The following is a 55,399-nucleotide window of genomic DNA, read 5'->3' on the forward strand; positions in this document are numbered from 1 at the left end:
GGGGGGGGGGGGGGGGGGGTGGTGGGGGGGGGGGGGGGGGAGAGAAGGGGAGAAGGGGGGGGGGGAGGAAGCAGAAAAAGGAAAGGCAAGCAACACCCCCCCCCCCCCCCCCCCCCCCCCCCCCCCCCGCCTCAGGGGTCTGCGCGGAGGGTCGGGCGACGTTCGTCGCCGTACGACCCTCGGGGGCCGGGCGGCCTTCGTGGGCCGGGCGACGATCGGCGTGGGTCAGGCGACGATCAGATAGATCCCGTACGCCACCGCCGCCGCGCAGGCCGCGAAGCACGCGTACGCGCCGGTGACCGCGAGGGCCGCGGAGCCGCCCTGCGCGGCGGCCCGCTCCTGGCGGGAGAGGCCGGTGATACCGAGGGTGAACAGGCCCACCAGGACCACGGTGGCCACGAGGCTGACCCCGAAGACGGAGCCGAGAGCTGCCCAGTCGATGCTCATGGAGGTTCGCTTCCTTCGTACCCGGGGCGCGGGCTCAGACGGTGGTGGTGGCCGACGGGGCCTTGGAGTCGGACGCGGAGGCCGGGACGGTGCCCGCCAGGTCCTCGGTGACGCCCGCCGGGGGCGGGGACACGGCGGCCATCGCCGTGGTCACCACACCGGACGGCTCGGCCTCGTCGACGACGTTGGTGTGGTCGACGACCTCGCGCCGGGAGACCTTCCAGATGGCGGCGCTGGAGACGACCAGGAAGACGGCGACGAGCGCGGTGCCCCAGTCGCCCAGGCCGCAGACCCACTCGGCGATCGCGGCGACCAGGGCCGCGGCCGGCAGGGTCAGACCCCAGGCGACGAACATCCGGGTGGCCGTGGACCAGCGCACCACGCCGCCCTTGCGGCCGAGGCCCGCGCCCATCACCGCGCCGGAGACCGAGTGGGTGGTGGAGAGGGAGAAGCCGAGGTGGGAGGAGGCCAGGATGACCGTGGCGGCACTGGTCTGGGCGGCGAAGCCCTGCTGCGGCTGCAGGTCGGTCAGGCCCTTGCCCATGGTGCGGATGATGCGCCAGCCGCCGAGGTAGGTGCCGAGCGCGATGGCGACGCCCGCGGAGAGGATGACCCACAGGGGCGGGTCGGAGTCGGGGGCGAGGGAGCCGCCGGCGACCAGGGCCAGGGTGATGATGCCCATCGTCTTCTGCGCGTCGTTGGTGCCGTGCGCCAGCGAGACCAGCCCGGCGGAGGCGATCTGTCCGGCGCGGTAGCCCTTCGAGGCGGCCTTGCCGTCGGCCTTGCGGCCGAGCTTGTACGTCAGCCGCGCGCCGAGCAGCGCCGCGACTCCCGCGACGATCGGGGCGGCGATCGCCGGGATCAGCACCTTGGTGACGAGCGCGTCGCCGTTCACCGCGCCGACGCCCGCCGAGGCGACCGCGGCACCGATCAGGCCGCCCATGAGGGCGTGCGAGGAGCTGGACGGGAGTCCGACCAGCCAGGTCAGCAGGTTCCAGAGGATCGCGCCGACCAGGGCGGCGAAGATGACCTCGGGACGGATGCCGGTCTCGTCGACGAGACCCTTGGAGATCGTGTTGGCGACCTCCACCGAGAGGAAGGCGCCGACAAGGTTGAGGACGGCGGACATCGCCACCGCCACCTTGGGCTTGAGCGCACCGGTCGAAATGGTCGTTGCCATCGCGTTCGCGGTGTCGTGGAAACCGTTCGTGAAATCGAACGCGAGTGCGGTTACCACCACAATCGCGAGGATCAGCGAGAAGCTTTCCATTTACCCAGGCAATCGTTCGAGGTCATTGGCTGGACGAACGTAGGTAACCAGAGTGAACGGAAGATGAACTGGGCTGGGCGCCACGGTGACCGGAACCGGCGCTACCGCCTCCCTCTGTGTGTCCGGCCCGATGCTCTCCGGAGACGTGCCTGGCAGGATCGCCGCGAGGCCGGCCGGCGGCGGCACGGCAGGGGGCACCCGATGCCCGGAAGGAGACGGTGACTGTGACGTATTCGCGGGTCGGAGAGGTGCGGGGCGACGAGGAACGGTCCACGGAGGCCGCCTGGGAGGCACTCGTCGCGACGGCCCGGCGGACAGTGGCGGACGGGCTGGTGGTCGGCACCTCCGGCAACGTCTCGGTGCGCGTCGACGACACGGTGCTGGTCACTCCTACGGGTGTTCCCTACGACCGTCTGGCCCCGGACGACATGACCGGCGTCGACCTCGACGGGCGGCAGGTGCTCGGCACGCTGGTGCCCACCAGCGAACTGCCCATGCACCTCGCCGTGTACCGCGCAACCGACGCCCGGGCCGTCGTCCACACCCACGCCGTCCACGCGACGGCGGTCTCGGTCCTCGTCCCCGAGCTCCCGCCGGTCCACTACATGACCGCCGCCCTCGGCGGCCCCGTCCGGGTCGCCCCCTACGCGACCTACGGCACCGACGAACTGGCCCGCACCATGCTCGATGCCCTCACCGACCGCACCGGCTGCCTCCTCCAGAACCACGGCACGATCACCTACGGCACCTCCCTCGACCAGGCGTACGACCGCACGGCCCAGCTGGAGTGGATGTGCCGCCTCTGGCTGACGGCCTCCTCGGTGCCGGGCCGCACCCCGTCGCTGCTGACGGACCACCAGCTGGCGGAGGTGACGGAACGGCTCCGGGGGTACGGGCAGCGGGGCTGACGAACGGGCGGTCGGCCACCGGGACGGAGGCCCGGTCGCCGGCACGGAGGCCGGTCACCGCACGGAGGCCGGTTACCGGTCACCGGTGCGAGGTTTGGTCTCGGCACCGTACGAGAACCGGTCAGGGGTACACGGCTCGGTCGCCGGTACAAGGCCCGGTCGACGGTACGGGGCCAGGTCACTGGTACGGACCCGGCCAAGAGGTACGGAGTCAGGTCATTGGTACGGACCGGACCACTGGTACGGGGTCAGGTCACTGGTGCGGGACCCTGCCACCGGTACGGGAGTCAGGCCCCCGGTGGCAGGGACCCGGCCGCTTGTTCCGCCGACGGAACCCGCCTCCGGTTCCGGTGCGGCGCGTACCGCGCGGCTTCGGGGGTACCGGCAAGCAGGACCGACTCATGGCTCCCGGCCCGGCAGGCGCCCCCGGCGGGGCACGTCACCCCCCGCCGCCCGCCCCACTGGCCGCCCGAGGACTCCACCAGGAGACTGGCCCCATGCGCACTGTCACAGCGACGACCGCCGCCGTCACCGCAGCCCTGGCGGCCGGAGCGGCGAGCGTCGTCGCCGGCCGGCTCGCCGCCGACGTCGCGCTCAAGGCGCCCCCCGGCAGGCCCCTGCCCACCGAACCCCGGCTCACCGTGCACGGCACCGCCGCCGGGCAGATCACCCTCACCCGGGATCTGGCCGCGCTGCGCCCCGGCCGGTACGGCCTCGCCGGCGACGGCTCGCACGCCGTGGTCGGCGAGGTCCTCGACACGGCCGAGCACGGCGCCGACACCGTCGTACGCCGCCTCGAACGCGTCACGCACGGCACCCTCACGGCCGGCGACCGGGCCTGGTTCACCCCGAACCTGTACGTCGGCGATCCGGGCACCGCCCTGGACCTCGACCACGCCGACGTCGAGGTCCCCGGCGAACTCGGACCCCTCCCGGCCTGGTTCCTGCCCGGCGCCCGCCCGACCTGGATCATCGCCGTGCACGGCCTGGGCGCCACCCGCGAACACGCCATGAACCTCATGACCCCCCTGCACCGCCGGAACGTCCCGGTGCTCGCCCTCGCCTACCGCGGCGACGTCGGCGCCCCGCCCTCGCCGGACGGCCTGCACCACTTCGGCGAGACCGAGTGGCGCGACGTGGACGCGGCCGTCCGCTACGCCCTCGCCCACGGCGCCCGCCAGGTCGTCCTCCTCGGCTGGTCCACCGGCGCCACCATGGCCCTGCGCACCGCCGCGCTCTCCGGCGTACGCGACCGCATCGCGGGACTCGTCCTCGACTCCCCGGTGCTCAGCTGGGAGACCACCCTGCGCGCCCTGGCCGCCGCCCGCCGCACACCGGGCGCCCTCCTGCCGCTCGCCGTCCGTGCCGCCCAGGGCCGCGCCGGGCTGCGCGCCGACCACGACGCCGGCACCGCCGGTCTCCACCGCCCGGCGGTCCCGACCCTGATCTTCCACGGCCCCGGCGACGCGGTGGCCCCCTGGCGGCTCTCCCGGCGCCTCGCCGACACCCACCCGCGCCTGGTCGCCCTGCACACGGTCGCGGGCGCCCCGCACGGCGCCATGTGGAACGTCGACCCGCACGACTACGAAGAGACCCTGCGCCGCTTCATGACCCCCCTGGTGTGACCCCGCCGCACCCACGCACCGGCGCGGGCCCGCCCGGTTCCGTTTAGCGTCGTACCACTGGCCTGTTCTCATGCCGGACGGCGTGCCGTAACCGTGCGTCCGCCGTCCCCGGCGTCAGTCACGGCATTCCGTTTGGGTTTTCGGACCGTCAACCGGAAGACTGCACCCGTGACGTCCCGTATCCCGCGCGACTCCAGGCTTCGACTCGTCCGCCCCCGACCCCTGGCCGCCGCCCCCCAAGCGATGAACCAGCGGCGTCCGCGCCGCGCCGCGCCGCGACCCCCGGAGGGCACACCGGCCCGGTCGGAGTTGGCCAGAATGGCGCGCTCCGGTCTGGCCGACGCGGCCCGTGTCGCCCGCTGGGCCGACACCGCCCTCGGCCCGGGCCGAGGCAGCGCGACCGCCGACGGCAAGGCCACCCTCTCCGACGCGACCGCCGAGCAGGCGGCCCGGGAGCTGGGCCTGACGGCGGCCAAGGTCCGCGCCGACTGGGACACCGCCCGTCTCGCCGGACTGGTCGAGGTGCACGGCGGCAGCGCCCGCCCCGGCTGGCGCCTGCGCGCCTGGAACCGCGACGACAGCGCCGTACTGCGCGGCTGGGTCGCCCTCTTCGACGCCTGGTCGCTGGCCCACCCCGAGCCCGCCGGGCAGGAGCCGGCCGCCGTGGCCGAGGTCATCTCCGCGATGCCCCAGGTGCTCTCCTTCCTCCAGCTGTCCGCAGGGCCCGTCCCGGTGGCGCAGCTCCTGGACCTCCTGGAGCAGCGCGTCACCGAGCTGCGCACGGAGCGCTGCGAGGTGCCCTACGGCCCCCGTCTCGAGCCCGGCACGCCGCAGACCCCCGCGCCCGCACCGCTCCCGGACGCCACCGCCGACACCCCGCTCGCCCCCCTCCTCGACTGGGCCCTGCACGCCCTCGCCTCCGTCGGCGCCCTCACCTGCGGCGACGGACACGCCACGCTCACTCCGCTCGGCAGCTGGGCGGTCTGGGTCAAGCTGGAGCAGATCTGCGTCGCCGCGCAGAGCCCCGCCGGCAACATCGAGCAGTCGGCCGAGGACATGCTCCGCGGCTGCGCCCAGCTCCGCCCCAACGCCGCGCGCGCCGAGTACCGCGCCTGGCTCGCCGCGCGCCCCGTCGGCAGCGCCGTCGCCGAACTGCTCGGCGGTGCCCGCGGCGAGGACGCCCTGCTGCGCGGCCTCGCCTTCGACGCGCTGCGCGTCGTCGGCGCGCCCGCCGAGCCCGACGTCCGGGCCGTCCTCGACGAGCCGACCCTGCGGCCCTACGCCCTGTTGTGGCTGGCCGAGCACGACGGCGCCGACCCCGAGGACGCCCATGAGGTCCTCACCCGCCAGGAGGCCACCTGGCTGTGGGTCGACACCGCGGCCGCCGTCGCGGACCACGGCGAGGCCCCGCTGCTCGTGAGACACCTGGAGTCCGCGGTGCAGCCCACCGTCCCGGCCCTGCTGGACGAGGTCCGGGCCGTCGGCCACCCCCGTACCGTGCAGGTCCTGGTCGCCCTCGCCGCCGCACACCCCGACCCCGCCCTGGCCAAGGCCGTACGCCGGGCGGCCTTCCAGGTGCACACCGGGGGCAGCTGACCACGCGGAGCATCCGCGGCCACCGGACCGCGGACATCCGCACCCGTGAAAAGCGTTTGCACGGCCCCGTTAGACTGGCCCCCATGGCCATTCTCCTCGCGCATTAGACGGCGGGAAACGTCCTCAGCCGCCCATCCCGCCACCCACCCGCTCAGGAGTCTGACCGTGATCTCCGCCTCCGGCATCGAGCTGCGCGCCGGTGCCCGCGTCCTCATCGAAAGCGCCACCTTCCGCATCGCCAAGGGCGACCGCATCGGCCTGGTCGGCCGCAACGGCGCCGGCAAGACCACCCTCACCAAGGTCCTCGCCGGCGAGGGCCAGCCCGCCGCCGGCGCCGTCACCCGCTCCGGCGAGGTCGGCTACCTCCCGCAGGACCCGCGCACCGGCGACCTCGACGTGCTCGCCCGCGACCGCGTCCTGTCCGCGCGCGGCCTGGACGTCCTGATCCGCAAGATGCGCGAGAACGAGCAGCGCATCGCGAACGGCCAGGGCGCCACCCGCGAGAAGGCGCTCAAGCAGTACGAGCGGCAGGAGACGGAGTTCCTCACCAAGGGCGGTTACGCCGCCGAGGCCGAGGCCGCCACCATCGCCGCCGCGCTCAACCTGCCGGACCGGGTGCTCGGCCAGCCCCTGCACACGCTCTCCGGCGGTCAGCGCCGGCGTATCGAGCTGGCCCGGATCCTGTTCTCGGACGCGGACACCCTGCTGCTCGACGAGCCGACCAACCACCTCGACGCCGACTCGATCGTCTGGCTGCGGGACTACCTCAAGACCTACCGCGGCGGCTTCATCGTGATCTCCCACGACGTCGACCTGGTCGAGACGGTCGTCAACAAGGTGTTCTACCTGGACGCCAACCGCTCCCAGATCGACGTCTACAACATGGGCTGGAAGCTCTACCAGCAGCAGCGCGAGGCCGACGAGAAGCGCCGCAAGCGCGAGCGGCAGAACGCGGAGAAGAAGGCCTCCGCGCTGCACTCGCAGGCCGACAAGATGCGCGCCAAGGCCACCAAGACCGTCGCCGCGCAGAACATGGCCCGCCGCGCGGACAAGCTGCTGGCCGGTCTGGAGGCGGAGCGGAAGTCCGACAAGGTCGCCAAGCTCCGCTTCCCCGAGCCGGCGCCCTGCGGCAAGACCCCGCTGATGGCCGAGGGCCTGTCCAAGTCGTACGGCTCCCTGGAGATCTTCACCGACGTCGACCTGGCCATCGACAAGGGCTCCCGGGTCGTCATCCTCGGCCTCAACGGCGCGGGCAAGACCACCCTGCTGCGGCTCCTCGGCGGCGTCGAGAAGCCCGACACCGGCCAGGTGATCGAGGGCCACGGCCTCAAGCTCGGCTACTACGCGCAGGAGCACGAGACCCTCGACCCCGAGCGCACCGTCCTCGAGAACATGCGCTCGGCCAACCCCGACCTCGATCTCGTCGAGGTCCGCAAGACGCTGGGCTCGTTCCTGTTCTCGGGCGACGACGTCGACAAGCCGGCCGGTGTCCTGTCCGGCGGCGAGAAGACCCGCCTGGCGCTGGCCACCCTCGTGGTGTCCTCGGCGAACGTGCTGCTGCTCGACGAGCCGACCAACAACCTCGACCCGGCCAGCCGCGAGGAGATCCTCGGCGCGCTGCGCACCTACAAGGGCGCGGTCGTCCTGGTCACCCACGACGAGGGTGCCGTCGAGGCGCTCCAGCCGGAGCGGATCATCCTGCTTCCGGACGGCGTCGAGGACCTGTGGGGCGCCGACTACGCGGACCTCGTCGCCCTGGCTTGATCGAATGAATGATCCACTGGGTATGGATCATTCGGCCGATCCGTGATCCACCATCTGTGTGAGATCTCCTCATCACGAGGTGTGTCCTACATCGATTTCGCGGCCGGGCCCCCATTGCCGGGGGCCCGGCCGCGACACCTTTCTGACCTGGAACTTCGCGGAAAAACCCGTTCGGCCGTACGGGCACGATCCTCTGGAATCGTGGATTCCGTATGTGGGGACTCGCTCCTGTCGTCACAACCTTGTCTCATCGACCTTGCCGAATGGGTGGCCATGAAGCCCTGGAGGGGTGATCATGAGGAGACCAGAGCGCACTTCCCATGAGGAGGCACGGGTGGCCGAGACTCTGAAGAAGGGCAGCCGGGTGACCGGCGCCGCGCGCGACAAGCTCGCGGCAGACCTGAAGAAGAAGTACGACGCCGGTGCGAGCATCCGGGCGTTGGCCGAGGAAACCGGCCGCTCGTATGGCTTCGTGCACCGCATGCTCAGTGAGTCGGGTGTCACGCTGCGAGGGCGTGGCGGGGCTACCCGGGGCAAAAAGGCCACAACGGCCTGACGTCCCGGGCGACCCCTCGGCTCCGAAAGTGAAGGTGGTCACCCGGCCGGTCGCCAGACCGTCCGGGTGGTTACTGTGCAGTCACTCAGCCCTTCCGTCGCACGGCGTGGAAACCGGCGTACGGCGGGGACGACGACCGCACCTTCCGGAGGCGCCCCATGGCTTCGCCCGCCCACGACCCCGCTCCCGCGCTCGACAGGGACGGCGTGCGGCTCACCGTCGACGACGCGATCGCCACGGTGACGCTGACCAACCCGGCCAAGCGCAACGCGCAGAGCCCCGCTCTGTGGCGGGCGCTGACCGAGGCCGGCCGGCTGCTGCCGGGCTCCGTCCGGGTCGTGGTGCTGCGGGCCGAGGGCAAGTCCTTCTCGGCCGGGCTCGACCGGCAGGCGTTCACGCCCGAGGGCTTCGACGGCGAGCCGTCGTTCATCGACCTCGCACGGGGCGGCGACGCCGAGCTGGACGCGACCATCACCGAGTACCAGGAGGCGTTCACCTGGTGGCGGCGCAGCGACATCCTGTCGGTCGCCGCCGTGCAGGGGCACGCCATCGGGGCCGGCTTCCAGCTGGCCCTCGCCTGTGACCTGCGGGTCGTCGCCGACGACGTGCAGTTCGCCATGCGCGAGACCAGCCTCGGCCTGGTGCCGGACCTGACCGGCACGCACCCCCTGGTCTCCCTGGTCGGCTACGCCCGCGCGCTGGAGATCTGCGCGACGGGCCGCTTCGTCCTGGCCGAGGAGGCGGTGAACACCGGGCTGGCCAACCTCGCCGTGCCCGCGGACCAGCTCGACGGCGCCGTGCACGACCTGGCGTCGGCGGTCCTGGCCGCACCGCGCGACGCGGTCATCGAGACCAAGGCGCTGCTCCAGGGCGCCCAGGGCCGGGACTACGAGGCCCAGCGCGCCGCCGAGCGGGCCGCGCAGGGACGCCGGCTGCGCGACCTGGCCGGACTCGGGGAGTAACCCGGGCGCGGACCCCCGCCGGCGTCCGCGCGGCGGCGCGGCGACGGCCGTCACCGGCGCCGCGGCCGACGGACGGCCGGTGGCCGCGGACCGTTGCGGCACCGCGTCGAACCGCCGGTCGGCGTCCGGGAAAGGCCGGGGCAGGGCCGTTCAGCCGGTCCGGTCCCGGCCCTTGCATCCCGGTGCCGGCACGTTCAGCCGGTCCGGTCCCGGCCTTTGCATCCCGGTGCCGGCCCGTTCAGCCGGCCCGTGCCGACCGGTTCAGCCGGTCCCGGCCCGCTCAGCAGACGTCCGTCACCAGTACCGCCACCGACGGACGGTCCGGCAGGGCCTCCGCCACCGCCGCGCGGACCCGCCGGGCCACCTCCACGGGCCGGTGGTCCGCGTCGACGGCCAGCTCCACCCGGACATGGCGGCGCGGCAGCGCCGGTCCCTGCGGCACCTCCGTGACGTGGACCGGACGGCCCAGCGTCGCCGTCAGCCCGGCCACGCCCGGTACCGCCAGCGCGGCGCCGGCCGCACGGCCCTCGTCCCCGCCCCCGTGCTCGACGGCCGGGGGACGCCGCCGCGGACCGGACCCGGGAGCCGGCTCCGGTCCCGTGGCCGCGTCCAGCAGGGCCGTCACCCGCAGGTCCACGGCGGTCACCGTCAGGCCGAGCCCCCGCGTCGCCGCCGCCGCGAGTGCCGCGCGCAGACGGGCGCCCGTCGCCGGCAGCGGCTCGGCCATGGCCGTCGCGATACCGGCGGTCGCCGCGAAGTCGGCCGTCACCCGCAGCGGGCCGGGCGGCAGGGCGCCGGGCGGTGACGGTACGACCGGTTTGCCCGGACCCTCCGACCCGGCGGGCGCGATGCGCAGACCGCCGGGGCGTACACCCGCCACACCCCGGGCCGCGGCCAGCAGCACCTCCCGTGCCGCCCGCTCGGCGATCCACGCGCCGTCCCGCGCTCCTCCCAGCGGCAGCAGCCTGCCGAGCCCCAGCCGCTCCCGCACCGTCCGCGTCCACCCGTCCGCCGTGGTCATTCCTCCACCCTGCCGTATCCGCGGCGCGCCCCGCAGTCACCCCACCTACCGTGGTCACAGGACTACGACCGAAAGGGACGTACGACGATGAGCGACGTGGAGAGTCACCGGACCGGTCAGGAAACCGTCGAGACCTCGGGGACGCTCAAGGCCCAGACGATCCGGCGCGGCGGCCAGGACCCCGGTACCAGGGGGCGGACCACCATCGCCGACGGCGTGGTGGAGAAGATCACCGGGATGGCCGCACGCGACGTCGTCGGTGTGCACGCCATGGGCAGCGGGATGTCGCGCACCTTCGGCGCCGTGCGTGACCGGGTGCCCGGCGGGACCAGGTCAGGGGTCACGCGCGGGGTGAAGGCGGAGGTCGGCGAGAAGCAGACCGCGCTCGATCTGGAGATCGTCGTCGATTACGGCGTGGCCATCGCGGACGTCGCCCGGGACGTGCGGGAGAACGTGGTAGCGGCGGTGGAGCGGATGACCGGCCTGGAGGTCGTCGAGGTCAACATCGCGGTGAGCGACGTGAAGCTGCCCGACGAGGAGGAAGAGGAGCCGGAGCCCCGGATCAAGTGAGCCGGAAGCGAGCTGAGGTATGAGGACTGAAGGCTGAGAACCGAGGAAACCGAGGAAACCGAGGACTGAGGGGAGCGCACCATGAGCACGGCCGTGGTCGGCATGATCGTGGGCATGGCGCTGGGTTTCGCCGGGTACTTCGGCGGGTTCGGCGCCTTCCTGCTGGTGGCGGCCCTGGGCGCCGTCGGGTTCGTCGTCGGCCGCTTCCTGGAGGGGGACATGGACCTCGGTGATCTTCTCCGCTCCCGCGACGACCGTCGCCGGTGACCGGCGTGAGCCGTGGCGCCGGTGGGCTTCCCGGGCCCCTGGCCCCCGTGGAGCCGGGCGAGCGCGGTGTCACGCGGATCGCCGACCGGGTCGTCGCCAAGGTCGCCGCCCGGGCGGCACGCGAGGCGGCCGGCCCGCTCCACCCGGACGCGGCGCGCCCGTACGCCACCGTCGTCGTCCACCACGACACCGCCCACGTCCGGGTCCACCTCGAACTCGACTACCCGTGCGACGTCGGTGCCCGCTGCGGACAGGTGCGTCGGCAAGTCGTCCATCGGGTACGCACGCTGGTGGGCATGGCGGTGCCGGAGGTCGCCGTCGAGGTGGAGCGACTGCACCTGGCGGCGGAGTACGGGGCGGGACAGGAGAGGACGCGATGAGCGAGCCCCAGGGGCCCCGGAACCCCCACGTCCCTCAGCGCTCCGACGGCTTCAGGCACTCCGAGGGCTTCCACGGGGCCGAGGGCGGCACGCGGCGCCTGCCCGTCATGGAGCCCGGCACGGAGCGGCAGACGGCAGCCGGCACCGGGCCGCCGTCCGGCCCCGGCCGCGGACCGGCCGGCCGCTTCTGGTCCGCGCGCCGCGTCCCCGCGGGCATCGTCGCACTGCTGCTTCTGCTCGTCACGGGTGCCTTCCTCTACGACATCGCCGCCGTGCGCGCCGGCCGGACCGCCCTCGGATGGCGCCGCGAACTGGCCCGGCAGCTCGCCGACCGGCGCCTCGACGACACGTGGGTCCTCGTCGGCGCGGGAATCGCCGCGGCCCTCGGGCTCTGGCTGCTCGCCCTCGCCCTCACCCCTGGCCTGCGCAAGGTGCTCCCGATGCGGCGCACGCACCCGGACGTACGCGCGGGGCTCCACCGGAACGCCGCCGCGACGGTGCTGCGCGACCGGGCCATGGAGGTCGCCGGGGTGCGGTCGGCACGGGTACGGATGCGTCGGCGGAAGGCACGCGTGCGCGTGCTGTCGCACTTCCGGGAACTGGACGACGTACGGGCCGATCTGGACGGCGTGCTCCACGACGCGGCGCGCGGGCTGGGGCTGGCCCGGCAGCTCGCCCTGTCCGTGCGGGTGGCGCGGCCCGGACGGAAGAGGTGAGGGCGGTGCCCAGGACGGTCGACCGTATGCTGCTCGGGCTCGTGGGCCTGGTCCTGTTCGTTCTCGGCGGCTCCGTACTGGCCGTCGGCCTCGGTGCCTCCGCGCCGTCCTGGTGGATCCACGACGGGCCGCACGACGTGCTGCTCAGCGCCGCCGAGCGGACCCGGTGGCGGAACGCCGGCTGGTGGTGGCCGGTCGTCATCGCCGTACTCGCCGCCGTCCTGCTGTCCGCCCTGTGGTGGCTGGCCACGGTGGCGCGCCGCCGCCGGCTCGCCGAGGTCCTCGTCGACACCGGCGACGGCGACGGCGCGGTGCTGCGCGGCCGGGCCCTGGAGATCGCCCTCGTCCAGGACGCGGAACGGATGGACGGGGTCGAACGGGCCGGGGTCCGGCTCACCGGCCGCCGCGACGCCCCGGCGGCCCGCGTCCGGCTGCTGCTGGCACCCCACGTGGACCCCGGCACCGCGCTGCGCGACCTCACCGCCCACGCACTGACCCACGCCCGGGACTCGGCGAACCTCACGGCCCTTCCGGCGGAGGTCCACCTCCACAGCGTCGGACACGGGGCCGAACGGGTCAGCTGATCCCGCGCGCGCAGCGGGCCACGCCCCGTGCCGCCCGTCCGGAGCGGGGGGGGGCTCCCTTCGCGTGCCCGGGAGCGCGCGGCGGCCGCCCCGCGCGCCCCTTCTCCGCCCCGCCGGCCGGCGTCCCTGGTGTCCGCCGTGTCCCCGTCCGCTCGGCCGGGACCGCACCGCCGTCCTGGCGGCCGGCCGGCCGAGCGGGGCGCACGGACGGCACGACGACGGCCCGACACCGGGGGGCGCCCGGTGCCCGGCAGGGGGTGACGGGCCTAGAACCCCTGCCGTACCCCGCCGTCCACCGGCAGCATCACGCCCGTCACGTACGACGCCGCGGGGGACAGCAGGAACGCCGCGGCGCGGCCGAACTCCTCCGGGGTGCCGTAGCGGCGCAGCGGGATGCGGGACTCGGCGGCCGCCCTGGTCGCCTCCGGGTCGGCGGACATGCCGTCCAGCTCGCGCACCCGGTCCGTGTCGACGCGGCCCGGCAGCAGGCCGACGACACGGACACCGCGCGGGCCCAGCTCGTCGGCGAGGGACTTGGCGAAGCCGGCCAGCCCCGGCCGCAGGCCGTTGGAGATGGTCAGGCCGGGAATCGGCTCGTACACCGAGCCCGACAGCACGAAGCCGATGACACCGCCCGGCTCCAGCTCCGCCGCCGCCGTCCGGGCCAGCCGCACCGCACCCAGGAACACCGTCTCGAACGCCGCCTGCCACTGCTCGTCCGTGTTGTCGGCGACGAACCCGGGCGGCGGCCCGCCCACGCTGATCAGTACGCCGTCGAAGCGGCCGAAGCGCTCACGGGCGGTCGCGACCAGCCGGCCGGCGGCTTCCGGGTCGGCGTTGTCGGCGGCCACCCCGACCACGTCCGGACCCAGCGCGGCCGCCGCCTCGGCGACGCTCTTCTCGTCCCGCCCCGTGACGACGACCTTCGCGCCGTCGGCGACCAGCTCGCGCGCGGCGGCGTTGCCCAGGCCCCGGGTGGCTCCCGTGACGACGTACACCCGGTCCTTCAGTCCAAGATCCATGGCCCTATCCTGCCCCCTCGTCCCCGAACAGGGCGAGGGCGGTGTTCACCAGGCCGATGTGGCTGAACGCCTGCGGGAAGTTGCCGAGCTGGTGGCCGGACGCCGGGTCGTACTCCTCGGCCAGCAGCCCCACGTCGTTGGCGAGCCCCACCAGCCGTTCGAACAGCTCCCGGGCCTCCTTCGTCCGGCCGGTCGCGTGCAGCGCGTCCGCGTACCAGAAGGAGCACACCAGGAAGGTCCCCTCGCTGCCCGGCAACCCGTCGACGGGCTCCCCCTCGGTGCTGTAGCGGCGTACCAGGCCGCCCCGGGTCAGCTCCTCACCGATCGCGTCGACCGTGCCGACGACCCGCGGGTCGTCCGGCGGCAGGAACCCCACGCGCGGGATGAGCAGCAGCGAGGCGTCCAGCTCCCGCGAGCCGTAGGACTGGGTGAAGGTGTTGCGCTCCGGGTCGTAGCCCTTCTCGCACACCTCGCGGTGCACCTCGTCGCGCAACGCGCGCCAGCCGTCCGGGTCACCGCCGCTCAGCTCCGGATGCTCCTCGAGCGTGCGCACGGCCCGGTCGAAGGCCACCCACGTCATCACCTTCGAGTGCACGAACTGCCGGCGCCCGCCGCGTACCTCCCACAGCCCCTCGTCGGGTTCGCGCCACGCCGTGGCCAGGAAGCGCATCAGGGCGCACTGCAGCTCCCACATCTGCGGCTGCGGGTGCATGCCCACCAGCCGGGCCAGTGACAGGGAGTCCATGACCTCGCCGTACACGTCCAGCTGGAGCTGGTTCACGGCGTCGTTGCCGATCCGTACCGGCGTGGACTCGGCGAAGCCGGACAGCCACGGCAGCTCGAACTCCGGCAGCCGCCGCTCGCCCGCCAGGCCGTACATGATCTGCAGGTCGGCCGGATTCCCCGCGACCGCGCGCAGCAGCCAGTCGCGCCAGGCCTCGGCCTCCTCCAGATACCCGGCCGACAGCAGGGCGCCCAGGGTGAGGGTGGAGTCCCGCAGCCAGCAGAACCGGTAGTCCCAGTTGCGTACGCCGCCCGGCTCCTCGGGCAGCGAGGTGGTCGGCGCCGCCACGATGCCGCCGGTGGGCTTGTAGGTGAGCGCCTTGAGGGTGATCAGCGAGCGGACGACGGCGTCCCGGTGCGGGCCGTCGTAGCCGCAGTGGGCGACCCAGGCCCGCCAGTCCTCGACGCTGTGCTCCAGGCCGATGAACGGGTCCACCAGCGCGGGGCGGGGCTCGTGCGAGGGGTGCCAGGTGAGGACGAACGCGACCTTCTCGCCCTCGGCGACCGTGAACTCCGCGTGCGTCCCGAAGTCCTGCCCCCAGCTCCGCACCTCCGGCTCGCTGCGCAGCCACGCCGAGTCCGGCCCGGCGACGGCCACCCGGTGCCCGTCGGCCCTGCGCATCCACGGCACGATCGAGCCGTAGTCGAAGCGCAGCCGCAGCACGCTGTGCACGGTGACCTCGCCGCGCAGGCCCTCCACGACGCGTACGAGGTCGGGGGCGCGGTCGCGCTGGGGCATGAAGTCGGTGACCCGTACCGCGCCGTCCCCGGTCTCCCACTCGGTGTCCAGGACCAGGGTGTCCGGCCGGTAGGCCCGCCGGGTGCAGCGCTCCGCATCCTTGGGGGCGATACGCCAGTGGCCGTTGTCCTCGTCGCCGAGCAGCTTGGCGAAGCAGGCGGCGGAGTCGAAGCGGGGCAGGCAGAGCCAGTCCACGGAGCCGTCCGTGCCGACCAGGGCCGCGGTCTGCTGGTCGCCGATGAGCGCGTAGTCCTCGATGTGGGGGTGCACGGGTTTCCGTCTTCCCGACAGGGAGCGGAGCAATCGGATCCGCCCGCGCGCACCCGTCGGACGGCTACACCGTGGCGGGTTCCGCCCGCGCCGGTTCCGCGTCCCCGTCGGTCTCACGGTCGCGCTTCTCGCGACGGACCAGGAACCACCAGCCGACCGGTACGGCCGCGGCGAACAGCCACCACTGGATCGCGTACGCGAAGTTCAGCGCGGCGTCCTCGTTGCCGGGCCTGCCGATCCGCTCCGGGGTGCCGTTCTTCGGCTCCGGCTCGATCAGGACGACGTATCCGCCGAGCACCGGGGCGTCCAGGCGCTCGGCCTGCTGCTCGCTGTTGATGAGCATGATCTGCCGGTCCGGCAGACCCTCGAGGTCCTTGATGCCGCTCGCCTCGGTCGTCTCGTCGGGCATCAGCCGCCCGGTGACGGTGATCTCTCCCCGGGGCGGCGCGGGGACCTCGGGGAACGCGGTCTGGCTCGGGCCGTCCGCGGGGATCCAGCCCCGGTTGACCAGCAGGACCTCGCCGTCGTTCAGCACGAACGGGGTCAGCACGTGGTAGCCGATGTTGTCGTCGGAGTCGGTGCGGCGGCGGACGACGACCTCGCGGTCCGTGTCGAAGTGCCCCTTCGCGGTGACGGTGCGGTACCGCTCACGCGAGGTGATCTTCTTGCCGGGAGCGGTCAGCGACTCGGCGGGTACCGGCGCCGCGTCGAGCGCCTGCGCGACCAGGTCGTTCCGGGCGGTGCGTTCCTCGTAGCGGTCCATCTGCCAGAAGCCCAGCCAGATCATCGTGGGGATGAGCAGCACGGCGACCAGCGTGAGGATCACCCACTGGCGGGACAAGAGGAAGCGGTACACGCGTCGACGGTACCTTGGCCGGGATCGGCCCTCGCGGGGAGGTCCCCGCGAGGGCCGGAACCCCGCGCCGGCGGGGGTGCGCGACCGACTCGCGGCGCCGTGGGGTCTGCCGCGGGCCGTCCCCGCGCCGGCGGGGAGCACGTGCGACGTCGATGCCGCGGCGCGGGTTCGGCGACGGCCCCGCCGGGCGGGCAGGCGAAGCGGTCAGACCTTGTCGACGATCCCCGCCCTCCCCTCCGCGCGGGCGCAGTGGGCGCCGCAGTACCAGTGGCCCTCTACCTCGACGCCCTGGCCGATGATCTGCACCCGGCAGTGCTCGCAGATGGGGGCCATCCGGTGGATCGCGCAGGAGAAGCAGTCGAAGACGTGCACCGCTCCCTGGGCGTGGACCTCGAAGGTCATTCCGTAGTTGTTGCCGCAGACTTCACATGTCGCCATGCGCCACAGGGTGAGCCGTCACCGCGACGCGGGCGAGCGGGCGCCGGGCGAGTCGCCCGGAATCACCCGTCCGTACGGCTCGGGTACGGCTCACGTACCCGCTCAGCCGTCCGCGGGCTCGACATCCGCGAGCAGTTGCCCGAACGCGGCCTCGTCCACCACCGGCGTGCCGTACTGGCGGGCCTTGACCACCTTCGACGTGCCCGAGTCCGGATCGTTGGTGACCAGCAGACTGGTCAGCCGGGACAGGCTGGTGGCGACATGCAGTCCGGCCTCCGTCGCGCGGTCCTCCAGCAGGTCCCGTTCGACGGAGGTGTCACCCGAGAAGGCGACCCGCATGCCCTGTTTGAGCCGTTCGCCCTCTTCGTACCGGCCGGGGTTGGGATAGGGGCACGCGGGCCTTTTGCGGGCGGGGCGCCAACCGGTCTGCCGGTGGCCGCCGTGGCCCGCCTGCTGCCCGATCCGGGGAGCGGGCCGGTCCGACCACTCGGTCAGCGGCCGGCACTCGTGCAGCGGCAGCCGTACGCCACCCGCCGCCGCGGCGAGCAGGCTCGGCCGGAACGCCTCCGCCAGCACCCGTGCGTCGTCCAGCGCGTGGTGCGCCCGCTGCTGTACGACGCCGAAGTGGGCGGCCAGCGACGCCAGCTTGTGGTTGGGCAGGGGCAGGCCCAGCTCCTTGGAGAGCGCGATGGTGCACAGCCGTTGGCGCACCGGCGCCTCGCGCTTCGCGCGCGCGTACTCGCGGGCGATCATCTGCCAGTCGAAGACGGCGTTGTGCGCGACGAGCACCCGCCCGTCGAGCCGGGCCGCGAACTCCTCGGCGACGTCCTGGAAGAGCGGCGCCCCCCGGAGCACCTCGCTCGTCAGGCCGTGTATCCACACCGGGCCCGGGTCCCGCTCCGGATTGACCAGGGTGTACCAGTGGTCCTCGACCTCACCGCGGGCGTCCAGCCGGTAGACGGCCGCGGAGATGATGCGGTCGTCGCGGGCCAGGCCGGTGGTCTCCACGTCGACGACCGCGTACCCCTGCGGATACGCGGCCGGCCACGTCGTGGCGGACGACGCTGCGGTCGTGTGGTCTTCGAGCATGGTCCATGAGGATACGGGCCGCGACTGACACTCCGGTCCGGCAGGTGTCCCGCGCCGCCCGGCGAAACGGTTCGGCCGCCAAGTTCCGCAGGGCGGGCGAGGGTTACGGCGGGAAAGGGGCGGGGAGGCGGGCGCGGGGCGTCTGCACGGGGCGGGCGACACGCCCGACGGCGTCCCCCGTGTGTGACGCGACCCACGCACGGCGAGGCCCTGACGGGCCGTGGCGCTGCCGGTCGTCCGGCAGGTCACGGACGAGGGTCACCACCGGATCGGTACCGGAAGGGCCGTCAGGAGTCCGGACACCGCGACCACCACGCCCAGGGCGACGACCTCCGCGCGCGCGGGGGAGCAGGCTGTCAGGGGGTCGGCCGCGCGGCTCAGCCGGATCCTGGCCCACAGGGCGAGGGCGGCGACGGCGGCCACGAGAATCACCTTGGCGAGCAGGACCCGCCCGTACGCCGTGTCCGTCAGCTGGTCCACGATCGTGCCCGGCGGCATCCGGCGCAGCGAACTGCCCACCCCGGTCGCCGTGATGGCCGCCAGCAGAACGGCCGCCACGCGCGCGTAGAGACCCAGCAGGGCCGGACCCGCCTCGGCGCCCCGCCACTGCCGCAGGGTCCGCAGCGCGTACAGCAGACCGCCCACCCACAGCGACGCACACGTCAGGTGGACGAGGGTCAGACCGGAGCCGATCAGCGGGCTGTACTCGGTCGTGGGGTGCGCGCGCAGCGCCTCCGCGACGACCACGGCGGCCAGCGGCCAGACCTGGAGGCCCGGCCGGCGCGAGGTGGCGCACAGGCCGGCCGCGAGGAACGCGTTGACCTCCAGGAGCGCGAGCTTGCCGTCACGGGACTCGTAGAGGCCGCCCACGTCGATGTCGGCGAAGCTGTCCGGCACCAGATTGCCCGTGGCCACGACCGACGCCAGACCGAGTGCCGCGACGAAGCCGGCGGCGGCGGCGTACGGCGACCAGCCGCGGGGCCGCTGAGCGGGAGCGTCGGGGAGCGACCGGGCCAGCCGGTTCACGAAGAGCTCGCCGATCGGCACGCTCAGCGCGGCGAAGAGCACCGTGCGCAGCAGTGCTATGCCGCCGGTGCCGGGCGCCGCGTCCTCCCCGGTGCCGTGCAGGGCGGGGGACGGGCCGAGGACGGGTATCAGGGCGGCCAGCACCACCAGCACGAGCACGGCCACGGTCCGGCCGGTACCGGAGGGCCGCGTGTGCCGTCCGGTGTCGGCGGTCCTGGACGGAGGTCTTGTCAAGGTCACCTCGAGATCTTCACCAGCTCCCCCAGAGCCGGGCAAGTTCCGGAAAACAACTGGCGCTCCGGCATTCCGTACATGAGGACGTTTTCGGCCGCCGTACGGTTCGGGGAGGCCGGGAAGGGATGAGGAACGCGTCACACCCACCGCGCGGTGTCCGCGCCGCACGGCCCCGGCGGCCGGGCCCAGTCGGCCGGGCCGCCCGTGAAGGACACCGGCGGCAGGGCGTACCGCAACCGCCCCAGTGGACTGTCCCGTTCGGCGAGCCAGGGCCCCGGACCCGGGTACGCCGCGTCGCCGGCACCGTCCGCGGCATCCGGCCGGATCCCGTCCGTCAGCCAGCAAGCGGTCCGCGCCAGCGCCACCCGGACGTACCGGCTGCCGCCCTCGTACGACCGCTCGGTCAGCGCCCGCAGCACCCCGGCCGCCAGCAGGTACCCGGTGCCGTGGTCGAGGGCCTGCGCGGGCAGCGCGCCCGGCCGCTCGGAGGTCCCCTCCACCGCGGCGATCCCGGTGGCCACCTGCACCAGGCTGTCGAAGCCGCGCCGCCCGGCCCACGGCCCGCGGGCGCCCCACGCCGACAACTGCGCCACGACCAGCCCCGGCCTGCGCGCGGCGAGCGCCTCGGGGGACAGCCCGAACCGGTCCAGCGCCCCCGGCCGGTACCCGGTGACGACGACGTCGGCCGCGCCGAGCAGTTCCTCGAACGTCCCGTGGCCGTGACCGCGCGACAGGTCCAGCGTCGCGGACCGCTTCCCGAAGCCGGTGTCGGCATGCTGGTCGGACAGCTCCGGCAGCCCCGGCGGGTCCACGCGCAGCACGTCCGCACCGAGCAGGGCGAGCGTGCGGGTGGCGACCGGCCCCGCGACGACCCGGGTCAGGTCCAGGACACGCAGCCCGGCGGCGGGCAGCAGGGGAGACGGCGGGGAGGACGCGGGGACCGACGACGGGCACGCGCGCGTGGGCGACGCGTCCAGCCGTCCCCGTTCCACCAGCGGCAGCCGCGCCACGGCCCCGCCCTGCCCGGACGCCGCCCACTGCTCGGGCGTCCGCAGCGCGACGGCCAGCCCGCCGGCCGCGTACACGGTCTCCTGGACCTCCCACGCGGACCGCCCGGCGAGCACCGACCCCACCGCGGCCACGTCCTCGGGCACGCCCAGCGCGCCGAGCAGCCGCTCCCGGTGATGCGGATAGTTCGCGTGCGTGCGCACCCACCCGTCGGCCGTCCGCCACAGCCGCGACAGCGGCGCGAACGACACCGGCTCCCGCCCGCCGACCCGCAGGTGCCGCTCACTGGTGAAGGCCGCGGCGACTGCCCCGTCGTCCACCCGCACCCCGGGCACCTCCCCGAGGCCGGCCCGCCGCGCCCCCAGCTCGGCGGCGGCCAGCGCACACGCGCCGACACAGGCCCTCGCCGACTCCCGCACCGGAAGCCGCGCGCCGAGCGCCCCACGGCGTACGACCTCCGACACCCGGGAGACCAGCGCGGGATCGCCGCCCAACGCCGACCACACCTGCTCGACACCTCTCATGGGAGGTACTGTGCGGGGTCGGCTCCGGCAGCACCAGAGGCGGCCGGCCACGCCAGCCGCACCTTCCTGCGCACGTCCGTGGGCCGCAGCTCCACCCCTGGGCGAGGGCAGCTTCGGCGACGTACCGCCCGCCCACACCACGGTGGTCGCGACGCGGTATCCCGCATTCCACGGGGGATTCCCCGCCCTCCGGGTCCGTCGCGCGGGTGGTCCAGTGGGCGGCCTTCCTGTCGACGCGCGCCCTGTAGTACTCGGCGTCGCCCTCGTGCCGCGGCTCCGGCCAGGTCACGCACCAGGAGCCCAGCCGCGCGATCGCGCCCAGGGTGTCGTCCACGAACCTCATGCAGCCGTCCCCGAAGCCCTCGCCGACCGCGGTGATCAGGTCGGTGAACAGACCCACCACGAAGAGCACGGCGGCGACGGCCGGCCACACCGCGCACAGCAGCGGGAAGAACACCAGGGTCGCGGCGAACCGCAGGGCCGACTGCCACCGCGGCCGGACCGGTTCGGGCATCCAGGTCTCGTATTCCTCGTGAACGCGCACGGCGCGCATCACGCCGGACGCCGGACGCCGGAAGCGGGCCGGGAGGCTGCCCCCGGCCCGCTCCACGCGCTCGTGCCGGTTACCGGGTCACCGCGTCCAGCGCGTCGGCCGTGCCCCAGCCGTAGAAGCCGTTGCGGTTCTTCGAGCCCTCGCACACCGCGTCGACCTTGCCGTCGCCGTCGATGTCGTACGGCTTGGTGCACGGCGTGGCGTCGGCCTGCGCGTACAGCAGGGCCTTCACCATGGCCGGGGAGGCGTACGGGTGCGTCGACTTGATCAGGGCGGCGACACCCGCGACGTGCGGCGACGCCATCGACGTACCGGCCATGTAGCCCCACCTGCCGCCGGGCAGCGTGCCCAGGATCAGACCGCTGGTGGCGGGCGGTGCCGGCGTCTGGTATGCCGTCGAGTCACCGCCGGGCGCGGCGATGTCGACGACACCGAGACCGTGGTTGGAGAAGGACGACTTGAGACCCTTCGCGCCGGTCGAGGCGACCGTCACGACGCCGGGCAGCTGGGTCGGGATGTCGAGGCACTCGGACGGGTCGACCACCCGGTCGCCGGGCGTGGTGTCGTTCGGCGAGGACGGGTCGGTGATCTCGTCGGCCGCGAGGTCGTAGTTCTCGTTGCCGGCCGCGGCGACGTTGACCGTGCCCTTGCGCTCCGCGTACTGCGAGGCGCGGGTGACGGCCTCCAGGAGCGCCTTCTGGTCCGGGTCGTCCTTGCAGTTGAAGTACCAGGGGTCGGTGTAGTAGCTGTTGTTGGTCACGTCGACGTCGTGCTCGGCCGCCCACATGAAGCCGCAGACCACGGCCTCGGTGTAGAAGAAGCCGTCCGGGTTGGACACCTTGATGCCGGAGACCTTCACCCCGGGCGCCACCCCGGTCATGCCGACGCCGTTCTTGGCGGCGGCTATCTCCCCCGCCACGTGCGTGCCGTGCGGGCTCTCCGCCGCGCTCGGCCGCCAGGCGCCGTCGCTGGTGTCCGGCTTGCCGGAGACGCAGTTGACGGAGGCGTCCCGGTCGAAGTTCGGGGCGATGTCCGGGTGGGTGTCGTCGACGCCGGTGTCGATGACGGCGACGGTCACCTTCTCGCTGCCCAGCGACTTCTCGTGCGCCTTGTCCGCCTTGATGGCGGGCAGGTCCCACTGGAGGGGCTGCAGCGGGTCCTGCCCCTCGACGGCCTCGGCCGCGGCGATCTCCTGGCTGCTGAGCACCTTCGGCGCGCCCGTGTCGGTCGTGGCGGCCGAGGGCAGCGGCGCCGTGCGGGTGGCACCGGCCGACTGCACGCCGCGCACCTTGCGGATGGTCTTGGCGAAGTCCGGGTTCGCGGAGTGGACGACGATCACGCCGATCCGGTCGTACGACGTCACGATCGTGCCGCCGGCCTTGGCTATCGCCCGCTTCACGTGCGCCGAGGGGCCGTGCCCCGGGCGGACGTTGACGACGTGGCTGAGGGACGACGACGTGCCGGCCGCGACCGCGGGAGAGGCCTGAGCGCTCTCCGCGGCGGAGGCCGGGACGCCCGGCAGGAACGCGAGGGACGCGGCCACGGCCATGCCGGCCGGGATCGCGAGCGCGCGGCGGTGACGCGGGTGGTGCGCTGTCATGTGCGATGTCTCCAGTTGTTTCGAGGAACTTCGTGAGCGTGACGGGGACACGGGAGCAGGCCTGCGGAGCCGGACGGGCGGATCACTTCACCGCGCGCAGCGCGTTGACGATGCCGAAGCCGTAGAAGCCGTTGACCCGCTTGCCGCCCTCGCACGTGGCGTCCTGCGTGCCGTCGCCGTCCTGGTCGTAGGAGGCCGGACAGCCGGGGTTGTCCGCCTGGGCCTTCAGCAGCCGCTGCAACTGCGCCGGGGACGCCCACGGGTGCTTCGACTTCAGCAGCGCGGCGACACCCGCGGCGTGCGGCGAGGCCATCGAGGTGCCCTGGAGCCAGGCGTACTCGTTGTTCGGCATGGTCGACAGGATGCGGCCGTTCTTCGACGGCGTGTCCGGGATCTGGTAGCGCGCGTCACCGCCCGGCGCCGCGATGTCGACGACACCGTTCCCGTACGTGGAGTAGTACGACTTCTCCTTGTCGACGCCCGTCGCGCTGACCGTCACGATGCCCGGCAGCTGGGTCGGCACGTCGAAGCACTCGTGCGGGTCGATGGTCCGCGTCACCGGAGTGGTGTCGTTCGGGCTGGAGTCGTCGACGATCGCGTCCGCGTCCAGGTCGTGGTTGGAGTTGCCCGCGGAGGCGAGGTGCAGGGTGCCCTTGCGCTGGGCGTACAACTGGGCCCGGTTGACCGCGTCGACGATCGCGCGCTGGTCGGGGTCGTCCATGCAGTTGTACAGCCAGGGGTCCACGTAATAGCTGTTGTTCGTGATCTCGACGCCGTGGTCGGCGGCGAACATGAACGCGCACACGACGTTCTCGGGGTAGAAGAGCCCGTTGTCCGGGTCGCTCACCTTGATGCTGGAGACCTTCACGCCCGGCGCGACACCGGCGACGCCGATGCCGTTGCGGGCGGCGGCTATCTCACCGGCCACGTGGGTGCCGTGGTAGTCGTCGGCGGTGTACGGCCGCCAGGCGCCCTCGCTGGTGTCCGCCTTGCCGCCCACGCAGTTGGCGGACTGCGAGGCGGAGAAGTTCGGGGCGAGGTCGGGGTGGGTGTCGTCGACGCCGGTGTCGATCACGGCGACGGTGACCCGGGAACTGCCCGGGTTGATCTTCGCTGCCTTGTCGGCGCCTATCGCGCGCAGGTCCCACTGGTCCGCTTCCAGCGGCTCGCCGGCCCCCGCGGCCTCGGACGCCTTCGAGGTCCTCGCGGCCTGCTCGTCGGTGAGCACCTGGGCGTCGCCCTGGTCCGTCGTCCCGGCGGCGGTCAGCGGCGCGGTGCGGGTCGCGCCCGCCGACTGCACCCCGCGCGCCTTCCGTATCCGCTCACCGAAGTCGGGGTTCGCCGAGTGGACGACGATCACGCCTATCTTCTGGTACGTCGCCACGACGCTGCCGTCGGCCTCGGCTATCGCGCGCTTCACCGACGCGATCGTGCGGTGGTCCGTCCTCGTGTTGACGACGTACGCCAGGCCGGGCGCGTCCCCGGACCGGTCGGCCCGCGCGGCCTGTGCGGCGGCGTCCGCCTGCGGGGCGGCCGAGGCGGCCGCCGGCAGGAAGCCGAGCGACGCGGTCAGCGACAGGACGACGGGTACGGCGAGGGCGAGTCGCCGTCTGGAACGCGAGGACCGCGACGAACGCGGCGAAGACAGATGATCCATGGGGTCTCCACATCATCCGGAAACGAAACCGGCCCGAGACACAGGTGGTGCTCGGGCAGGTACATGACGGAGTGGTGCAGGGCGAAGTTATCCCCCGCAGTCCCTGGCCAGCAATGACCCGCCACGGATGACTTCGGAAAGTGCTCCGGGTGTTGAACCGGTCCCCGTGGGGCGCCGTGTCGTTGGACAGGGAGCCCGAGCACGACCAGGCCCCTGTGAAACACCGAGGTCCAAGCCGTCATGTCCGTCGTACGAGGAGACTCCGTGGCCACCGACGCACCACCCCCCTCGAAAGAGGAACGCCCACTTCCCTCCGCCGAGGAGTTCTCCGAAGTGCAGCAGAGCGCTGAGTTCGCCGAACTGCGCCGCTCCTTCCGCTCCTTCGCCTTCCCGCTGACGATCGCCTTCGTCGCCTGGTACCTGCTGTACGTGCTGCTGTCGAACTACGCCGGCGGCTTCATGGGCACCAAGCTGTTCGGCAACATCAACGTCGCCTTCGTCTTCGGCATCGCCCAGTTCGTCACCACGTTCCTCATCGCCTGGTGGTACTCGCGGTACGCCGCCGCGAAGCTCGACCCCAAGGCCGAGGCCATCAAGTCCCGGATGGAGGGCGGCGCATGAGCCCCGCACAGACCGTTCTCGCCGCCGAACTCGCCGCCAACGAGGCCAGCGAGCACCGGCCGCTCATCATCACGCTCTTCGCGCTCTTCGTCGTCGCGACGCTCGGCATCACCGTCTGGGCGGGCCGCCAGACCAAGGACGCCGCCGACTTCTACGCGGGCGGCCGGTCGTTCAGCGCCTTCCAGAACGGCCTCGCCGTCTCCGGCGACTACATGTCCGCCGCTTCCTTCCTCGGCATCGCCGGCGCCATCGCCCTCTTCGGCTACGACGGCTTCCTCTACTCCATCGGCTTCCTGGTCGCCTGGCTGGTCGCCCTGCTCCTGGTGGCCGAGCCGCTGCGGAACTCCGGCCGCTACACGATGGGCGACGTCCTCGCGTACCGCATGCGCCAGCGCCCCGTGCGCACCGCCGCCGGCACCTCCACGATCGTCGTGTCGATCTTCTACCTGCTGGCCCAGATGGCGGGCGCGGGCATCCTCGTCTCGCTGCTGCTCGGCATCACCTCCGACGCGGGCAAGATCCTCATCGTCGCCCTCGTCGGTCTCCTGATGATCGTGTACGTCTCCATCGGCGGCATGAAGGGCACCACCTGGGTCCAGATGGTCAAGGCCGTGCTGCTGATCGGCGGCACCATCCTGATCACCTTCCTGGTGCTGCTGAAGTTCAACTTCAACATCTCCGACCTGCTCGGCACCGCCGCCGAGAACAGCGGCAAGGGCGCCGCCTTCCTGGAGCCCGGCCTCCAGTACGGTGCCAGCGGCACCACCAAGCTCGACTTCATCTCCCTGGGCATCGCCCTGGTGCTCGGCACGGCCGGCCTGCCGCACATCCTGATCCGCTTCTACACGGTGCCCAACGCCAAGGCCGCCCGTAAGTCCGTGAACTGGGCCATCGGCATCATCGGCGCCTTCTACCTGATGACCATCGCGCTCGGCTTCGGCGCCGCCGCGCTCATCGGGCCGAAGGAGATCATCGAGTCCAACCCGTCCGGCAACACGGCCGCACCGCTGCTCGCCCTGCACGTGGGCGGCGTCGACTCGGCGTGGGGCGCGATCCTGCTCGCCACGATCTCCGCGGTGGCGTTCGCGACCATCCTCGCCGTGGTCGCCGGCCTCACCCTCGCCTCGTCCTCGTCCTTCGCGCACGACATCTACGCCAACGTCATCCGCAAGGGCCAGGCCACCGAGAAGGAGGAGATGCGGGCGGCCCGCTGGGCCACCGTCTTCATCGGCATCGTCTCCATCGCGCTCGGCGCCCTCGCCCGCGACCTGAACGTGGCCGGCCTGGTCGCCCTGGCCTTCGCGGTCGCCGCCTCCGCGAACCTGCCGACGATCCTCTACAGCCTGTTCTGGAAGCGGTTCACCACCCAGGGCGCCCTGTGGTCGATCTACGGCGGTCTGATCGTCGCCGTCGGCCTGGTGCTGTTCTCGCCCGTGGTCTCCGGCGACCCGAAGGCCATGTTCCCGGACGTCGACTTCGCCTGGTTCCCGCTGAAGAACCCGGGCATCATCTCCATCCCGTTCGGCTTCCTCATGGGCTGGCTCGGCACGATCCTGTCCAAGGAGAAGGCCAACGAGGCGAAGTACGCGGAGCTGGAGGTCCGGTCCCTGACCGGCACCGGAGCGCACTGAGCCACGCACGGGCCCCGCACCGGGCCACCGCGGCCGCGGCCGCGTCGTAGATCTCTACGACGCGGCCGCGTCGCACGTCGTGGGATCCGGGCCGCTGTCGATGTCGGACCGGTCACGTAGGCTCGCAGATGTCGGAGGAGAGAAGTGGAAGGGCTCCGCCGATCCGCGTCGAGGGAGGGGGCCCACGTGCTCATCGACACCTACGGCCGAGTGGCCACCGACCTGAGGGTCTCGCTGACCGACCGCTGCAACCTGCGCTGCACCTACTGCATGCCCGAAGAGGGCCTGCAGTGGCTGGCCAAGCCCGACCTGCTCACGGACGACGAGATCGTCCGCCTCATCGGCATCGCCGTCACCTCCCTCGGTATCGAGGAGGTCCGCTTCACCGGCGGCGAGCCCCTGCTGCGCCCCGGCCTGGCCGGCATCGTCGAGCGCGTCGCCGCCCTGGAGCCGCGCCCCCGGATGTCCCTCACCACCAACGGCATCGGCCTGCGCCGCACGGCACCGGCCCTGAAGGCCGCGGGCCTGGACCGGGTCAACGTCTCGCTGGACACCCTGCGCCCGGACGTCTTCAAGACCCTCACCCGCCGGGACCGCCACAAGGACGTCCTGGAGGGCCTGGCAGCCGCCCGCGAGGCCGGGCTGACGCCGGTCAAGGTGAACTCGGTCCTGATGCCGGGGCTCAATGACGACGAGGCCCCCGACCTGCTGGCCTGGGCCGTCGAGCACGACTACGAGCTGCGCTTCATCGAGCAGATGCCGCTGGACGCCCAGCACGGCTGGAAGCGCGAAGGCATGATCACCGCCGGTGACATCCTCGCCTCCCTGCGCACCCGTTTCGAGCTGACCGCCGAGGGCTCCGAGGAGCGCGGCTCGGCCCCCGCCGAGCGCTGGCTCGTGGACGGCGGCCCGCACCGCGTCGGCGTCATCGCCTCCGTCACCCGCCCGTTCTGCTCGGCCTGCGACCGCACCCGCCTGACCGCCGACGGCCAGGTGCGCACCTGTCTCTTCGCCCGCGAGGAGACCGACCTGCGCGCCGCCCTGCGCTCCGACGCCCCCGACGAGGAGATCGCCCGCATCTGGCGACTGGCCATGTGGGGCAAGAAGGCCGGCGCCGGCCTCGACGATCCGGCCTTCGTCCAGCCCGACCGGCCGATGTCGGCGATCGGAGGCTAGGACGGGCTCCTAGGACGGGCTCACGGCAGTTCCCGCGGACCGGCGGAGGCTTCCCAGTCGGCCAGCGGGACCACGTCCTTCAGGAAGCCCCGCACGTCGAGGAACCGGGACAGATGCTCCCGGTGCTCGTCGCACGCGATCCACGTCTTGCGGCGCTCCGGCGTGTGGATCTTCGGGTTGTTCCATGCCAGCACCCACCCGGCGGCGGCGCGGCAGCCCTTGGCGGAGCAGATCGGGGTGGTTTCGTCACTCACAGCTTCGTCTCACAACTACCGGAAACAACTACGGAACAACCGGGGGACCAACCGCGGGAGCGACCGCGTCACCACCACGGAACATGCATGAAAAAGGCGACGCCGAGCAGCCACGGGGGGAGCTGCCCGGCGTCGGTCCGTCGCTCCGACGGGGGATGCGGAGCGAGTACGAAGTATGTCACGGGTCACCCATGACCCGGCACCGGAACAACACGATTCATCAGAGCATTTCTTCGGTCTGGCGCGGAATCGACGTTCGCCTCCGGGAGCGTCCCGCGGTCACGTCCGGCCGCGCGGCTCACCCGCCGTGCCCGCCGCCGGACCGGGCACGGCGTCCTCCGGGACGGATTCCGCCGAGCCGTCGTCGGCACGCGGCGGCATGATCATCGGCGGCGTCGGCGCCGTCACGAACGTCGACGGCAACGATGGCGCGTTCTCACGCCCGGCGTTCGCGATCACGACCGCGATGTACGGCAGGACCACCCCGAGGACCAGGGCCACGATCGCGACGTGCCGTTCCACGTTCCAGAGACAGGCCGCGAGGACCACCGACACCGTACGGACCGACATCGAGATGATGTAGCGGCGCTGCCGCCCGCGCACGTCCTCCTGGAGGCCCGTCCGGGCTCCGGTGATCCGGAACACCTCGGCACTGCCGCCGGCACTCTGCTTCCGCATCTGGTTCCACCATCCGCCCGCATCGGACTCTCCCCGCCCCGCTCCCGTCCGCGGCCGCTCGGGGACACCGGTCCCGGACAGCTCTCACGTTACGCCGCACCTGCGCCGCTTACGAGACCGGGGCACCCCGGGACCGCGCACCCGGCATGCGCCGCGCTCCGTAGTCCGGTACCCCGTTCGGCCGTACCCGGCATGCGCCGTACGCGGTACGGCCGAAGACTGGCGGAAATGCTCGCGTAGAGCCGTATGAGGAGGCAGGCATGGGCTGGTTGTGGGCGATCATCGTCGGATTCGTGCTCGGTCTGATAGCCAAGGCGATCATTCCCGGGAAGCAGCACAGCCCCCTGTGGCTGACCACCATCTTCGGCATGCTCGGCGCCATCGCGGGCAACGCGATCGCGCGGGCGGCCGGCGTGGACGCGACCTCCGGCATCGACTGGTGGCGGCACGTCTTCCAGCTGGTGGCCGCGATCGTCATCGTCGCCGTGGGCGACGCGATCTACATGGCGGTGCGGGGCAACAAGCGGCGCGAACGGGCCTGACGCCCCGCACGGTCCCCGCACGACGGGGGAAGGGGCGGCCTCCGGCAAGCCGCAGGGCACCGGAAACCGCCCCTCCCGCACCCCACCGGGGCGAGGGCCGTAGGCACGCTCAGGCGCCGGTGACCTCCACCGCGGCCAGGTTCTTCTTGCCGCGGCGCAGCACCAGCCAGCGCCCGTGCAGCAGGTCCTCCCGGGCCGGCACGGCGTCCTCGCCGGTGACCTTGGCGTTGTTCACGTAGGCGCCGCCCTCCTTGACCGTGCGGCGCGCGGCGGACTTGCTGGCGACCAGGCCGACCTCGGCGAACAGGTCCACGACCGGTCCCAGCTCGGTGACCTCGACGTGCGGCAGCTCGGAGAGGGCCGCGGCCAGCGTCCGGTCGTCCAGCTCCGCCAGGTCGCCCTGGCCGAAGAGGGCCTTGGACGCGGCGATCACGGCGGCCGTCTGGTCGGCGCCGTGCACCAGCGTGGTCAGCTCCTCGGCCAGCGCGCGCTGCGCGGCCCGGGCCTGCGGACGCTCCTCGGTCTGCCGCTCCAGCTCCTCCAGCTCCTCGCGGGAGCGGAAGGACAGGATGCGCATGTACTTCGAGATGTCCCGGTCGTCCGCGTTCAGCCAGAACTGGTAGAACGCGTACGGCGTGGTCATCTCCGGGTCCAGCCAGACGGCGCCGCCCTCGGTCTTGCCGAACTTGGTGCCGTCCGCCTTGGTCATCAGCGGTGTCGCGTAGGCGTGCGCGGTGGCGTCCGGCTCCAGGCGGTGCAGCAGGTCCAGGCCGGCCGTGAGGTTGCCCCACTGGTCGCTGCCGCCCTGCTGCATCGTGCAGCCGTACCTCCGGTAGAGCTGGAGGAAGTCCATCGCCTGGAGCAGCTGGTAGCTGAACTCCGTGTAGCTGATGCCCTCGGAGGACTCCAGCCGCCGGGCGACGGAGTCCTTGGTCAGCATCTTGTTGACCCGGAAGTGCTTGCCGATGTCCCGCAGGAACTCGATCGCCGACAGGCCCTCGGTCCAGTCGAGGTTGTTGACCATCAGGGCCGCGTTCTCACCCTCGAAGGACAGGAACGGCTCGATCTGGCCGCGCAGCCGCTCCACCCAGCCCGCGACGGTCTCCGGCGGGTTCAGCGTGCGCTCCGCGGTCGGACGCGGGTCGCCGATCTGACCCGTGGCCCCGCCGACCAGCGCCAGCGGCCGGTGACCGGCCTGCTGGAGCCGGCGCACGGTGAGCACCTGCACCAGGTGCCCCACGTGCAGGGACGGCGCGGTCGGGTCGAAACCGCAATAGAACGTGACGGGACCGTCCGCGAGCGCCTTGCGCAAGGCGTCCTCGTCGGTGGACTGGGCGAACAGCCCACGCCACTTCAGCTCGTCGACGATGTCCGTCACGGTTCTCGTGTCTCCTACATGATCATGATCTTCGGCAGTCGGGTGACAGCCGCCTACGAGGTTATACGCCCTGGCTGACAGAGCTCATATTGAAATCGGGGACGCGCAGCGCCGGCATCGCGGCCCTGGTGAACCAGTCGCCCCACTCCCTGGGCAGCGTCTTCTCCGTGCGCCCGGCCTCCGCGGCCCGGCCCAGCAGATCCACCGGCGACTCGTTGAACCGGAAGTTGTTCACCTCGCCGACGACCTCGCCGTTCTCGACGAGATAGACGCCGTCCCGGGTGAGCCCGGTCAGCAGCAGCGTCGCCGGGTCGACCTCACGGATGTACCAGAGGCAGGTCAGCAGCAGCCCGCGCCCGGTGGACGCGACCATCTCCTCCAGGGAGCGGTCGGTGCCGCCGTCCAGGACCAGGTTGCCGATCGCGGGCGCCACCGGCAGCCCGGTCAGCCCGGCGCTGTGCCGGGTGGTCGTCAGCCGGTGCAGCTCGCCCGCGCGGATCCAGTCGGTCGCCGCCACCGGCAGCCCGTTGTCGAACACCGACTGGTCGCCGCCCGAGGAGTGCGCGACCACGAAGGGCGCGCACTCCAGGCCCGGCTCGTGCGGATCGCTGCGCAGGGTCAGCGGCAGCTCGCCGAGCCGCTCGCCGACGCGCGTGCCGCCGCCCGGCTTCGAGAACACCGTGCGCCCCTCGGCCGCGTCCCGCCCCGACGCCGACCAGAACTGGTAGATCAGCAGGTCCGCGACCGCGGTCGGCGGCAGCAGCGTCTCGTACCGGCCCGCGGGCAGCTCCACCCGCCGCTCGGCCCAGCCGAGCCGTACGGCCAGCTCGGCGTCGAGCGCCGCCGGGTCGACGTCCTTGAAGTCCCGTGTGGAGCGTCCCGCCCACGCCGACCGGGTGCGGTCCGGCGACTTGGCGTTCAGCTCCAGCGTGCCGTTCGGCTGGTCGTGCCGCAGCCGCAGCCCCGTCGACGTACCCACGTACGTCGACGTCAGCTCGTGGTTGGCGAAGCCGTACAGCTCCCGCCCGCCCGCCCGCGCGCGGGCGAACGCCTCACCGAGGGCCGGCGCGAAGTCGGCGAACACGGCCGACGAGGTCTCGGCGGGCGCGTCGGTGAAGTCGGGCGAGGAGGGCACGCCCGTGACCAGCGGCTGCGCGTCCTCGGCCGGTCCGGCGCCGCGTGCGGCGGCCTCGGCGGCGCGCACCAGGGGCTCGAGCTCGTCCACGGTCACCGCCGAGCGCGACACGACCCCGGAGGCCGTGCCCTCCCGCCCGTCCACGGTGGCGACGACGGTGAGGGTGCGCCCGCGCGTGACGCCGTTGGTGGTGAGGGCGTTGCCCGCCCAGCGCAGGTTGGCGGTGGACTCCTCGTCGGCGATGACGACACATCCGTCCGCCCGGGACAGCTCCAGCGCCCGCTCGACGATCTCGTGCGGCTTGCTCGTGAGCGCGCTCATCGACCGGCCTCCTGGGTGGTGTTGAGACTGTGCTGTCCCGGGGGGCGACCCCCGGACCCCCGGCCGAAGCTCGTGGCGCCGCTCATCGACCGGCCTCCTGGGTGGTGTTGAGGATGTTGACTCCCTTGAAGAGGGCGGACGGGCAGCCGTGCGACACGGCCGCGACCTGCCCCGGCTGGGCCTTGCCGCAGTTGAAGGCACCGCCCAGGACGTACGTCTGAGGGCCGCCGACGGCCGCCATGGACCCCCAGAAATCGGTGGTCGTCGCCTGGTAGGCCACGTCCCGCAGCTGACCGGCGAGCCGCCCGTTCTCGATGCGGAAGAACCGCTGCCCGGTGAACTGGAAGTTGTGGCGTTGCATGTCGATGGACCAGGACCGGTCACCGACGACGTAGATCCCGCGCTCCACGCCCCCGATCAGGTCCTCGGTGGACAGCCCGCCGGGATCCGGCCGCAGCGACACGTTGGCCATGCGCTGCACGGGCACATGGGCGGGGGAGTCGGCGTACGCGCACCCGTTGGACCGCTCGAACCCGGTGAGCTTCGCGATCCGCCGGTCCAGCTGGTAGCCCACCAGCGTGCCGTCCTTCACCAGGTCCCAGGACTGCCCCTCGACGCCCTCGTCGTCGTACCCGATGGTCGCCAGGCCGTGCTCGGCGGTGCGGTCGCCGGTGACGTTCATCAGCTCGGAGCCGTAGCGCAGCTTGCCGAGCTGGTCGAAGGTGGCGAAGGAGGTGCCGGCGTAGGCGGCCTCGTAGCCGAGGGCGCGGTCGAGCTCGGTGGCGTGTCCGATGGACTCGTGGATGGTCAGCCAGAGGTTGGACGGGTCGACGACCAGGTCGTACAGGCCCGCCTCGACGCTCGGCGCCCGCATCTTCTCGGCCAGCAGCTCCGGGATCTCGGCCAGTTCGGCGTCCCAGTCCCAGCCGGTGCCGGTCAGGTACTCCCAGCCGCGACCGGCGGGCGGCGCGAGGGTGCGCATGGAGTCGAACTCGCCGCTGGAGCCGTCCACCGAAACGGCGGTGAGCACCGGGTGCAGCCGTACCCGCTGCTGCGTGGTCACGGTCCCGGCGGTGTCGGCGTAGAACTTGTTCTCGTGCACGGTGAGCAGCGAGGCGTCGACGTGGTCGACCCCGTCGGCCGCCAGCAGCCGCGCGCTCCAGTCGGCCAGCAGGGCCGACTTCTCGGCGTCGGGCACGGTGAAGGGGTCGACCTCGTACGACGAGACCCACGTCCGGTCGGCGTGCACGGGCTCGTCGGCCAGCTCCACCCGCTCGTCCGACCCGGCAGCCTTGATCACCTGTGCGGACAGCTTCGCCATCGCCACCGCCTGCGAGGCGACCTTGGCGGCGGCGTCCATGGTGAGGTCCACACCGGACGCGAAGCCCCACGTACCGCCGTGCACCACGCGCACCGCGTACCCGAGGTCGGTGGTGTCCGAGGACCCGGCGGGCTTGGCGTCCCTGAGGCGCCAGGCGGAGTTGCGCACCCGCTCCAGGCGGAAGTCCGCGTGCTCGGCGCCGAGCGCACGCGCGCGGGCGAGGGCGGCGTCGGCGAGGGCGCGCAGGGGAAGTGCAAGGAATGACTGATCGACCTCGTGGGCCACGAACGGCCTCCCTTGAGTCATGGTGAGCGGGACATGCTTGTCCCGCAGTGAATCATGGGGCGTCGGCACCGGGCCGGGCCAATGGATTCACGTCCGGCATGGAGGGCGGAAACCCGGGCCCCTTCTGTAGGGACCCGACAGTCAGCCCCGTAAGCCACTGTGGGTGCCCGAGTCTTTGCGCAGGGGTGGGGACCGATAGGTTTTCGAGGAAGCCGCCTGTCAACGCCGCCCGTCAACCGGGTGCTCGGGCGGGTACCAGACCGCTATCGAAAGGGTGATCCGTTGAGCCGCTCGGTTCTCGTCACCGGAGGCAACCGGGGCATCGGCCTCGCCATCGCCCGCGCTTTCGCCGACGCCGGCGACAAGGTCGCGATCACGTACCGCTCGGGTGAGCCCCCCGAGGGTTTCCTCGCCGTCAAGTGCGACATCACCGACAGCGAGCAGGTGGAGCAGGCCTACAAGGAGATCGAGGAGACCCACGGTCCCGTCGAGGTCCTGGTCGCCAACGCCGGCATCACCAAGGACCAGCTCCTGATGCGGATGTCCGAAGAGGACTTCACCTCCGTCATCGACACCAACCTCACCGGCACCTTCCGCGTCGTCAAGCGCGCCAACCGCGGCATGCTGCGGGCCAAGAAGGGCCGTGTCGTGCTCATCTCGTCGGTGGTCGGGCTCCTCGGCTCCGCGGGGCAGGCGAACTACGCCGCCTCCAAGGCCGCGCTGGTCGGCTTCGCGCGCTCCCTCGCCCGTGAGCTGGGCTCGCGCAACATCACCTTCAACGTCGTCGCGCCCGGTTTCGTCGACACCGACATGACCCGGGAGCTCACCGAGGAGCAGCAGACGAAGATCCTCGCGCAGGTGCCGCTCGCCCGGTACGCGCAGGTGGAGGAGATCGCCGCGACGGTGCGGTTCCTCGCCTCGGAGGACGCCTCGTACATCACTGGAGCCGTCATCCCCGTTGACGGCGGACTGGGAATGGGTCACTGATCACCATGAGCGGAATTCTCGAGGGCAAGCGCGTCCTGATCACCGGTGTGCTGACGGAGGCCTCCATCGCCTTCCACACCGCCAAGCTGGCCCAGGAGCAGGGCGCCGAGGTCATCCTGACCGCGTTCCCGCGGCCCACGCTGACCGAGCGCATCGCCAAGAAGCTGCCCAAGCCCGCCAAGGTCATCGAGCTGGACGTCACCAACGACGAGCACCTCGGACGCCTGGCCGACGTCGTCGGCGAGGAGCTGGGCGGCCTCGACGGCGTCGTCCACTCGATCGGCTTCGCCCCGCAGGACGCGCTCGGCGGCAACTTCCTGAACACGCCGTTCGAGTCGGTCGCCACCGCCATGCACGTCTCGGCGTACTCCCTGAAGTCGCTGACCATGGCCTGCCTGCCGCTGATGCAGAACGGCGGCTCGGTCGTCGGCCTCACCTTCGACGCGCAGTTCGCCTGGCCGCAGTACGACTGGATGGGCCCGGCCAAGGCCGCGCTGGAGGCCACCAGCCGTTACATGGCCCGTGACCTGGGCAAGCAGAACATCCGCTGCAACCTGGTCTCGGCGGGCCCGCTCGGCTCCATGGCCGCCAAGTCCATCCCGGGCTTCAGCGACCTGGCCGCCGTGTGGGACAGCCGTTCCCCGCTGGAGTGGGACCTGAAGGACCCGGAGCCCGCCGGCCGCGGTGTCGTCGCGCTGCTGAGCGACTGGTTCCCGAAGACCACGGGCGAGATCGTCCACGTCGACGGCGGTCTGCACGCCATCGGCGCCTGACCGGTCGTCCCTCCGGGGCCCGCATCCACCAGGGTGCGGGCCCTTGGCGTGTCACCCGTTCGGCCCAGCCGGCCGGGCGGCGGGGCAGTCGACGGCACACGCTGGAGTACGAGTTCCCCACCACGCGCCTTCCCTCCCCAGTTCCCCGTACGGCCGAGGAGGTCCCCTGTGCGTCTGCTTTCCCGCCTGGCCTCAGTGACCGCCGCCGTCGCCTGCGTACTGATCCTGCCGTACGAAGCGGTGTCCCACGCGCGCGTGCCCGCCGGGGACACCGGGGACTCCGCGTCGGCGGAGCCGTTCGGCGCCGAGTGCCGGGTCCGCGTCGACGACTCCCAGGTGACCGCCCACTGCCACAACCCGTTCCCGGAGACCGACCACGTGCGCCTGCACATCGAGTGCGTCCGCTGGTGGGACCTCGACAGCGACGGCTCGGCGGTCGCGGCGGGGCCCGCGCAGACCGTGCGACTGGACGGACGCTGCTGGAAGGAGGTCCAGGCGGCGTGGGTCAGCCATCAGCGGGCGCGCTGATCCGGCCCGGACGGCACAGGAACGGATAGCCGGCCGCCTCCTGGGCGGCCGTCACCGCGTCCCCCACGCGGATCGCGTCGACCAGCCGCGTGTGGTCCATGTGCGTCTCCGGCGTCAGCTCGCCGCCGACGTCCACGCGCAGCCAGTCCCGCATCACCTCGCCCAGATCCGCGTACATCGCGGTCATCACGTCGTTGTGCGAGGCGGCCACGACGGCCAGGTGGAACGTCGCGTCCGCCGTCACGAACGCCTCCGTGTCACCCGACTCCCAGGCCTCCTCGCGGCGCACCAGCAGGGCGTCGAGCTGCTTGAGGTCCTTCTCCGTGCGCCGCTCGGCGGCGAGCCGGGCGGCGGCGGACTCCAGCGTGGAACGCAGCTCGGCGATGTGCCGGGGGTCGGCCTCGGCGAAGCGGCGCTGCATCACGCCCGCCAGCTCGCTGGTCGCCACGACGTACGTGCCGGAGCCCTGGCGGATGTCCAGCAGACCGTTGTGGGCCAGCGCGCGGACCGCCTCACGGACCGTGTTCCGGGCGACACCGAGCTGGTCGACCAGTTCGGGCTCGGTCGGGATGCGGGAGCCGACGGGCCACTCGCCCGAGGCGATCTGCTGGCGCAGGGCCGCGATGACCTGCTCGGACAGCGCCGAACGGCGGGGATGGCTCAGGGGCATGGCTCACCTTCGCACGCGAGTCCCGGCGGCGGACAGCCATCGGGCACCGGACGACACCGGAATGGACAACCAATCATCCCATGATTCTATGGTGGGTCTCATGGCTAGTGACGAAACCCGGACGGAGACTCGGACGGAGACCATGAGGTCCACGACCCCCGGCGAGGCGACCGCACGCGACGCCCGGGTACCCGGCGAGGCGCCCGGGGCACCCGGCACGCGCGCGTGGACGACGTGGACGACCCGCCTGCTCCTCCTCGGCATCGTCCTGGCCGCGCTGAACCTGCGCCCCGCCATCACGAGCCTGGGCGCGCTCCTGGAGGAGGTCCGCGACGGGCTCGGCATGAGCGGCAGCGTGGCCGGGCTCCTCACCTCCGTGCCCCCGCTCTGCTTCGCCGTGTTCGGGGTCACCGCCCCGCGGCTGGCCCGCCGCTTCGGGCCCGGCGCGGTGGTCTGCGCGGGCATGGTCGCCATCACCGCGGGCCTGCTCATACGCCCGTACGCCGGCGGCACCGCCGGCTTCCTGGCCGCCACCGCCCTCGCTCTGATGGGCATCGCGGTCAGCAACGTCCTGATGCCGGTCATCGTCAAGCGCTTCTTCCCCGACCGGGTCGGCTCCATGACCGGCCTGTACTCGATGGCCCTCGCCTTCGGCACCTCGATCGCCGCCGCGGCGACCGTGCCCATGACGAACGCGCTGGGCGGGGACTGGCAGCCCGGCCTGGCGGTGTGGGCCGTGGTGGCGGCGGCGGCCGTCCTGCCGTGGATCCCGTTCGTACGCGAACGGAGGGCACCGTCCACGCTCACGCCCGCCCCGGACCCTTCGGACGAGGCCCTCGAGGCCGACGAGGCCACCGGGAAGCCCGCGACCGCACGCCCTGCGGAACGGCAGGCGAAGCAGCCCGCCGAGCAGCCCCCGCTGCGGATCACCCGCAGCCGCACGGCCTGGGCCCTCGCCGTCTTCTTCGGCCTCCAGGCCACCGCCGCCTACATCACGATGGGCTGGATGGCGCAGATCTTCCGGGACGCGGGTGTGTCCGCCGGCACCGCCGGGCTGCTGCTCGCCGTCATCATGGTGATGGGCGTGCCGCTCGCCTTCGTCATCCCGCGCGTGGCCACCCGCCTGCCCCATCAGGGCCCGATCGTGCTGGTACTGGGTGTGTGCGGGCTCGCCGGATACGCCGGCCTGTACTTCGCGCCGGCCGGCGGTGCCTGGGCCTGGGCCCTGCTGCTCGGCGTATCCAACTGCGCCTTCCCGCTCGCGCTGACCATGGTCGGGATGCGGGCCAGGACGGGCGCGGGCGTCGCCCAGCTGTCCGCCTTCGCGCAGAGCACCGGCTACCTGATCTCCATCCCGGGTCCGCTGCTGGTGGGCGTGCTCTACCAGCACAGCGGCGGCTGGGGCCTGCCGATCGCACTGATGAGCGCCCTGATGGTGCCGCAGATGGTGGTGGGCTTCCTGGCGGGGCGCGACCGCACGGTGGAGGAGGAAGCGGCCCGCTGACTCCGGCAGGGGCCTGCCGGCTCCGGGGGGGTGGCCTCCTGACGTCGGCAGGGGCCTGATGGCTCCGGGGGAGCGGCCTCCTGACTCCGGCAGGGGCCTGCCGGCTCCGGGGGAGCGGCCTCCCGGCGTCGGGGCAGGGGCCCGCTGACGGCGGAAGCGGCCCGCCTGCCCCGGTGCGGCCGACGGATGCGAGACTTGCCGTATGCCAGTCCTCGACCCGAACCCCCAGCACGGCCAGAAGAAGATGCTGTACGTCTTCGGCGGCTTCCTCGCGATCTTCGTGATCATCGGCGTCATCGCGACGATCGCCGCACCGTGATCCCGCCCTCGGCCGCCCGACGGTGGGGTTAACCCCCCATCCCCTAGGGGGCGAGGGTCAGGGTCAAGTGGGTGGACCTCCGGATGGGTTGGGGCCCGCGGATTCCGTAGTTTCGAGATGTGCCCGCCACAGGCGGGCCGCGGAGCACGGACCAGGGACGCTCGAAGACCAGCGGAGGCACTCATGTCGGCCCCAACCCACACCCGGCCTCCCCGGACACCCGGGGGCGGCGTCGAGATCCGGCTGCCCTGGTGGGCCCTCACCCTGCCCGTGCTCGCATTCGTCGCGCTGCTCCTGCTGATACTCAATCCCGCCGAGGCCCACGCCACCGCCGGCGAACCCGCGATCGCCCACCTCCTGGAGCTGGTGCGGCAGCTGACCGGGCGCTGAGGCGGACCGGCGCCCCGGATCCGCCCGAGGCGGTGCATCCGCATGTCAACTCCCTGCGCCCCGTGGCCTGTTTCATGCGAAGCTGGATGCCATGAGCGTCGCAGAATCCCGCAGGATTGTCCTTTTCCGGCATGCGAAAGCCGACTGGCCACAGGTGACCGACCACGAGCGGCCGCTCGCCGATCGAGGCCGCAAGGACGCCGCAGAGGCCGGGCGCCGGCTCGCGGACACCGGCGTCCCCTTCGACCAGGCCCTGTGCTCCACCTCGACCCGGACCCGCGAGACCTGGAAGCTCGCCGTCGCGGAGTTCCCGCAGCGGCCGAAAACCGTCTACGAGGAGCGGATCTACGAGGCCTCTCCCGGCGAGCTGATCGCCGTGCTCAACGAGACCCCCGACGACCTGCGGAACGTGCTGGTGATCGGCCACAACCCGGGCATGGAAGCACTCGCCGAGATCCTGGCGGGCTCGGCCGAGGGCGACGTCCGCGAGCGGATGGGCCACCGGGGCTTCCCGACCGCCGCCTTCGCCGTCCTGACCTTCACGGGCTCCTGGAAGGACGTCGAGCCGGGCGCTGCCTCCCTGGTCGACTACTGGGCGCCGGCCGACTGACCCGCCCCCGCGCGACAGGGCCCGGCACCCAGGCGGTCCGGGCCCTCGCCGTACGAGCCGCCCGGGGCCGGGCGCGTGAGTCAGATCCGGTCGACGGGCAGGCCGACGCCCTCGCCGAGGCCTTCGTCCAGCGTGTCCGCCGCCTCCACCTCTTCGCGGGTGATGCCGAGCAGGTACAGCACCGTGTCCAGGAAGGGCACGTTCACCGCGGTGTGCGCCGCCTCGCGCACCACCGGCTTGGCATTGAAGGCGACCCCGAGCCCGGCCGCGTTCAGCATGTCCAGGTCGTTGGCCCCGTCCCCGATCGCCACGGTCTGCGCCAGCGGTACGCCCGCCTCGGCGGCGAACCGGCGCAGCAGCCGGGCCTTGCCCGCCCGGTCCACGATCTCCCCGGTGACCCGGCCCGTCAGCCTGCCGTCGACTATCTCCAGCGTGTTGGCCTGGGCGAAGTCCAGCCCCAGCCGCTCCTTCAGATCGTCGGTGACCTGGGTGAAGCCGCCGGAGACGACCCCCACCTGGTAGCCGAGCCGCTTCAGCGTACGGATCAGGGTGCGGGCACCCGGCGTCAGCCGTACCTCGCTGCGCACCTTCTCCACCACGGAGGCGTCCAGCCCCGCCAACAGCGCCACGCGCGCGTGCAGCGACTGCTCGAAGTCCAGCTCCCCGCGCATCGCGGCCGCCGTCACCTCGGCGACCTTGTCCTCGCAGCCGGCGTGCGCGGCGAACAGCTCGATGACCTCGTCCTGGATCAGGGTGGAGTCCACGTCCATCACGACCAGGCGCTGCGCCCGCCGGTGCAGCCCCGCCGAGACGACCGCGACGTCCACACCGAGCGCCGCGGCCTCGGTGGCCAGCGCGGTGCGCAGCGGCTCGGTCTCCACGCCGGACACCGCGAACTCGACAGCGGTCACCGGGTACTTGGCCAGCCGGAAGATGCGGTCGATGTTGCTGCCGGACTCGGCGATCCGGGCCGCTATGGCGGCCGTCGCCTCCGCGGTGAGCGGGTGGCCGAGCACCGTGACCAGGGAGCGGCCGAGACCGCGCGGCCGGTTGTCGCCGATACCGGAGATGATCTCCGCCTGCAGTCTCAGTGACTCCGCCCAGCTGTGCACGGTCGCCCGCAGATCACCCTCAAGGCTCCGGGGCGGCTCGGTCACGAGCGCGCACAGCACGATCCGGCCACGGGTGACTACCTGCTCGATGTCGACGACGTCGACGGAGTAGGCGGCGAGGGTGTCGAACAGGCCGGCCGTGATGCCCGGTCGGTCCTTGCCGAAGATCTTGACGAGAAGCGTGGGAACGTCAGAGGTCTGCGAAGCGCTCATGGTGCTCCCACCGTATCCGGCACCCGGTGCCTCCCGCCCCCGAGGTCCGCCTGACGGACACGGCCCCGCCGGGGCGGGCCCCGGCCCGCGCCCGCACGTTTACCGCTGCACCGGGGGTGCGGGGCGGTGCTGGAAGCGGGGGGCGATGAAGCCGGTGGCCGTTCACCCCCGGCGAGGACGCCCGCGTCCACGCTCCCCGGGGCGGTGGGTTCAGTGGTCTGGACTCAGGGCGGTGGGTTCAGTGGTCTGGACTCAGGGCGGTGGGTCCAGTGGTCTGGACTCAGGGTGATGGTTCCAGCGGTCCCCGGCTCAGGACGGTGGTTTCAGGGGTCCCCGGCTCAGGGCGATGGTTCCAGCGGTCCCGCTCCTCCGAGAGGGTCTCGGCCGACGTCCCGCTCCGCGCCCGGTCGGCCGGTTTCCCCCTCAGCTCCGGCGCCGAGGGCGGCGGGGAGCGGTCCGTCGCCCCCCGGGGGGGAAGGGCGATCGGTCCGGGCCGCTCCTGGAAGCGGAGGCCGCCGGGGGCGCTCAGGCAGTGGCTCCAGCGGCCCAGCGGCCCAGCGGCCCAGCGGCCCAGCGGCCCAGCGGCCCAGCGGCCCAGAGGAGCGACCGCGGCCGCCCCCGTTCGTGTCCGGGGTTCCTACTGACCGTCTCTGGGCCGCCGCGGTGGCGCCGGAGGCGGAGGAGGAGGCGGCGGGGGCCCCTCACCCCACCGGCCCGGCGGCCGGCCCCCGGGCCGTTCCCCGGGCCTCGGAGGCCGCCGCGGCGTTCCCGGCCGCGGTCCCAGCGGCCCGGCCACCGTAGGGGCGCCGTACACGTCGTCGCCGGATTGCTGCTCGTCGCCGTCGGGCTGCTGCCCCGCGCTCCCGGAGCGTCGGTCCACACGCCCCTCTTCCCGCCCGGCGCCGACAGGCGGCCGGGCGCCGGAGCCGGGCTGCCCGGAGCCCGGCGCCCGCCCGCCATCGAACGGCGAAGGAGTGCGCGACCCCGCCGGCCGCGCATCCTCGGGTCCTCCTGTCTCCGCTCCCGCTCCAGCCCCTTCCCCGAGTCGCAGGTACGGATTGGTGCCCGGGTTGGGCGGCCGATGCGGCGCGCCCGGCCGGTACGGCCCCGAGGGCGGCGGCCCCGCGTACGCCGTACCGCCGGCCCTCGCGCCACCCCCGCCCGCGCCACCCGCCCCCGCCGTCCAGGCACCCCGTGCCAACGCCGTCGCCCCCGCCCCCGCCGCCCCGCTCGCCCGTGCCAGCAACGCCCCGGCCGCCCCCGCCCCCGCGCCCCACACGGCACCCAGCAGCAGCGCCGTACCGAGGCGTCCGCGCAGGTCGACGCTCGCGCCGAAGGCGTCGACGCCGAGTACCGACAGTGAGGCGTCCACGGACACCTCCGTCAGCCAGACCAGCAGCGGCAGCGCCAGTGCGGTCCCGACGCCCAGCCGTACGGCGCACCGCCCGGCGAAAGCCGGCGAGCGTGCCTCGCCCGGCGCCACAGGAGTCCGTACCGCCGTCAGTACCCCGCTCATCAGCATCATCAGCGCAGCCGCCACCCCGAGCAGCCACACCCGTTCGTCCAGCTCCGCCAGCCGCCCGAGCGTGACCGGCCGCTCGGTGCCGGCGCCCAGCAGCTCGTCCAGCGGAGCCGGGAGAACCCGGACCAGCTCACCGGTGGCCCGCCCGTCCCACGGCACGAACAGTCCGATCGGAACGCCGAGCCACACCCCGTTCGGCGCGCCCAGCAACGCGGCCCCCGCGATCCGCCGGGGGTGGTCGTCGCCGGTCGCCGCGTAGGCCGCCGCCGCGAAGCCGGCCGCCACCGCCGTCAGCGCCACCGTGACCAGGGCGGACACGGCCGGCCGCACCACCCGGTGCACGGCCTCGCACCCGCGCGGCAGGGGAGCGCGGCGCGAGGCCAGCAGTGCGACCAGCAGGACCCCGGCCGACCAGACCAGGCCGCCCAGCAGCGTCGGCGCGGTGTCGACGGCGAAGCCGACGGCCACCTCGGCGTCGACGAGGTCACCGATCCGGTCGGGCAGCAGCCCGCCGATGTCACCCACGTCGCCGAGCCCCGGAATCTCGAGACCACCACCCCCGCCGCCGGGCAGGCCGTCGAGTCCGAGCGAGCCGCCGTCGATCGTGATGACGTCGTGGCCCGCCCAGGCCAGCCCGCCCGTCATCGCCACGAACAGAGCGATCACCGCGCCCGCGCGCGCGAGGAGTTCGGCGGGTGCGACCACGACTCCGGCCGCCCGCAGGGACCGCAGGAAGAAGAACGACAGCAGCAGCGCACCGACCAGACCCACGCCCAGCGGAGTCATCTCCAGGGCCGTGTGCGCCTCCGCCCCTTTCACCCCGAACGCCGACACGTCACCGGTCGGGGTGACCGAACCGCCCGCGCCGAGCGCCACGACCGCCGCGGTCATCGGGCCCAGCGAGCCCGCCGCGTCCGCGTCCAGCAGACGCAGACCGAGCGCCGCCGTTCCCGCCATGCCGATCAACGCCCAGCTCACGGAGGCGATCGCGGACAGCAGGACGTCTCCCCACGGCACCTTGGTGCCGTACTCCCCGGAACCGACGCTCGTGGACGCACTCATGGCAGACCCCCCGATCCGCTGCGCGGCCCAGTTGCCGCGCATGTCCCCCTCGCGTGGAATACCACTGTCCGGGCAGGTTTCAACCCCGTCAACGGGAACGGCCGATGGGCGCCTACGCGGTTTTCACAAGGTCCGACTTTCGGTCAGGGGCCCGAGCCTGAAATAGTGCCCCCCGATGTTCGACATCCCTGGACTCCCCGCTACGGGGGTACATCGGGGGACAACTCAGTGGGGCATGGAGTGCCGGAACTCGTACTGGAATCCAATGGACGGACCTGGACGCTCGATCCGTCCCGGTCATATGCGCTCGGACGCGATCCGCAGGGGGAGCTTGTCTTCGACGACGCCAGGGTTTCCTGGCGGCATGCCACGATCAGTTTCAACGGCCGCAGTTGGGTCGTCGAGGACCACGGCAGTACCAACGGCACGTTCGTGCACGGGCAGCGCATCCAGCAGATGGAGCTCGGCGCCGGCACGGTGGTGAACCTGGGCAACGCGACCGACGGACCGCGTCTGAACCTGACCGGAGCCCAGGCCGCCGCGGGCGCGCCGCAGGCGGCCCAGCAGCAGCCGTACGCCGCTCAGGGCGCGGACGCGGGCTGGGCGCAGCAGGCGCCGGCGCAGGAGCCGCCGCAGCGGCAGGCCCCGCAGCACGGGCAGCAGCAGGCCGGCTGGCAGCAGCCGCAGCAGGGTGCACCGCACTTCCCGCAGCAGCAGGGGACCGGTGGCGCGGCGGGGGCGCCGCCGGTCTACGGCGATCGCAGCCCGACCACGTTCCACCAGTTCTCGCTCGGCCGCGTGATGCGCATCGGCCGTGCCCTGGAGAACGACCTGGTCGTCTCCGACCTCCAGGTCTCCCGTCACCACGCGGAGTTCCACTCGACGCCCGACGGGCGCATGGAGATCCGCGACCTCGGCTCGCACAACGGCACGTACGTCAACGGCCAGCCGATCACCAAGGGCGGCTCCCAACTGCTCGGCCCGAGCGACATCGTGGGCGTCGGCCACTCGACGTTCCAGATCGTCGGGGACCGGCTCGAGGAGTTCGTCGACACCGGTGAGGTGTCCTTCTCCGCCCGTCACCTGACCGTCACGGTCGACGGCGGCAAGCAGATCCTCAAGGACGTCTCCTTCGGCGTGCCCGAGAAGTCGCTGATCGCGGTCATCGGCCCGTCCGGCTCCGGCAAGTCGACCCTGCTCAAGGCGCTCACCGGTTACCGGCCCGCCGACCAGGGCGAGGTCCTCTACGACAACCGGAACCTCTACAAGCAGTTCGCCGAGCTGCGTCAGCGCATCGGTCTGGTCCCGCAGGACGACATCCTGCACAAGGAACTGTCCGTCAAGAAGGCCCTGAAGTACGCGGCCAAGCTGCGCTTCCCGGCCGACACCACCGGCGCGGAGCGCGACGCCCGCATCGACGAGGTGCTGCGCGAGCTCAAGCTCGACATCCACAAGGACAAGAAGGTCACCTCCCTGTCCGGCGGCCAGCGCAAGCGCGTGTCCGTCGCCCTGGAGCTGCTCACCAAGCCGTCGCTGATCTTCCTGGACGAGCCGACCTCCGGCCTCGACCCGGGCATGGACCGCGACGTCATGCAGCTGCTGCGCGGCCTCGCCGACGACGGCCGCACCGTCCTCGTCGTCACCCACTCGGTGGCCGAGCTGGCGATCTGTGACAAGCTGCTGGTGATGGCGCCGGGCGGCTCGGTGGCCTACTTCGGCCCGCCGGAGGAGGCGCTGAACTTCTTCGGCTACGACACCTGGGCCGACGTCTTCTCCGCCTTCGAGAACTACCGCGACTACGACTGGGCGGGCCGCTGGAAGGGCTCGCAGCACTACCAGATGTACGCCGCGGACATCGACGCCGTCGCCCCGCAGGCCGTACAGGTCCCGGCGATGCAGGCGATGAAGCCGCCGAAGCCGCAGGGCTGGATGTCCCAGTTCGTCACGCTGGTGCGGCGCTACGTCTCGGTGATCGTCTCCGACAAGGGCTTCCTCGCCCTGATGGTGATCCTGCCGGCGGTGCTCGGCGCGGTGAGCCTGCTGATCGACGCCGACAAGGGCCTGCTGCCCAACCCCGCCCACCCGCAGACCGGCCGGATCGTTCCCAACGGCACCGCCACCACGGTCCTGCTGATCCTCGCGGTCGGCGCCTGTTTCGCCGGCGCCGCCAACTCCGTCCGTGAGCTGATCAAGGAACGGGTCATCTACGAGCGGGAGCGCGCGACCGGCCTGTCGCGGTCCGCGTACCTGATGTCCAAGGTCTTCGTGCTCGGCGCGATCACCGTGCTGCAGGGTCTGCTGGTCGGCGTCATCGGCTTCGTCAACCGGGAGATCCCGGAGGAGGGGCTGATCCTCGGAGGGCTGACACTCCTCGAGCTGTCCCTGCCGATCATGGCGCTGGGCTTCACCTCGATGATGTTCGGCCTGATCATCTCCTCGCTGGTGAAGACCGCCGAGAAGACCATGCCGCTGCTGGTCATGTTCGCGATCATCCAGGTCGTCTTCACCGGCTGCCTCTTCGCCCTGAACGGCGCGGTCGGCGTCAACCAGTTCTCGTACCTGATGCCGTCGCGCTGGGCGGTCGCCGCGGCCGGTGCCACGCTGGACTTCAACAGGATCAGCCCGCCGGAGAAGGGCGCCGAGGCGGACCCGCTGTGGGAGCACACCGTCGGCGCCTGGGGCCTGAACATGGCCGCGCTGATCGCCCTCGGCGTGATCTGCGGTTTCTTCGTGGCCCGCTTCCTGCGCCGCCACGAGCCCGAGGTCATGCGCAAGTGACCCGCGGCGTCATGCGCGGGTGACCCGCGGCCGAGACGCCCCGAAGGGCGGCACCCTCCTGAGGGTGCCGCCCTTCGGCGTTCGGTCGCGAGCCGGCGTGAAGAGGTCCGCGCTGACCTCAGTACGCGCTGTCGACGTTGTCCATGGTGCCGTACTTGTCCGCCGCGTAGTTGCAGGCGGCGACGATGTTGGCGACCGGGTCGTAGATGTTCTTGGAGGTGCCGGGCACGTGGTAGGCCTCGAACGTCGGCGGGATCACCTGGAGCAGGCCCTTCGACGGGATGCCGTTGATGGCGTTGATGTCCCAGTCGTTGATGGCCTTCGGGTTGCCGGAGGACTCCCGCATGATGTTGCGGTGGATGCCCTCGTAGCTACCCGGGATGCCGTGCTTCTTCATGATGTCCCGGGCCTCGCGGATCCAGCCGTCGAGGTTGTCGGCGTAGCTCTTCGTCGAGACCTGCTTGGCCTCGACGCGCTTGGCGGACCGGCTCGCGGTCTCCTTGGCCTCGCGCTTCTCCACGGCCTTCTCGGCGGTGGCCTTCTTGGCGGTGGCCTTGGTGGCCGCCTCCTGCTTCGCCTCGATGGAGGCGACCTTCTGGCCGGCACCGGCGAGCTGGCCGGTGACACCGGCGTGCACGTCCTGGATCTGCTCGGTGCTGTACGCCACCTTGGCCGTGGGAGCGGCCTCGCTCGTGGTCGTCTGGCCGCTGGCGGGGACCGCGGTGAGCGCGACGGCGGCGGCGCCGAGCGTGCCGACACCGGCGATCGCGAGCTTGTGGGTGCGGTTCAGGGGACGACTGTGACCACGGGTGAAGATGTTCTTGGGCATGGCGGGATAGACCTCTTCGAATAGCGCGGAGGTCGCTCTCGTCCGGTGGGGACAGTTGGTGCTTCCGGCACAAACGCCGCGGGGCGGGGCCCGCCGCGTTGAGCGACGAGAGCAATTCTTAGCGGTCGCAAAATCCGGAGGCAAAGGTGTGACGTACGATCCGAGGTAGTGGATCAGGCAGGGGTGAAACGGGGCAGATTGGACTATCCGCCCCGGTCAAAACGGACGAGTCGTTCTCCTACTCTCCTTCGTACGTGACGTGCACCCTATGCGGGGGCTCACACCGGCCCCCCGCTCTTCTCACCGTTGGTTGCTGAAGCAATGCAATCTGTGAGGGTCTGCGCCGTGCTCCTGCGGCAGGAGGAGATGGACGTCCCCGAACTCGTGCCACAGGTAGCGCCCCCGTACCGCCGCGTCGTACCCGCGGTCGAGCGCCACCCGCCCCGCCACCGCCTCCAGCATCAGCAGATGCGAGGCCTCGGGCTCGTGCAGCCCCGTCAGCAGCCCGTCCACCACCCGCACCCCGCGCTCCGGAGTCACGACCAGATCGGTCCAACCCGTCCGAGCCCGTACGAGTCCGTCGGCACCGGCCGCCGACTCCACCGCCCGCACGGCCGTCGTCCCGACGGCCACCACCCGGCCGTCCCCCGCCTTCGCGGCGTTGATCAGCCGCGCCGACGTCTCCGGCACCGAGAACCGCTCCGGATACGGCGGCTCGTGCGCCTCAGCCGAAGCCACCCCCGTGTGCAGCGTCACCGGCGCGAACTGCACCCCCCGGCTCACCAGCTCCGCCACCAGCCGCGCCGTGAAGGGCCGCGCCGCGCTCGGCATCTCCGCGCTGCCCGACCCGTCCGCGGACGGCAGCGCGAACACCGTCTGGTACGCGGACAACGGCTGATCCCGCTCCGTATAGGAGTAGCGAATGGGCCGCCCGTGCTCCCGCAGCACCACGGGCACCTCGGCTCCCGACACCCGTGCCCACCACAACCGCTCCCCGCGCGCACTCAGGGGCTCCTCCAGCACGAGCCGCGCACCGCCGGGCAGCCGCACCCTCGTCCCCTCCTGCCCTCCCGCCCGTCTCCCGCCCCCCTTCGAAGGAAGCGCTCCACGCCCTGCTCCTTCCGCTGCCCCTACCTCCGCACGCGCGCGCGTGGTGCCCCGCCCGTCGGGAACCCGCAGCTCCACCGCCCACCGGCCGTCGTCCCCGCGCGTGGAGAAGTGCACCACCACGCGCGCGTGCCCGACGTGCCCGTCGACGGCGGCCGCCAGCGTGGCCGACGTGTTGACGACCAGCAGATCACCGGCCCGCAGCAGCCCCGGCAGCTCACCGAACACGTGATGCGACACCTCGGTGCCACGCGACACCAGCAGCCGCACGGCGTCCCGGTCCAGTCCGGGCCCGCGCTGCTCGGCGGGCACCCGCGCCGACAGCTCCCGCGGAACGTGCGGCACCGTCGTCATCGCACTCCCTCCAGCAGCGCCGGAGCCCCGTAGCGGCCGCTGGCCGGCCGCTCGTCCAGGAGCCTGAGCAGCGCCGGGACGACACTCACCGGATCGGGCCGCGGATCGTCGTCGTCCGGTACGGCCGCCGCGTACAGGTCCGTGGCCATGTCCCCGGGATCGACCGCCCAGACCCGCAACCCGGGCTCCTCGGTACCCAGCACCGCCGCCAGCTGGTCCAGGGCCGCCTTGGACGCTCCGTATCCGCCCCACGTCTCGTACGCCTCCGCCGCGGCGTCCGAGCTGACCGTCAGCACCGCGCCCGCCCGGGCCGCCCGCAGCGACGGCAGCGCCTCCTGGACCAGGCCCAGCGCGGCCACGACGTTCACCTCCATCGCCCGCCGCAGCCCGTCGAGCGCCAGCCCCTCCAGCCGCACCAGCGGCTCCGCACCCAGTGCGCTCGCATTGCTGACCAGCAGGTCCACCCCGCCCAGCCGCCGGGCCGCCGCCACCAGCCCGGCCCGGTGTCCGGCGTCGGTGACGTCCCCGGGCAGCGCCGTCACGCGCGTGCCGTACGCCTCCAGCGCAGCCGCCGTCTCCTCCAGCACCTCCGGCGTCCTGGCGTCGAGCACCAGGTCCCAGCCCCGTGCCGCCAGGGCCTCGGCCAACGCCCGGCCCAGTCCCTTCGACGCTCCCGTGATGATCGCGACCGGCATGACACACGTCCCCTCGTCGTCCACGCCGCCTGATCGGCTCGGCGTGGTCCTCAACGTAGGAATCGGGCCGCACCGGCGCCTCGGGCACGGGCCGCAACCGTGCGGGGCCCTTCGCCCTAGGACCGGCGGGCAGGACCTCCGTCCTAGGACCGGCGCCCTAGGCGACGGCGGTCACAGGTCCGATCCCGGTGTCACACCCCGCCGGTACCGTGAGGACATGAGTCACGGCCCCCGGTCCGGCCTCGCCGCGGTGAGTTCCGCGCTGCTGGCCATGAGCAGGCACCTCGAGGTGCGCGACGTCCTCAAGACGATCGTCGCCTCGGCCCGCGAGCTGCTCGACGCGCAGTACGCGGCACTCGGCGTCCCCGACGACCACGGCGGCTTCGCCCAGTTCGTGGTCGACGGCGTCAGCGAGGAGCAGTGGAAGGCCATCGGCCCCCTGCCGCGCCAGCACGGCATCCTCGCCGCGATGCTGCACGAGGCCACGCCCCAGCGCCTCGCCGACGTCCGCAAGGACCCCCGCTTCGGCGGCTGGCCCTCCGCCCACCCCGACCTGGCCGATTTCCTGGGCCTGCCGATCCGCGACGGCGACGAGGTCATCGGGGCCCTCTTCCTCGCCAACAAGAACTGTGCGAGGCCCGAGGGCACCTGCGGCTTCACCCCGGACGACGAGGAGCTGCTGGGCATCCTCGCCCAGCACGCCGCGATCGCCCTCACCAACGCCCGCCTGTACGAACGCAGCCGCGAGCTGACCATCGCCGAGGAACGCTCCCGCCTCGCCCACGAACTGCACGACGCGGTCAGCCAGAAACTGTTCTCGCTGCGCCTGACCGCCCAGGCCGCCGCCACCCTGGTCGACCGCGACCCCGCGCGCGCCAAGGGCGAGCTGCAACAGGTCGCCGCGCTCGCCGCGGAGGCCGCCGACGAGCTGCGCGCCGCCGTCGTCGAGCTGCGGCCCGCCGCCCTGGACGAGGACGGCCTGGTCGCCACCCTCCGTACCCAGATCCAGGTCCTCGACCGCGCCCACACCGCACGCGTGACCTTCGCCGGCCACGGGGTCAAGGCCCTGCCCGCCGCCCAGGAGGAGGCGATGCTGCGCGTCGCCCAGGAGGCGCTGCACAACGCCCTGCGCCACGCGTCGGCGGAACACGTCGACGTGACGCTGCACCGGCGCGGCGCCGGAGCCGTACTGCGCGTCACCGACGACGGCAGCGGCTTCGACCCGCACGCGGTGCGCCGCGCGGGACGCCACCTGGGCCTCGTCTCGATGCGGGACCGGGCCGGCGGGGCCGGCGGCAGGCTGACCGTGTCATCGGCGCCCGGCAAGGGCACCACGATCGAGATGGAGGTCCCCGGTGGCTGACGCAATCAAGGTGCTGCTCGTCGACGACCACCAGGTGGTCCGCCGGGGCCTGCGCACCTTCCTGGAGGTGCAGGACGACATCGAGGTGGTGGGCGAGGCCGCGGACGGAGCCGAGGGGGTCGACCGCGCCGAGGAACTGAAACCCGACGTGATCCTCATGGACGTCAAGATGCCGGGCATGGACGGCGTCGAGGCGCTGCGCAGACTCCGCGAGCTGGACAACCGCGCGCGGGTGCTGGTCGTCACCAGCTTCACCGAACAGCGCACCGTGGTCCCGGCCCTCCGGGCGGGTGCGGCCGGTTACGTCTACAAGGACGTCGATCCCGACGCGCTGGCGGGAGCCATCCGCTCCGTCCACGCGGGCCACATCCTGCTCCAGCCCGAGGTCGCGGGCGCCCTGCTGTCCCAGGAGGAGGGCAACTCCGGCCAGGGGAGAGCGGGCGCCCTCACGGAGCGGGAGCGCGAAGTGCTGGCCCTGATAGCGGACGGCCGCTCCAACCGGGAGATCGCCCGCGCGCTCGTGCTCTCGGAGAAGACCGTCAAGACCCACGTCTCGAACATCCTGATGAAACTCGACCTCGCGGACCGCACCCAGGCCGCGCTGTGGGCCGTGCGCCACGGCGTGACCGGCTGATCCGTGACGGGTTGCCCCCCGTACGCGGCGGCAACCCGGAGGGTTCCCTTCCGGTCGGAGATTCATACCGTCGTGGGAATGTCCCCCATATGGCGCATCCTGCGAGGGGTCCGACCGTTCTCCAGTGCGTGCTGCGGCGACTGCCGCGGCAATCGCAAGGAGGGGTTGTAAGTGAAGAACCTGAAGAAGGCAGCGGCCGTGACGATGATGGCCGGCGGGCTGATCGCCGCCGGCGCGGGCATGGCCTCCGCCACCGATGGCGCCGTCGCCCACGGCGAGGCCATCGGCTCCCCGGGCGTCGCCTCCGGCAACGTCGTCCAGGCGCCGGTCCACATCCCGGTGAACGCCGTCGGCAACAGCGTCAACGTCATCGGCCTCCTGAACCCGGCCTTCGGCAACCACGGCGTCAACCACTGACCCAGGCCGGCCACCAAGCCCACCACGGCCTCCCGGGCCTCACCCGGGAGGCCGGTCGTGTTCCCGGCCCCACCCGCTGCGCCCGCCAGTGCTGCTGGGGCGGCACGGGCGGGCGGTGGGGGCACCTCCCGCTCGAGCGCAGCCGAGAGTGGGGGAGGCACCCCGCAGAGCCGGGCCGCGTGCCGCATCCCCGGCCCTCACCCACGCCGGGCACTCCTCAGAGCAACGCCCCCGCACAACCGAGGGACGTCACCGCACCCCCCGCTCCCGCTCCTCCACAACGGAGTTGTACGCCGCGACCTGCGCCCGCCGAGCCGTCCGCTCCACCGGCCGCAACGCCTCCCCCCGCGCCGCCATCTCGGACGCGCTCACCGCACCCCCGTGACCGTTCTCATACGCCAGGGACACCAAGGCCCCCACCCGCTGCGCCAACTCCAGCACCCGCACCGCCCGCGGCGGATACCCCGGCGCCAGCACCTCGCGCCCCCGCTCGGCACGGGCCCGGTACGCCGCGACCGCCGCCTCCGCCACCGGCCCCGACCCCGCGACGTCCAGCCGCGTCAGCACCTGCGTCGCGTCCCGCAACGCCTCCGCCAGCTCCCGCTCCGCCTCCCCGAGCGAGGGCACGTCGGCCGGCGGGGCCTCCCGCACCGGCAGGCAGTGCCAGACGACCTCGACATGGACATCACCCTCGGGCCCGGCCTCGTACACCTCCGGCACCAGCCCGAGCGCGGTACCGTGACAGATCACCGCCTCCTCGGCCTCCAGTGCCCGCGCGTTGAACTCCGGCGGTCCGCTCAGCCCCAGCGGATGCCCGGGCGCGGGCAGCGCGACCCGCAGTCCGGTCGCCCCGAGCGCCCGCAGCCGCCCCAGCGCCAGCGTGAGACCGACCGGCGCCGATTCACCGGGCAGCCCCTCCACCCGGTGCACCGCGTCCTCACCGACAACGGCGAGCGCGGCGTCATCCGGCGAGACCATTCCGGCAATAAGGGCATTTCCCCAGGCGGCAAGGCGCCCTGCGCGTGGTTCCGAGAGCATGCCCCCACCCTAAGGACCGGACCGATGGAACGGTGAAGCCGACCGGTGGCGTAGATTTCCTGGAGGGCCTGCGCCCACCGGCGCGGCGGCCCGAGCCACAGGCGTACGCGACAGCCGAGACCGGCCACAATGCAAGGGGAGACAACGCGCTCATGAGCGATGTTCTGGAGCTTCAGGACGTATCCGTGGTCCGCGAGGGCCGGGCTCTGGTGGACCAGGTCTCCTGGTCGGTGAAGGAGGGTGAGCGCTGGGTCATCCTGGGCCCCAACGGCGCCGGCAAGACGACCCTCCTCAATGTCGCGTCCAGCTACCTCTACCCCAGCAAGGGCACGGCCACCATCCTCGGCGAGACCCTCGGCGAGCCCGGCACCGACGTCTTCGAACTGCGCCCGCGCATCGGCATGGCCGGCATCGCCATGGCCGACAAGCTGCCCAAGCGACAGACCGTCCTGCAGACCGTGCTGACCGCCGCCTACGGCATGACCGCCGGCTGGCAGGAGGAGTACGAGGACATCGACGAGCAGCGTGCTCGTGCCTTCCTCGACCGTCTCGGTATGACCGAGTACCTGGACCGGAAGTTCGGCACCCTCTCCGAGGGCGAGCGCAAGCGCACGCTGATCGCCCGGGCCCTGATGACCGACCCCGAGCTGCTGCTCCTGGACGAGCCGGCCGCCGGCCTCGACCTCGGCGGCCGCGAGGACCTCGTCCGCCGCCTCGGCCGCCTCGCCCGTGACCCGATCGCCCCCTCGATGATCATGGTCACCCATCACGTCGAGGAGATCGCCCCGGGCTTCACCCACGTCCTGATGATCCGTCAGGGCAAGGTCATGGCGGCAGGCCCGCTGGAGCTCGAGCTCACCTCCCGCAACCTGTCCCTCTGCTTCGGGCTGCCGCTCGTCGTCGAGCAGGTCGGCGACCGCTGGACCGCACAGGGTCTCCCTCTGTCCTGACCGCCCCCCGTGCGCCCTGTCCCCGGTACGTCCCGCGGACCTACCATGGCCATGTGAACGACATCGACGCATGGGTGTGGTGGCTCGTCGCCGCGGCAGGGCTCGGAATCCCGCTTGTCGTGACCGCGATGCCGGAGTTCGGGATGCTGGCCGTCGGCGCGGTCGCCGCCGCCGTCGCCTCCGGGTTCGGCGCGGACGTCGTCGTCCAGGTGCTCGTCTTCGTCGTCGCCTCGGTCGCCCTCATCGCCGTCGTCCGGCCCATCGCCGCCCGGCACCGCTCCCAACGGCCGCAACTCGCCACGGGAACGGACGCGTTGAAGGGCAGACAGGCCGTCGTACTGGAACGGACCGACAGCTCCGGCGGCCGGATCAAGCTCGCCGGGGAGGTCTGGTCGGCACGCGCACTCGACACCGGGCGCGTCTACGAGACGGGCGAGGAAGTGGACGTCGTGGACATCGAGGGGGCCACGGCGATCATCATGTGACCTCGCCGGACGAAAGTGGACCGAACACCCCCCGAGGTGCGCGACGGTCTGTCAGACTCGACCAGCAAGATCCTCAACGGCCGTAAGATCAGCAGTCGTCGGGGTCAGTAAGCAGTCGTCAGGGTCAATAGGATCTGCCAGAGCGCCGAAGCGGAGAAGGGGACGGACAACCACGATGGGTCCGGTCGTCATCGTCTTGATCATCCTGGTGGTGTTGGTCTTCATCGCCCTGATCAAGACCATCCAGGTCATCCCACAGGCAAGCGCCGCCATCGTCGAGCGCTTCGGCCGGTACACGCGGACACTGAACGCGGGCCTCAACATCGTCGTCCCGTTCATCGACACCATCCGCAACCGCATCGACCTGCGCGAACAGGTCGTCCCCTTCCCGCCGCAGCCGGTCATCACCCAGGACAACCTGGTCGTCAACATCGACACGGTCATCTACTACCAGGTGACCGACGCCCGCGCCGCGACGTACGAGGTGGCCAGCTACATCCAGGCGATCGAGCAGCTGACCGTCACCACACTCCGCAACATCATCGGCGGCATGGACCTGGAGCGGACCCTGACCTCCCGCGAGGAGATCAACGCGGCCCTGCGCGGCGTCCTCGACGAGGCCACCGGCAAGTGGGGCATCCGCGTCAACCGCGTCGAACTCAAGGCCATCGAACCGCCCACCTCCATCCAGGACTCGATGGAGAAGCAGATGCGCGCCGACCGCGACAAGCGCGCCGCGATCCTCCAGGCCGAAGGCGTCCGGCAGTCCGAAATCCTGCGCGCCGAGGGCGAGAAGCAGTCCCAGATCCTGCGCGCCGAGGGCGAGGCCAAGGCCGCCGCCCTGCGTGCCGAAGGCGAGGCCCAGGCCGTCCGTACGGTCTTCGAGGCCATCCACGCCGGCGACCCGGACCAGAAGCTCCTCTCCTACCAGTACCTCCAGATGCTCCCGAAGATCGCCGAGGGCGACGCCAACAAGCTCTGGATCGTCCCCAGCGAGATCGGCGACGCCCTCAAGGGCCTGTCCGGCGCCATGGGCAACTTCGGCGGCATGGGCGGCGGTTCGGGCAGTGGCGGCGGCGCGAGCGTCCCGGCCCAGGAGCGGCGCGAGAAGCCGTCCATCGACTGACGGCATTACCCGCTACGCCGTTGGGGGGGGCCCCCCCCCCCAAAGGACTCCCCCCCACACGGTAGAGGCCTTTGGCGACGGGTATCCCGGCAGCCCGGGACAAACCCCCCTCCCAAAACTCCAAAC

Annotated in this window: 54 protein-coding genes; 30 read left to right on the top strand and 24 right to left on the bottom strand. The window is 72.6% G+C overall.

Annotated elements, in window-relative coordinates; all coding sequences use genetic code 11:
* Nucleotides 1-225 precede the first annotated feature (225 nt).
* Together ACZ7G3_RS11425 and ACZ7G3_RS11430 are read right to left on the bottom strand one after the other, a co-directional pair.
* Entirely contained in the window at nt 226-447 is a 222-nt protein-coding gene (locus ACZ7G3_RS11425; RefSeq protein WP_426519351.1) for a hypothetical protein, read from the bottom strand.
* 34 nt (nt 448-481) lie between these two features.
* Nucleotides 482-1,717 carry an inorganic phosphate transporter gene (locus tag ACZ7G3_RS11430; RefSeq protein WP_426599505.1) on the bottom strand — a complete coding sequence of 412 codons (1,236 nt, stop codon included), beginning with the start codon at nt 1,715-1,717 and terminating at the stop codon, nt 482-484.
* Between the two features lie 224 nt (nt 1,718-1,941).
* Here ACZ7G3_RS11430 and ACZ7G3_RS11435 point away from each other — a divergent pair, with 224 nt between their 5' ends.
* From ACZ7G3_RS11435 to ACZ7G3_RS11460, 6 genes are all read left to right on the top strand, one after another.
* Nucleotides 1,942-2,625, top strand: a complete 684-nt coding sequence (locus ACZ7G3_RS11435; RefSeq protein WP_426599504.1) for a class II aldolase/adducin family protein — start codon at nt 1,942-1,944, stop codon at nt 2,623-2,625.
* A gap of 497 nt (nt 2,626-3,122) precedes the next feature.
* Nucleotides 3,123-4,250 (top strand): alpha/beta hydrolase, encoded by a 1,128-nt coding sequence (locus ACZ7G3_RS11440; protein WP_470924883.1) that lies wholly within the window; start codon nt 3,123-3,125, stop codon nt 4,248-4,250.
* A gap of 168 nt (nt 4,251-4,418) precedes the next feature.
* Entirely contained in the window at nt 4,419-5,846 is a 1,428-nt protein-coding gene (locus ACZ7G3_RS11445) for a hypothetical protein (RefSeq protein WP_426599502.1), read from the top strand.
* A gap of 165 nt (nt 5,847-6,011) precedes the next feature.
* Entirely contained in the window at nt 6,012-7,610 is a 1,599-nt protein-coding gene (locus tag ACZ7G3_RS11450; protein ID WP_426519361.1) for an ABC-F family ATP-binding cassette domain-containing protein, read from the top strand.
* Nucleotides 7,611-7,944: 334 nt separating this feature from the next.
* On the top strand, nt 7,945-8,166 hold the full coding sequence (locus tag ACZ7G3_RS11455; protein WP_053128672.1) for a helix-turn-helix domain-containing protein: 222 nt from the start codon (nt 7,945-7,947) through the stop codon (nt 8,164-8,166).
* A 158-nt stretch (nt 8,167-8,324) separates the two neighbouring features.
* Complete coding sequence (locus tag ACZ7G3_RS11460; RefSeq protein ID WP_470924884.1) at nt 8,325-9,128, top strand: enoyl-CoA hydratase/isomerase family protein; 804 nt, start codon at nt 8,325-8,327, stop codon at nt 9,126-9,128.
* Nucleotides 9,129-9,408: 280 nt separating this feature from the next.
* Here the strand turns inward: ACZ7G3_RS11460 and ACZ7G3_RS11465 are convergent, their stop codons facing one another.
* Nucleotides 9,409-10,149, bottom strand: a complete 741-nt coding sequence (locus ACZ7G3_RS11465; protein WP_470924885.1) for a nucleopolyhedrovirus P10 family protein — start codon at nt 10,147-10,149, stop codon at nt 9,409-9,411.
* Nucleotides 10,150-10,236: 87 nt separating this feature from the next.
* Here ACZ7G3_RS11465 and ACZ7G3_RS11470 point away from each other — a divergent pair, with 87 nt between their 5' ends.
* From ACZ7G3_RS11470 to amaP, 5 genes are all read left to right on the top strand, one after another.
* On the top strand, nt 10,237-10,719 hold the full coding sequence (locus tag ACZ7G3_RS11470; protein WP_426599499.1) for an Asp23/Gls24 family envelope stress response protein: 483 nt from the start codon (nt 10,237-10,239) through the stop codon (nt 10,717-10,719).
* 81 nt (nt 10,720-10,800) lie between these two features.
* A complete protein-coding gene (locus ACZ7G3_RS11475; protein ID WP_426599498.1) occupies nt 10,801-10,986 on the top strand; it encodes a hypothetical protein in 186 nt (61 codons plus the stop codon).
* On the top strand, nt 10,983-11,366 hold the full coding sequence (locus ACZ7G3_RS11480; RefSeq protein ID WP_470924886.1) for a hypothetical protein: 384 nt from the start codon (nt 10,983-10,985) through the stop codon (nt 11,364-11,366). Before ACZ7G3_RS11475 ends, ACZ7G3_RS11480 begins: the two co-directional genes overlap by 4 nt.
* A 107-nt stretch (nt 11,367-11,473) precedes the next feature.
* Nucleotides 11,474-12,082: a DUF6286 domain-containing protein gene (locus ACZ7G3_RS11485; RefSeq protein ID WP_470924963.1), complete on the top strand. Its 609-nt coding sequence runs from the start codon at nt 11,474-11,476 to the stop codon at nt 12,080-12,082.
* Nucleotides 12,079-12,666 carry an alkaline shock response membrane anchor protein AmaP gene (amaP, locus tag ACZ7G3_RS11490; protein WP_470924887.1) on the top strand — a complete coding sequence of 196 codons (588 nt, stop codon included), beginning with the start codon at nt 12,079-12,081 and terminating at the stop codon, nt 12,664-12,666. The genes ACZ7G3_RS11485 and amaP overlap by 4 nt, the downstream gene beginning before the upstream one ends.
* Nucleotides 12,667-12,932: 266 nt before the next feature.
* Here amaP and ACZ7G3_RS11495 read toward each other — a convergent pair whose 3' ends face one another.
* The 7 genes from ACZ7G3_RS11495 to ACZ7G3_RS11525 all read right to left on the bottom strand — a co-directional run bounded on the left by ACZ7G3_RS11495 (nt 12,933) and on the right by ACZ7G3_RS11525 (nt 20,655).
* Nucleotides 12,933-13,688, bottom strand: a complete 756-nt coding sequence (locus tag ACZ7G3_RS11495; RefSeq protein ID WP_470924889.1) for an SDR family oxidoreductase — start codon at nt 13,686-13,688, stop codon at nt 12,933-12,935.
* 4 nt (nt 13,689-13,692) lie between these two features.
* The gene (locus ACZ7G3_RS11500; protein ID WP_470924891.1) at nt 13,693-15,480 is read right to left on the bottom strand and encodes a glycoside hydrolase family 15 protein; all 1,788 of its coding nucleotides are present in this window, start codon (nt 15,478-15,480) and stop codon (nt 13,693-13,695) included.
* Nucleotides 15,481-15,544: 64 nt separating this feature from the next.
* On the bottom strand, nt 15,545-16,336 hold the full coding sequence (locus ACZ7G3_RS11505) for an SURF1 family cytochrome oxidase biogenesis protein (RefSeq protein WP_470924892.1): 792 nt from the start codon (nt 16,334-16,336) through the stop codon (nt 15,545-15,547).
* 204 nt (nt 16,337-16,540) lie between these two features.
* Nucleotides 16,541-16,774, bottom strand: coding sequence for a hypothetical protein (locus ACZ7G3_RS11510; protein ID WP_071528763.1), 234 nt, complete (start codon nt 16,772-16,774; stop codon nt 16,541-16,543).
* Between the two features lie 102 nt (nt 16,775-16,876).
* Entirely contained in the window at nt 16,877-17,863 is a 987-nt protein-coding gene (locus ACZ7G3_RS11515) for a DEDDh family exonuclease (RefSeq protein ID WP_470924894.1), read from the bottom strand.
* Nucleotides 17,864-18,121: 258 nt separating this feature from the next.
* On the bottom strand, nt 18,122-19,129 hold the full coding sequence (locus tag ACZ7G3_RS11520) for a CopD family protein (protein WP_470924896.1): 1,008 nt from the start codon (nt 19,127-19,129) through the stop codon (nt 18,122-18,124).
* 131 nt (nt 19,130-19,260) lie between these two features.
* Complete coding sequence (locus ACZ7G3_RS11525) at nt 19,261-20,655, bottom strand: CoA transferase (RefSeq protein ID WP_470924898.1); 1,395 nt, start codon at nt 20,653-20,655, stop codon at nt 19,261-19,263.
* A 386-nt stretch (nt 20,656-21,041) separates the two neighbouring features.
* On the opposite strand from ACZ7G3_RS11525, the gene ACZ7G3_RS11530 reads away from it, so the two are divergent.
* Nucleotides 21,042-21,191 carry a hypothetical protein gene (locus tag ACZ7G3_RS11530; protein WP_470924899.1) on the top strand — a complete coding sequence of 50 codons (150 nt, stop codon included), beginning with the start codon at nt 21,042-21,044 and terminating at the stop codon, nt 21,189-21,191.
* Nucleotides 21,192-21,278: 87 nt separating this feature from the next.
* Here the strand turns inward: ACZ7G3_RS11530 and ACZ7G3_RS11535 are convergent, their stop codons facing one another.
* Nucleotides 21,279-22,808: a S8 family peptidase gene (locus tag ACZ7G3_RS11535; protein WP_470924901.1), complete on the bottom strand. Its 1,530-nt coding sequence runs from the start codon at nt 22,806-22,808 to the stop codon at nt 21,279-21,281.
* A gap of 82 nt (nt 22,809-22,890) precedes the next feature.
* Nucleotides 22,891-24,465, bottom strand: coding sequence for a S8 family serine peptidase (locus ACZ7G3_RS11540; RefSeq protein WP_470924903.1), 1,575 nt, complete (start codon nt 24,463-24,465; stop codon nt 22,891-22,893).
* Nucleotides 24,466-24,729: 264 nt separating this feature from the next.
* Here ACZ7G3_RS11540 and ACZ7G3_RS11545 point away from each other — a divergent pair, with 264 nt between their 5' ends.
* The 3 genes from ACZ7G3_RS11545 (at nt 24,730) to moaA (ending at nt 27,893) form a co-directional block, all read left to right on the top strand.
* Nucleotides 24,730-25,086, top strand: a complete 357-nt coding sequence (locus ACZ7G3_RS11545; protein ID WP_375922535.1) for a DUF485 domain-containing protein — start codon at nt 24,730-24,732, stop codon at nt 25,084-25,086.
* Complete coding sequence (locus ACZ7G3_RS11550; RefSeq protein ID WP_426599487.1) at nt 25,083-26,717, top strand: solute symporter family protein; 1,635 nt, start codon at nt 25,083-25,085, stop codon at nt 26,715-26,717. The genes ACZ7G3_RS11545 and ACZ7G3_RS11550 overlap by 4 nt, the downstream gene beginning before the upstream one ends.
* Nucleotides 26,718-26,903: 186 nt before the next feature.
* The gene (gene moaA / locus ACZ7G3_RS11555) at nt 26,904-27,893 is read left to right on the top strand and encodes a GTP 3',8-cyclase MoaA (RefSeq protein ID WP_426599486.1); all 990 of its coding nucleotides are present in this window, start codon (nt 26,904-26,906) and stop codon (nt 27,891-27,893) included.
* 20 nt (nt 27,894-27,913) lie between these two features.
* On the opposite strand, the gene ACZ7G3_RS11560 is transcribed toward moaA, so the two are convergent.
* Both ACZ7G3_RS11560 and ACZ7G3_RS11565 read right to left on the bottom strand, forming a co-directional pair.
* Nucleotides 27,914-28,147: a hypothetical protein gene (locus ACZ7G3_RS11560; RefSeq protein ID WP_470924904.1), complete on the bottom strand. Its 234-nt coding sequence runs from the start codon at nt 28,145-28,147 to the stop codon at nt 27,914-27,916.
* 279 nt (nt 28,148-28,426) lie between these two features.
* On the bottom strand, nt 28,427-28,825 hold the full coding sequence (locus ACZ7G3_RS11565) for a DUF3099 domain-containing protein (protein ID WP_426599484.1): 399 nt from the start codon (nt 28,823-28,825) through the stop codon (nt 28,427-28,429).
* Between the two features lie 260 nt (nt 28,826-29,085).
* On the opposite strand from ACZ7G3_RS11565, the gene ACZ7G3_RS11570 reads away from it, so the two are divergent.
* The gene (locus ACZ7G3_RS11570) at nt 29,086-29,367 is read left to right on the top strand and encodes a GlsB/YeaQ/YmgE family stress response membrane protein (protein WP_361737914.1); all 282 of its coding nucleotides are present in this window, start codon (nt 29,086-29,088) and stop codon (nt 29,365-29,367) included.
* A 109-nt stretch (nt 29,368-29,476) separates the two neighbouring features.
* Here ACZ7G3_RS11570 and tyrS read toward each other — a convergent pair whose 3' ends face one another.
* The 3 genes from tyrS to ACZ7G3_RS11585 all read right to left on the bottom strand — a co-directional run bounded on the left by tyrS (nt 29,477) and on the right by ACZ7G3_RS11585 (nt 33,807).
* Nucleotides 29,477-30,745: a tyrosine--tRNA ligase gene (gene tyrS / locus ACZ7G3_RS11575; protein WP_470924906.1), complete on the bottom strand. Its 1,269-nt coding sequence runs from the start codon at nt 30,743-30,745 to the stop codon at nt 29,477-29,479.
* A gap of 61 nt (nt 30,746-30,806) precedes the next feature.
* Nucleotides 30,807-32,201: a metallopeptidase TldD-related protein gene (locus tag ACZ7G3_RS11580; RefSeq protein WP_426599482.1), complete on the bottom strand. Its 1,395-nt coding sequence runs from the start codon at nt 32,199-32,201 to the stop codon at nt 30,807-30,809.
* Nucleotides 32,202-32,283: 82 nt separating this feature from the next.
* A complete protein-coding gene (locus ACZ7G3_RS11585) occupies nt 32,284-33,807 on the bottom strand; it encodes a TldD/PmbA family protein (protein ID WP_470924908.1) in 1,524 nt (507 codons plus the stop codon).
* A 282-nt stretch (nt 33,808-34,089) separates the two neighbouring features.
* On the opposite strand from ACZ7G3_RS11585, the gene fabG reads away from it, so the two are divergent.
* The 3 genes from fabG (at nt 34,090) to ACZ7G3_RS11600 (ending at nt 36,095) form a co-directional block, all read left to right on the top strand.
* Nucleotides 34,090-34,794, top strand: coding sequence for a 3-oxoacyl-[acyl-carrier-protein] reductase (gene fabG / locus ACZ7G3_RS11590; RefSeq protein ID WP_470924910.1), 705 nt, complete (start codon nt 34,090-34,092; stop codon nt 34,792-34,794).
* Between the two features lie 5 nt (nt 34,795-34,799).
* Nucleotides 34,800-35,567: an enoyl-ACP reductase FabI gene (gene fabI, locus ACZ7G3_RS11595; RefSeq protein ID WP_426599479.1), complete on the top strand. Its 768-nt coding sequence runs from the start codon at nt 34,800-34,802 to the stop codon at nt 35,565-35,567.
* A 168-nt stretch (nt 35,568-35,735) separates the two neighbouring features.
* The gene (locus tag ACZ7G3_RS11600; protein WP_470924912.1) at nt 35,736-36,095 is read left to right on the top strand and encodes a hypothetical protein; all 360 of its coding nucleotides are present in this window, start codon (nt 35,736-35,738) and stop codon (nt 36,093-36,095) included.
* Here ACZ7G3_RS11600 and ACZ7G3_RS11605 read toward each other — a convergent pair.
* A complete protein-coding gene (locus ACZ7G3_RS11605; protein ID WP_470924914.1) occupies nt 36,073-36,765 on the bottom strand; it encodes a FadR/GntR family transcriptional regulator in 693 nt (230 codons plus the stop codon). The genes ACZ7G3_RS11600 and ACZ7G3_RS11605 overlap by 23 nt on opposite strands.
* Nucleotides 36,766-36,853: 88 nt before the next feature.
* On the opposite strand from ACZ7G3_RS11605, the gene ACZ7G3_RS11610 reads away from it, so the two are divergent.
* The 4 genes from ACZ7G3_RS11610 to ACZ7G3_RS11625 all read left to right on the top strand — a co-directional run bounded on the left by ACZ7G3_RS11610 (nt 36,854) and on the right by ACZ7G3_RS11625 (nt 39,588).
* Entirely contained in the window at nt 36,854-38,269 is a 1,416-nt protein-coding gene (locus ACZ7G3_RS11610) for a CynX/NimT family MFS transporter (protein ID WP_470924916.1), read from the top strand.
* A 202-nt stretch (nt 38,270-38,471) separates the two neighbouring features.
* The gene (locus ACZ7G3_RS11615; RefSeq protein ID WP_426519409.1) at nt 38,472-38,588 is read left to right on the top strand and encodes an SGM_5486 family transporter-associated protein; all 117 of its coding nucleotides are present in this window, start codon (nt 38,472-38,474) and stop codon (nt 38,586-38,588) included.
* Between the two features lie 183 nt (nt 38,589-38,771).
* Nucleotides 38,772-38,978 (top strand): hypothetical protein, encoded by a 207-nt coding sequence (locus ACZ7G3_RS11620; RefSeq protein ID WP_426599475.1) that lies wholly within the window; start codon nt 38,772-38,774, stop codon nt 38,976-38,978.
* Between the two features lie 91 nt (nt 38,979-39,069).
* The gene (locus ACZ7G3_RS11625; RefSeq protein WP_470924918.1) at nt 39,070-39,588 is read left to right on the top strand and encodes a SixA phosphatase family protein; all 519 of its coding nucleotides are present in this window, start codon (nt 39,070-39,072) and stop codon (nt 39,586-39,588) included.
* 80 nt (nt 39,589-39,668) lie between these two features.
* On the opposite strand, the gene serB is transcribed toward ACZ7G3_RS11625, so the two are convergent.
* Both serB and ACZ7G3_RS11635 read right to left on the bottom strand, forming a co-directional pair.
* Complete coding sequence (serB, locus tag ACZ7G3_RS11630) at nt 39,669-40,913, bottom strand: phosphoserine phosphatase SerB (RefSeq protein WP_470924920.1); 1,245 nt, start codon at nt 40,911-40,913, stop codon at nt 39,669-39,671.
* Between the two features lie 637 nt (nt 40,914-41,550).
* Nucleotides 41,551-43,497 (bottom strand): streptophobe family protein, encoded by a 1,947-nt coding sequence (locus ACZ7G3_RS11635; RefSeq protein ID WP_470924922.1) that lies wholly within the window; start codon nt 43,495-43,497, stop codon nt 41,551-41,553.
* A 240-nt stretch (nt 43,498-43,737) separates the two neighbouring features.
* Between ACZ7G3_RS11635 and ACZ7G3_RS11640 the strand changes: the two genes are divergently transcribed.
* A complete protein-coding gene (locus ACZ7G3_RS11640) occupies nt 43,738-46,275 on the top strand; it encodes an FHA domain-containing protein (protein WP_470924924.1) in 2,538 nt (845 codons plus the stop codon).
* 118 nt (nt 46,276-46,393) lie between these two features.
* Here the strand turns inward: ACZ7G3_RS11640 and ACZ7G3_RS11645 are convergent, their stop codons facing one another.
* The 3 genes from ACZ7G3_RS11645 to ACZ7G3_RS11655 form a co-directional block, all read right to left on the bottom strand.
* Nucleotides 46,394-47,104, bottom strand: coding sequence for a transglycosylase SLT domain-containing protein (locus ACZ7G3_RS11645; RefSeq protein WP_426599470.1), 711 nt, complete (start codon nt 47,102-47,104; stop codon nt 46,394-46,396).
* 300 nt (nt 47,105-47,404) lie between these two features.
* On the bottom strand, nt 47,405-48,565 hold the full coding sequence (locus tag ACZ7G3_RS11650; protein WP_470924926.1) for an S-adenosylmethionine:tRNA ribosyltransferase-isomerase: 1,161 nt from the start codon (nt 48,563-48,565) through the stop codon (nt 47,405-47,407).
* On the bottom strand, nt 48,562-49,260 hold the full coding sequence (locus ACZ7G3_RS11655) for an SDR family NAD(P)-dependent oxidoreductase (protein WP_426599468.1): 699 nt from the start codon (nt 49,258-49,260) through the stop codon (nt 48,562-48,564). Before ACZ7G3_RS11655 ends, ACZ7G3_RS11650 begins: the two co-directional genes overlap by 4 nt.
* A gap of 217 nt (nt 49,261-49,477) precedes the next feature.
* On the opposite strand from ACZ7G3_RS11655, the gene ACZ7G3_RS11660 reads away from it, so the two are divergent.
* From ACZ7G3_RS11660 to chpE, 3 genes are all read left to right on the top strand, one after another.
* On the top strand, nt 49,478-50,623 hold the full coding sequence (locus ACZ7G3_RS11660; protein ID WP_426599467.1) for a GAF domain-containing sensor histidine kinase: 1,146 nt from the start codon (nt 49,478-49,480) through the stop codon (nt 50,621-50,623).
* Nucleotides 50,616-51,257 carry a response regulator gene (locus tag ACZ7G3_RS11665; protein ID WP_426599466.1) on the top strand — a complete coding sequence of 214 codons (642 nt, stop codon included), beginning with the start codon at nt 50,616-50,618 and terminating at the stop codon, nt 51,255-51,257. Before ACZ7G3_RS11660 ends, ACZ7G3_RS11665 begins: the two co-directional genes overlap by 8 nt.
* A gap of 171 nt (nt 51,258-51,428) precedes the next feature.
* Nucleotides 51,429-51,674, top strand: coding sequence for a chaplin ChpE (gene chpE, locus ACZ7G3_RS11670; protein ID WP_426519431.1), 246 nt, complete (start codon nt 51,429-51,431; stop codon nt 51,672-51,674).
* A gap of 249 nt (nt 51,675-51,923) precedes the next feature.
* Here chpE and ACZ7G3_RS11675 read toward each other — a convergent pair whose 3' ends face one another.
* Nucleotides 51,924-52,712, bottom strand: coding sequence for a hypothetical protein (locus ACZ7G3_RS11675; RefSeq protein ID WP_470924929.1), 789 nt, complete (start codon nt 52,710-52,712; stop codon nt 51,924-51,926).
* Nucleotides 52,713-52,864: 152 nt separating this feature from the next.
* Between ACZ7G3_RS11675 and ACZ7G3_RS11680 the strand changes: the two genes are divergently transcribed.
* The 3 genes from ACZ7G3_RS11680 (at nt 52,865) to ACZ7G3_RS11690 (ending at nt 55,273) form a co-directional block, all read left to right on the top strand.
* On the top strand, nt 52,865-53,662 hold the full coding sequence (locus ACZ7G3_RS11680) for an ABC transporter ATP-binding protein (RefSeq protein WP_279566094.1): 798 nt from the start codon (nt 52,865-52,867) through the stop codon (nt 53,660-53,662).
* A 53-nt stretch (nt 53,663-53,715) separates the two neighbouring features.
* On the top strand, nt 53,716-54,147 hold the full coding sequence (locus ACZ7G3_RS11685; protein WP_426519435.1) for an NfeD family protein: 432 nt from the start codon (nt 53,716-53,718) through the stop codon (nt 54,145-54,147).
* 175 nt (nt 54,148-54,322) lie between these two features.
* The gene (locus ACZ7G3_RS11690) at nt 54,323-55,273 is read left to right on the top strand and encodes an SPFH domain-containing protein (RefSeq protein ID WP_470924931.1); all 951 of its coding nucleotides are present in this window, start codon (nt 54,323-54,325) and stop codon (nt 55,271-55,273) included.
* The last annotated feature ends 126 nt before the right edge of the window (nt 55,274-55,399 follow it).

This window comes from Streptomyces sp. NPDC037271 (assembly GCF_055603605.1).

What these genes read in the sequence shown, in the direction of transcription:
- ACZ7G3_RS11425 (WP_426519351.1), bottom strand. Translation starts at nt 447, where the DNA reads ATGAGCATCGACTGGGCAGCTCTCGGCTCCGTCTTCGGGGTCAGCCTC.
- ACZ7G3_RS11430 (WP_426599505.1), bottom strand. Translation starts at nt 1,717, where the DNA reads ATGGAAAGCTTCTCGCTGATCCTCGCGATTGTGGTGGTAACCGCACTC.
- ACZ7G3_RS11440 (WP_470924883.1), top strand. Translation starts at nt 3,123, where the DNA reads ATGCGCACTGTCACAGCGACGACCGCCGCCGTCACCGCAGCCCTGGCG.
- ACZ7G3_RS11460 (WP_470924884.1), top strand. Translation starts at nt 8,325, where the DNA reads ATGGCTTCGCCCGCCCACGACCCCGCTCCCGCGCTCGACAGGGACGGC.
- ACZ7G3_RS11465 (WP_470924885.1), bottom strand. Translation starts at nt 10,149, where the DNA reads ATGACCACGGCGGACGGGTGGACGCGGACGGTGCGGGAGCGGCTGGGG.
- ACZ7G3_RS11470 (WP_426599499.1), top strand. Translation starts at nt 10,237, where the DNA reads ATGAGCGACGTGGAGAGTCACCGGACCGGTCAGGAAACCGTCGAGACC.
- ACZ7G3_RS11475 (WP_426599498.1), top strand. Translation starts at nt 10,801, where the DNA reads ATGAGCACGGCCGTGGTCGGCATGATCGTGGGCATGGCGCTGGGTTTC.
- ACZ7G3_RS11485 (WP_470924963.1), top strand. Translation starts at nt 11,474, where the DNA reads ATGGAGCCCGGCACGGAGCGGCAGACGGCAGCCGGCACCGGGCCGCCG.
- ACZ7G3_RS11495 (WP_470924889.1), bottom strand. Translation starts at nt 13,688, where the DNA reads ATGGATCTTGGACTGAAGGACCGGGTGTACGTCGTCACGGGAGCCACC.
- ACZ7G3_RS11510 (WP_071528763.1), bottom strand. Translation starts at nt 16,774, where the DNA reads ATGGCGACATGTGAAGTCTGCGGCAACAACTACGGAATGACCTTCGAG.
- ACZ7G3_RS11515 (WP_470924894.1), bottom strand. Translation starts at nt 17,863, where the DNA reads ATGCTCGAAGACCACACGACCGCAGCGTCGTCCGCCACGACGTGGCCG.
- ACZ7G3_RS11525 (WP_470924898.1), bottom strand. Translation starts at nt 20,655, where the DNA reads ATGAGAGGTGTCGAGCAGGTGTGGTCGGCGTTGGGCGGCGATCCCGCG.
- ACZ7G3_RS11535 (WP_470924901.1), bottom strand. Translation starts at nt 22,808, where the DNA reads ATGACAGCGCACCACCCGCGTCACCGCCGCGCGCTCGCGATCCCGGCC.
- ACZ7G3_RS11540 (WP_470924903.1), bottom strand. Translation starts at nt 24,465, where the DNA reads ATGGATCATCTGTCTTCGCCGCGTTCGTCGCGGTCCTCGCGTTCCAGA.
- ACZ7G3_RS11550 (WP_426599487.1), top strand. Translation starts at nt 25,083, where the DNA reads ATGAGCCCCGCACAGACCGTTCTCGCCGCCGAACTCGCCGCCAACGAG.
- ACZ7G3_RS11565 (WP_426599484.1), bottom strand. Translation starts at nt 28,825, where the DNA reads ATGCGGAAGCAGAGTGCCGGCGGCAGTGCCGAGGTGTTCCGGATCACC.
- ACZ7G3_RS11570 (WP_361737914.1), top strand. Translation starts at nt 29,086, where the DNA reads ATGGGCTGGTTGTGGGCGATCATCGTCGGATTCGTGCTCGGTCTGATA.
- ACZ7G3_RS11580 (WP_426599482.1), bottom strand. Translation starts at nt 32,201, where the DNA reads ATGAGCGCGCTCACGAGCAAGCCGCACGAGATCGTCGAGCGGGCGCTG.
- fabI (WP_426599479.1), top strand. Translation starts at nt 34,800, where the DNA reads ATGAGCGGAATTCTCGAGGGCAAGCGCGTCCTGATCACCGGTGTGCTG.
- ACZ7G3_RS11605 (WP_470924914.1), bottom strand. Translation starts at nt 36,765, where the DNA reads ATGCCCCTGAGCCATCCCCGCCGTTCGGCGCTGTCCGAGCAGGTCATC.
- ACZ7G3_RS11610 (WP_470924916.1), top strand. Translation starts at nt 36,854, where the DNA reads ATGGTGGGTCTCATGGCTAGTGACGAAACCCGGACGGAGACTCGGACG.
- ACZ7G3_RS11615 (WP_426519409.1), top strand. Translation starts at nt 38,472, where the DNA reads ATGCCAGTCCTCGACCCGAACCCCCAGCACGGCCAGAAGAAGATGCTG.
- ACZ7G3_RS11620 (WP_426599475.1), top strand. Translation starts at nt 38,772, where the DNA reads ATGTCGGCCCCAACCCACACCCGGCCTCCCCGGACACCCGGGGGCGGC.
- ACZ7G3_RS11625 (WP_470924918.1), top strand. Translation starts at nt 39,070, where the DNA reads ATGAGCGTCGCAGAATCCCGCAGGATTGTCCTTTTCCGGCATGCGAAA.
- serB (WP_470924920.1), bottom strand. Translation starts at nt 40,913, where the DNA reads ATGAGCGCTTCGCAGACCTCTGACGTTCCCACGCTTCTCGTCAAGATC.
- ACZ7G3_RS11635 (WP_470924922.1), bottom strand. Translation starts at nt 43,497, where the DNA reads ATGAGTGCGTCCACGAGCGTCGGTTCCGGGGAGTACGGCACCAAGGTG.
- ACZ7G3_RS11645 (WP_426599470.1), bottom strand. Translation starts at nt 47,104, where the DNA reads ATGCCCAAGAACATCTTCACCCGTGGTCACAGTCGTCCCCTGAACCGC.
- ACZ7G3_RS11650 (WP_470924926.1), bottom strand. Translation starts at nt 48,565, where the DNA reads ATGACGACGGTGCCGCACGTTCCGCGGGAGCTGTCGGCGCGGGTGCCC.
- ACZ7G3_RS11655 (WP_426599468.1), bottom strand. Translation starts at nt 49,260, where the DNA reads ATGCCGGTCGCGATCATCACGGGAGCGTCGAAGGGACTGGGCCGGGCG.
- ACZ7G3_RS11660 (WP_426599467.1), top strand. Translation starts at nt 49,478, where the DNA reads ATGAGTCACGGCCCCCGGTCCGGCCTCGCCGCGGTGAGTTCCGCGCTG.
- ACZ7G3_RS11675 (WP_470924929.1), bottom strand. Translation starts at nt 52,712, where the DNA reads ATGCTCTCGGAACCACGCGCAGGGCGCCTTGCCGCCTGGGGAAATGCC.
- ACZ7G3_RS11680 (WP_279566094.1), top strand. Translation starts at nt 52,865, where the DNA reads ATGAGCGATGTTCTGGAGCTTCAGGACGTATCCGTGGTCCGCGAGGGC.
- ACZ7G3_RS11690 (WP_470924931.1), top strand. Translation starts at nt 54,323, where the DNA reads ATGGGTCCGGTCGTCATCGTCTTGATCATCCTGGTGGTGTTGGTCTTC.